The organism is Bacillus sp. SSR7, from assembly GCF_055902415.1.
Map to the genome: position 1 here is coordinate 1 of NZ_JBVVXV010000013.1, position 56952 is coordinate 56952.

Below are 56952 nucleotides of genomic sequence, written 5' to 3' on the forward strand. Positions count from 1 at the left end.
ATGGAAGAGGGTCCCAAGGAAATAATGGGCACCAGCAAGAGAACAACGGAAGAGGGTCCCAAGGAAATAATGGGAATCAGGAAGGAAACAATGGAAGAGGGTCCCAAGGAAATAATGGGCACCAGCAAGAGAACAACGGAAGAGGATCGCAAGGGAATAATGGGAATCAGGAAGGAAACAACGGAAGAGGGTCCCAAGGAAATAATGGGCACCAGCAAGAGAACAACGGAAGAGGATCGCAAGGGAATAATGGGAATCAGGAAGGAAACAACGGAAGAGGATCGCAAGGGAATAATGGGAATCAGGAAGGAAACAATGGAAGAGGGTCCCAAGGGAATACTGGGCACCAGCAAGAGAACAAAGGAAGAGGGTCCCAAGGAAATAATGGGAATCAGGAAGGAAACAACGGAAGAGGATCGCAAGGGAATAATGGGAATCAGCAAGAGAATAATGGAAGAGGTTCTCAAGGGAATAGTGGACATAAGCAAGAAAACAATGGAAGAGGGTCGCAGTAAGGAAAGTTCTTACCACATAATATCGAGTAAAAGAAAAATGTATAGAATATTGAACAGAGGAGGGATTCTTTCCATCTGAAAAGATTTTTTAAATTTTTTAAAATGACGGACACAAAATCGTATATCCTTTCGAATTATATATATGGATATCATTAATATTTATGTAAAAGGGGAGAAAAAATATGAAAGAAATGTATGAAGAAATCACTGAAGTATTGAAGGTATTAGCACATCCTGTCCGTTTATCATTAGTAAAAATAATGGTTGCAAAAGGTCCTATTAACGTAACGACAATGTATGAAATGTTACAAATGCCTCAAAGTACAATTAGTCAACATTTATCTAAACTAAAAGCTACTAAAGTCGTTACAGGTACTCGAAAAGGGTTAGAAATTTATTATGAAGTAACGGATAATCGTACAAAAGCGATATTATTAAGCTTGGCTTAATGGATAATTGTTTAAACTTCAAAATGAAGTAAGAAAGACATTCAGCGACTATAATTTTCTTATTAACATCAGCCGTGCTTTGTTGTTAATTTGTTTCATATACTTCTTTATTTGGGTCTTGCCGTATCACTATCAAGCTAATTCTTAAATGGACTATAAACATGAAAGTTTTTTATTAAGGTCTTTTTGTTAGCTTGATAGTGATGTGCCGTTCCCAACAGTATGCAAAGAAGTTGGTAGGTTTTTTAGTCATGTAATTTTTTTATTTGATGATCTTTTCCCCATTCGCATAATTCATCCATAATTTGTATTAAAGATTTCCCGTAGTCACTTATTGTGTACTCAACCTTTGGTGGTACTTCTTGATATACAGCACGATGGATAATCCCATCAGCCTCAAGTTGTCGAAGTTGTTGAGTCAGAACTTTTTGCGTAATGTTTGGGATTTCTCGCCGGATTTCATTTGTACGCATTTTTCCATCCATCAAAACACATAAAATATGAACTTTCCATTTTCCGCCGATTACATCGAGTGTCGTTGCAATTGGGCAGTTATCATTTTGATTCATATTACACCTCCAAAGGTACCTCAAGGTTCCTATAGCACCTGAAAGTACGTACTTTTCAATTATATGTAATGCATTCATACTAATATGTAAAGGATTGATTCATTTATAAAGGGGATGGAAAATGATGAGAACACTTGTAATTGTAGCACACCCTCATATTGAAAAATCAAAAATTAATAAAAGATGGATAGAAGAACTTGAGAAACATTCAGATGAAATTACGGTGCATGAATTATATAAAGTGGCACCAAACTGGGAGTTTAATATTGAAGAAGAGCAAAAGTTACTAGTAGAACATGACAGATATATATTTCAATTCCCGCTATACTGGTACAGCACACCGCCATTATTAAAAAAATGGTTTGACGATGTATTAACATATGGATTTGCGTACGGATCAAAAGGGGATAAAGTGAAGGGAAAAGAGTTTGGTGTAGCTATTTCTATAGGTGGATTAGAAAACGATTATGAAAATAGCGGAATTACGATGGATGAGTTGACGAAACCATTCCAAGCTACATGTCTATATACAGGTATGGAATTTATACCTTCATTTTATTTATATGGTGCAGAATACAAACTAAGTGATGAAGAGATTAATAAAAGTGCACCTGAGTATGTGCAATATGTAATGAACAAGAAGTATTCTAATATATAATAAAAAATAGCCATTTACTTGTGAAGTAAATGGCTATTTTTTATTCTTATTATATTCACTAAGTGTAATCTTTAGTAAATTAATAGTTAATCTGGTAAAATAAAAACCCTAACATATATAAAGGGGAGTTTTACTTGAGAACGATGCAAAAATTATTACAAAAAAGAGCAATGCAATCACCAAATTTGGAAGCGCTTGTAGGCGGAGGGAAAAGATATTCGTTTCAGCAGTATAATGAACGAGTAAATCAGCTTGCACATTATTTGTTACGTAATGGTGTGCAAAGAGGAGATCGTATAGGAATACTATGCAAAAATAATCATCCGTTTCCAAGCGTTATGATGGCAAGTTTAAAAATTGGGGCTGTATGTATTCCGCTAAACCATCAGCTTACTGTGTATGAATTAGAAACAATTGTAAAAGAAGCGAGATTAAAAGTGTTAGTGATTGATGAAGAATTTAGTGAAGTGTTATTAAAGGTAGGTGCTGTTAAAGAAATTCCTTATGTAATTCAAATGACAAAAGAAGGCTTTGGTTCATTTGAATTAGAGTTGCAAAAACAGCCAACGACAGAACCGAACGTAGAAGTTCAGGAAGAAGATGATGCCATTTACTTATTTACTTCCGGAACGACTGGACAGGCAAAAGCATGCGTAATCGGACATAAAAACTTACATCATTATTTTGCTGAGATTGCAGGACAAAGAGAAATTCCAGCAGGTGAGCGCTTTTTATCCGTGCATCCATTATTTCATATGAGTGGCGTGCTTTCTATTTTAAATTGTATTTATCATGGTGTTACGATGATTTTCTTAGCTGATTCGAATCCTACTCTTATTTGGGATAAGATTGAAGACGAGAAAATTACTACGATGCTTGCATTCCCGGCTGTTTATAGCTATATGCTTGATGAACTAAATAAAAAAGAACGTAACATTTCAACCTTTAAAGTAGCACAAAGCGGTGGAACAAAAGTGCCAGAAACGCTCATTCAAAAATATATGGAAAAAGGAATCTATATGGTGCAAGGCTATGGTAGTACAGAAGGTTGGGTTGTAACTTCATGGCATCCAATGATGGGAAAAGAAAAGATGTCTTCTGTAGGAAAAGCCTTGAAAAATGTAGAGGTGAAAATTGTTCATCCAGAAACAGGCGATGAACTAAAAACAAATGAAGTTGGAGAGATTCATGTAAGAAGTCCATACATGTTTAAAGGGTATTGGAATAATGAAAAGGCGACAAAGAAGGTAGTAAAAGATAATTGGTTTAACATGGGTGATGCTGGCATGATAGATGACGACGGATTCCTGCATATTATGGGAAGATATAAAGACGTTATTATACGTGGTGGTGACAATGTATATCCAGACCAAGTAGAAGATGTTATTCATGAAATACATGGTGTTTTAGAAGTTGCAGTAGTTGGGGTTCCAGATGACTTTTGGGGAGAGGTTCCGACAGCGTATATTGTAAAAGATATGCAAACGTCTTTAATGGAAGAAGAAATTATACAGCATTGTAAAGAAAAACTGGCAAGTTATAAAATACCAGAAGTTGTATTTATGGACAAATTACCGAAAAATGCTTTAGGAAAAGTGTTGAAGAGGGAATTAAGAGAAGATGTACTTGTAAAATAAAAAGCGATTAGATGATGAGGAATCCGGTTATGTATAAAGCATAACTGGATTTTTTGTTTATAGTTCTGTCGATGGATATTGTGAAAATTTAAAAATTTTTGTGTTTTTTTAGTGTAATATTGAAAATAAAGGGAGTTAACCAATTTCAGTACAAGGTGGAGAGAATATGTCTATAAAATTAGAAACTGAGCATTTATGTATAGAACCTTTTACCAATGATGACGTGTTTAGAATTAAAGAGTTAGCTAATGATAAGGAATTATCTAATATTCTTGGGCTTCCACACCCATATAAATTAGAGTTCGCGCAAGATTGGGTTGATATGCAACCAGAACTTATAAGGAAAGGAATCGAATATCCTTTAGGAATTGTCTCTAAAGAATCAAGAGAGATTGTAGGTACAATTACATTAAGAATTGACAAGGGTAACAATAGAGGTGAACTTGGTTATTGGATTGGTAAGAATTATTGGGGAAAGGGTTTTGCAACTGAGGCTGTAAACAGGATGATTCATTTTGGCTTTATCGAATTAGGTTTAAATAAAATTTGGGCATCTGCCATTTCTAGAAACCAATCATCGATTAAGGTGTTAGAGAAGTCGGGCTTACGTAAAGAAGGCACATTAAGACAAAATAGACTGTTATTAAATACATATGAAGATGTTGATGTGTATGGAATATTAAAGACAGAATACAACGTTTTAAATTACAGATAAGTTTGGTAGTGTGATAACAAAAGGAAACCCTTTGGAACAGGGTTTCCTTTTGTATTTTAATAGAACCATGTTTATCAAAAACATAATAATTTACTAGATTTTGTATTTTGTGTAAGATAATAAAGAATATTCGAACATTAATCAAGGGAAGAGATATAAATGAAGCTGCCGCTATTACAGATAGAGACAGAGAGACTCATGGTCCGTCCGTTCCAAAATGATGATTATGAAAGTTGGTTAGATGGATTTAGTAAGAGGTTACCATCGCAGTATAAATATGACGATGGTTATCAAGTTATGGCATCAGCAACAAAAGAATGGTTCACAGAATGGATAAGAGGCTTTGATGAAGCAGCACATCGAGATGAGATGTACGTATTAGGTATTTTTCGTAAAGAAGACGGAGCTAATATTGGTAAGTTAGAGCTTATAAAAATTTTACGTATGGACTATCAGTGGGCAATGATGGGCTACTCTATTCATAATCAATATTGGAAAAATGGATATGGGATAGAAAGTGTAAAAGCCGCGTTACCGTTATTTTTTAATCGTCTTCATTTTCATAGAATCGAGTTACATATACGTGTTGATAATGAGCCATCAGTACGTCTTGCGGAAAGAACAGGTTTTTCTTTTGAATGCAAGAGAGAGGCGTTTTCTTTGGAGAAGGATAAGTGGGTGGATTTTCTTATTTATTTTAAAAATAAGGAGATGAATATATGAGAGTTCTAATTACAGGTGGAAATCGCGGATTAGGGTTACAGTTAGTAAAAGTATTTCATGAAAATGGGCATATCGTTTATCCGTTAGTTAGAACTGAGGTTGCGGTAACGCAATTGAAGCAAATGTTTAGTGGTAGATGTTTTCCTATATTAGCAGACTTATCGGCTGATGAGAGTACGGAGCGAATTAAAAACCAGCTTGAGGAATATACAGAGTATATGGATCTAGTTATAAATAACGCTGGCATTACTGGGAAGGAGACTGAGATTTTACATACAAATTCAGAAGAGTTAATGGATTTATTTAATATTCATTGTTTAGGTGTAATTCGAGTTGTAAAAGGTACATATGTGGCGTTAGCTAAATCGGATTATCCGAGAATCATAAATGTGTCCTCTCGATTAGGTTCATTGCATAAAATGGCGAACAAAGAGTTTCCACAAGGACAGTTCTCATATTCATATCGAATTGCTAAAGCTGCACAAAATATGTTAACACTCTGCTTACAACAAGAATTTGAGGATAAAGGAATTTGTGTAACTGCCATTCACCCAGGAAAATTAAAAACTGATATTGGTACCTTTGATGCGAATATGACTTCGGCTGAAGGAGCAAAAAATATATATGATTGGGTAATAGATTCAAATGAGGATATTTCAGGGAAGTTTATGGAGCCGGGGATAGGAGAATTAAAGTGGTGAAGTACGATCTTACAGTTGTTCAAAGTTTATTTGGTCCTTCTAAAAAAGTATTAAATGGCTTACCAAATGCAGTAACGATTGAAGAGATAGAAGAGAATGTTCTTTATGATGTACAAACTTATAAAGAAAAGATAAGTAGATTTGAAGAAGTTTGTTTTAATTGGGAGTTAAAAAGAGCGAGTATTGTATTAAACAAAAGGTTTAGTAGTTATAACTCAAGTGTGAAAGTGTTACTTGATGCCGGTTTTTCTTTGTATGCCGCAAAGATAGAAGTATGTAGAGAATTGAACAATGTAGAAGGACCTGAAAGACAATATACATATCGATCAATAGCAGAAGGAACGTTATCGGAAAAAGAATTTAAATATATTTGGGAACAATGTATATCGGGTTCAGGGAATCAAACTTCAATTTTAACTATTGATGAGCATTTTTATTCAGTGCAAACAGAGTTAGGTACGGGATGGGAAAAGTCATGTATTGTTTTTTATGATAAAACTGAGCCAATTGGTATGTCCATACCCCATATAGAAACTGGAACAGAAAGTGAAGGACGATTATTTTATTTTGGGGTAATGCCTTATTATCGCGGGAAAGGAATCTCTTCCCAACTGCACCTTCAATCTTTACATATGTTAAAGGAAATGGGCGCTACTTATTATATCGGAAGCACACATACTTCAAATGAAAAGATGCAGAGGATATTTTGGAGAAATAATTGTCCGTTGAAAACGGAGATAGAGCTGTATTGTAAAATTTTTAAAGAAGGTTAGGAGAAAAGAAAATGAAGACTATAAACATAGTTCATTATGATGCATTTACGAATAAACCAAATAAGGGAAATCCAGCAGGTATTGTATTAGAAGCAGATGGATTAACGGAAGAGGAAATGCAAATTATTGCTGAAAAAGTTGGATATAACGAAACAACTTTTGTTCTTTCCTCAGAAGTAGGAGATATAAGAATGCGCTATTTTACACCTGGTTTTGAAATGGATTTATGTGGTCATGGGACAGTTGCAACAATATTTGCTTTGCGTGAAAGAGGGTTATTAGAAGAGAAAAATAACCTTACGATTGAAACGAAGGCTGGGATTTTACCGATACAAATAGGTGTAAAAGAAAATGGAGAAGCCTTTATTAAAATGAGGCAGGCAGCACCTCAGTTTAAAGAATTTACAGGTTCAACAGAAGAATTAGCTCATAGTATCGGTTTAGAAGTAAATGATTTAGATGTAACTTTACCGATTGTATATGGAAGTACTGGTAATTGGACTGTAATTGTACCGATTAAAAATCTAGATGCGTGTGAGAGAATGAAACCTAACAATGAGGTGTTTCCATCGGTATTAAAAGAAATACCTAACGCTTCTATTCATCCAGTTTGTTTAGAAACTTATAACGAAAAGGTACATATGCATGGGCGTCATTTTTCATCAGCTTATGCTGGAACGATTGAAGACCCAGTGACAGGAACAGCTTCAGGTGTAATGGGCGCGTATTATGCGACGTATTTGGAAAAAGATCTTGACCATGAAACGGAGTTAATTGTTGAACAAGGACAGGAAATACATAAAGATGGTCGTGTAACGGTTTATGTAACAAAAGATGTAGAAAATGAGAATTTACAAATAGATATTGCGGGAACAGCAGTATATGTGAAAGAGTTTGAAGTTTTAATATAAAGTGAAACTTTAATCAGTGGGGGGGCATCCCCACTGATTATTAGTTGAACCAATCGGGCTTTTACTGGCAGTTGATCCCCCACCTAACTTCTCTGCTTCCGCTGAATTTTGAGGTGAGGGTCTTACTGCCTGTTAATGCGGGATAAAAAAGAAAGCCCGGCATACATCCGGACTTTCATTATCTGTTCAACACTTCAATATACGAAGCATCTCCAGTTGTTCTTAAAGCAGAGCGAAAATTGTTATTTTCTAGCGTTTTAGCGACTTGTTGTAACTGCTGTGCATCATCATGATGGATAAGTAAGCTGTCAGCACCGCTTTCTTCTATATGAATATGTTCGACGTTTCCAATGGCATCATGTACAGCTTTTAAAAATTCAGGTTTCATAATGTCCTCCTATATGTATGTAACGTTGTTGTTAGTATTTCCCTATTTTTGAAATATAAAAGTAAATGAATTTTTGTTATATTAAGATTTTTAGAGGGATTTACCATTTGTTTGTCAAATAATAGTAAAGTTGTCTTTTGAATTGAAGGGTGAGGGAATGGACATTTCAGTAATCGCTACACAACTAGTTAAGGAGAAAGTGATTTCACATTATCCAAATAGCGTAAAAGTGTTAAACGGAGGAACGACAAGTACTGTATATTTGTTGGAAGAAAAATACGTTGTAAAGCTAAATGAAGCAGAAGTAATACGTGAAGAAGCTAATTTTCTCTCTTTTTATGAGGGGAATACGTTGTTTTCAAAGCTTTTGTATAAGGACCCTTTGCATACATATATTGTGTATTCTTTTCTTGAAGGTAGTACTTCTTACGAACAAGGAAATAAACGAATTACCCTTAGTACCCTAGTAAAAGAAGTTATTAATAAGTATGCAATAGTTTCACGTATAGATGGCTGGGGATGGAAAGAAAGCCCGGTTCAATCTTGGAATGAATTTTTAACGACAAATGTGATCGAAGCTCATAAAAATGTAAGATCGTACATAAGTGAGGAAGAGTATAGAAAAGTTCTTACGTTAGTAAATAGTCCAAGTAGGGGGACTGGAATAAATCAGCCATTTTTATTGCATGGTGATTTTGGATTTCATAATTTTATATTTCAAGGAAATATGCTACATGGTGTAATTGATCCCCTACCAGTGCTAGGAGATCCTATATACGATTTAATTTATGCGTTCTGTTCAACCCCGGAAGATTTAACGAAAGAAATGATTGATTATGCGATGAAACAATGTGTATTTCATAAAAAAGACCGTGATTTATATGAAGAAATAGTCATAGGATTATATTTGCGTATAGATACGTGTTTACGGCACCACCCGAAAGATTTAGAAGATTATTTAGCAGCTTGGCGTTATTGGATGGACGAGGTTGAGGCGACTTTATAGTACAAATATTTTTGGGGAGATAGTGAGATGAATGTTGCAGAAGCGAAAAAGGATTTAGCAATCAAAACGAAGAGAGGATTACCGATTATATTAGCTGGTGTTTTATTTTGGATAGTTATGAGTATAACGGGCTTTGTTCTTTCTGAAAAACAAGTGGTGTGGGTATATTTAATCGGTATGGGATGTGTGTTTCCTTTCGGCTTAATGATAGCTGCTATATTGAAAATTGATATGTTTGCGAAAGGAAATCCATTAGGGATTTTGGCAGGATTAATTGGTGGGATAAATGTACTGAATATTCCGCTTGTATTACTTGCCTATTTTCAATTTCCAGAATGGTTACCTTTTGTAGTAGCAATGTTAATAGGTGTTCATTTTATCCCGTACGTATGGATTTATGAAAGCAAAAGTTATGGTTTATTATCAGTAGGGACTGTATTCGTAACGTCAGTTTGCGGGATTCTTTTTGCGGAAAAAGGATTTACGGTGATTCCATTATCGGTTACAGCTGTTTATTTACTTACTTTTATCAGTTTATTAATTGAAAATAAAAAAGCAGAACATTATCAAAAAAAATCAGCTTAATAAAAATATAGGGATAGGGGGAATTATGATGAAAAATTACGTTTGTACAACATGTGGTGTACAGTATGCAGCGGGTGTAGAAGAACCGGTGAGTTGTCATATTTGTGATGAAGAAAGGCAATATGTGAATCCGAAAGGGCAGTCTTGGACGACTTTAGAAAACTTGCAAATAAGTGATACATATAAAAATGAAATAATTGAAGAAGAAAACGGGCTTTATAGTATTACGACAAAACCAGGGTTTGCGATCGGTCAAACAGCATTTGTAGTGAAAACAGAATCATATCGTTTACTATGGGACTGCATTACTTATTTAGATGAAATGACAATTGCGAAAATAAAAGAGATTGGCGGATTAGATGCAATTGCCTTGTCTCATCCTCATTATTATTCAACGCAAGTAGAATGGGCAGAGACATTTGATGTACCAATTTATATACACGAAGATGATAAAGAGTGGGTGATGCGCCCGAGTAGTCGTATTATTTATTGGTCTGGTGAGTCTTTACAATTAGCTGATGGATTGGTCATTCATCGTTTAGGAGGTCATTTTAAAGGTGGATCTGTCTTACATTGGGAAGAAGGTAATGATGGGAAAGGAATTTTGTTAACAGGTGATATTATTCAAGTTGTAGCAGATGAGCGGTGGGTAAGCTTCATGTACAGCTATCCAAACTTAATTCCATTACCAACGAGAAAAGTGGAAGAAATGGTGAATCGAGTGAAGCTGTTACAGTTTAATCGTTTATACAATGCTTTTCATCGAGTAGTAAAAGAAAATGCAAATGAGGCAGTGGAACGTTCTGCTGAAAGATATATAAAAGCAATAGAAGGAAAGTTGTTTCATACGTAAAAGGAGAGTAGCTTAATGAAAACGTTAGTATGCTTTGGAGATAGTATTACAGCTGATGAAACATTTTTTGATGGAACGCCGAGATTAACACCACGTTTGCAAGAGATGTTTCCGAACTGGAAAGTAGAGAATGCAGGTGTTCCAGGGGATAATACATTCGATGCGTTAAACAGGATTGAAGAAGATGTAATTTCATATAAACCAGATTTCGTAACAGTTTTTCTTGGGACGAATGATGCAGTTTCTTTTTCTCAAGTGTCATTACAAGCATATAAAGAAAACTTAGAGAAGATTGTGAACCAAGTTTCATCAGATAAAGTACTACTGATTAGTCCTGCCCCAGTTGATGAAGAAAGACAGCATAATAGAACAAATGAAGTACTCGGTCAGTATGCAGACGTGGTAGAGGAAGTGGCGAAAGAAACAGGAAGCTATTTTCTAAATTTGTATGCTGAAATGATTCAAGAACGGAATTATAAAAGGTTTGTAGAAAATGATGAAAAAGATGGATTACACTTTGGACCAGAAGGCTATAAGTATGTAGCGAAGTTAATTGGTGAAAAGTTAAAAGGGATTTTATAAAAAAGCAAAGCGATATCGCTTTGCTTTTCATTGTTTTTAATAGCTCAATCTAGAAATGCTTGTTGCAATGCTTTCAGTCCATCACTGTAAATGCCATGAAATAGGTTTATTGCCTCTTCATCACTAACTTCAACAGGAGTGAACGTACCAGACCACTCTACTACCGATGTGTTACTTTCAGTACCTTCTTTCACCTGGATTGTAGATAGATAATTAGTGACTGGGAACGGTGCATTCATGATTGAATACGTGTAGTATCGTTCTTTATCATTGAATACTTCTAATCGTTCTATAATCGTGTCACCATCTGGATTAGCTAGGTGACGTACACGACCGCCTTCCGTTAATTTACTGCTAGGTATATAAGGTAACCAGTCTGGAAGGGAGTTGAAACCTCCGATTAATTGCCATACTTGTTCAGGTGAACCGAAAATTTCCATAGATGTAGTAGTGTGTGCCATATTCATTATGCTCCTTTTCATTCCGGTATTTACGGGTAAATAATCAGTGGGGGATGCTCCCACTGATTAAAGTTTCATTATTATTTTACGTTGATTGGTAGTGGTGCATTAGATGCTACTAGTTTTTGTTCGCGCATTTCTTCCCAGAATGCTGCTGGAATTACTGTATTTAAGGCGTTTTGGTCTTCTACAATTCGTTCCGGTTTACTTGCACCAGGAACAACGGCAGCAACTGCTGGATTTGCTAATGAAAATTGTAATGCAGCAGCTTTGATGCTAATTACGTGACGATCTGCAAGAGCTTTGATTTTCTCAACTTTTGCAATAATTTCCGGTGATGCTTTTTGATATTCGAAGTGAGCACCTCCAGCAAGAATACCTGAGCTATATGGGCCACCAACAACAATATCCATATTATGCTTAACAGCTGCGGGCATTACTCGTTGCAAGGCACGCTCGTGATCTAATAATGAATAACGACCAGCTAATAGGGATATATTTGGCTTCGCTTCTTCTAAATCAAGCATAAGTTCAATTGATTCTACTTTGTTTACTCCAAGCCCCCAGCCTTTAATTACACCTTCTTCACGTAAACGTGTTAGTGCACGGAATGCTCCTGTTCGAGCTGTTTCAAATTGTGAAATCCACTCATCACCATAAAAGTCTTGTGCTAAATCATGAATGAAAACAAAGTCTAGACGATCTGTTTTTAAACGTTTCAAACTTTGCTCGATAGAACGAAGTGTTGCATCTGCGCTATAATCATTGATCATTTTATTTTTACGGCCAAATTCGAAAAGTCCGCCTTTTTCACCTAAATCACGTGCAGATGGATCTTCTAGTTCATCTGAAATCGTTCGACCTACTTTCGTACTTAAAAAGTAATCATCACGATTTCTTTTTGACAGTGCTTCACCAAGACGAATTTCCGCTAAGCCAGATCCATAAAGTGGAGCTGTATCAAAGTAACGAACGCCATTCTCCCAAGCCGCATCCACTGTAGCGATTGCTTCTTCTTCTGGAATATTACGATACATATTTCCTAGTGGTGCTGTACCAAAACCGATTTTTTCTTTTAGTAATTTACTCATTATACATATCCTCCTAAAATATATTTGAAAATTAATTAATGATTGTGAAAATCCATATATGTCATTTCGTCGTCTGACAAAAGGCATGATAAAAGTATATAAACAGTTAAAAAAGTACGTTACCACTAAAAGATAACATGGGTAATTTCTAACACTGCATGACTCACTCAACTCTTACAAATGCTATTATGAAATGTATTTTACATAATGAAAAGTACGTACTTTAAAGTAATATAGATACTAAAAAGTAATACAGGTACTTTTTAGTGCCGTACTACTCATCTGCTGTTTACGTATGCTATTATGAAACATGTTTAATACAATAAAAAGTACGTACTTTAAGGTGCTATAGATACTTAAAAGTAATATTTAAATCTTTAGCTTAATTGCCTTATAACATTATTAAAGGAGATTTTCATATGAAAACATACAATATTCCTGTAGAGGCGACTTTAGAGGTTATCGGTGGAAAGTGGAAAGTAGTAATCCTTTGTCATTTAAAGAAAGACAAAAAGAGAACGTGCGAATTAAAACAATTAATGTCTGGTATTACACAAAAGATGTTAACGCAGCAATTACGTGAATTAGAAGAAGACGGTGTAATCGAGAGAAAAGTGTATAACCAAGTGCCGCCAAAAGTAGAGTATTCGTTAACGGAATACGGTCATTCTTTAGATGCTATACTCGATTCTCTTTGTAACTGGGGAGAACATCATCTTGAAAAGAATGGCAACACGTCTATGCTCATTACAGCAGAATAAACAAGAAAAAAACGAACGGGAATACGTTCGTTTTTCTTTTTGTATATAGGAATATTTTTAAACGGCATAATTACTTTTTGGTAATATAGGTACTTTTTTGTGCTGTAGGAACTAAAATGTGCCGTATAGAAAATTATTTGTTTTTACGTAACAATAGAGAAGAAATTTAGAAAAAAGGAGGGAGATCGCGTGAAACAATACAATATACCGATAGAAGCAACTTTAGAAATTATCGGGGGAAAGTGGAAAGTCGTCATTTTATGTCACTTAACGAAAGGAACGAAGCGAACGAGCGAGTTGCAGCGTCTAATTCCTGAAATTTCTGTTAGAATGTTGACGCAACAATTACGTGAGCTAGAAGATGATGGTGTGATTACACGTGAAATCTATAAAGAAATTCCACCCCGAGTAGAATACTCCTTAACTGATTATGGGTGGTCTTTGCAAAATGTATTAAATCAATTGACCGTATGGGGAGAACGATGCATAGATAGAAAAAATAGTAAAGTTAAGTGAAATGAAATCTCTATATGTAATATTGAAAACACCACCTAATGACGAGGTGGTGATTTTTTTAGTATAAAAATTTAGAAAGTAAGGATCTATACGATATTAACAACTGTTTTAGCCGTGATGAATAATGGATTAAAGTTTTCATAGGTACTTAAAAGTGCCTTCATCACTTTAAAGTACGTACTATGCTTCATAATATAACCGTTTTATAATGACACTCGTAGCAAGAGGTCATAACGGTTTTAAGCTATGTTCAAAAAGACTTATTAACTAGTATAGTTTTTTGTTCAATTTCTTTAGTAGGAGATGTTTATATGGTTGAAGAACTTTTTTATAAAAAAATACTTAAAAATCTTTTTTCAGATCCAGTTCAAATTACACTTTGGAATGGAGAAACAATACAATATGGAGAAGGGGAACCTCAATTTCATGTAACGTTCCATAAGCCTCTTTCAAAAAAAGAGATTGCTAAGGATCCTTCTATCGCATTCGGTGAAGCATATATGAATGGAGATCTTGAAATAGAGGGTAATCTTGAAAAAACAATTCAATCTATTTATAAAAGGCAGGATAGCTTTTTAGGTGATAGTAAGTTGCAATATTTCAAAAGTAAATGGAATTTCTCAAAACAAAAAAATAAAGATGATATTGCTCATCATTACGATATTGGGAACGATTTCTATAAATTGTGGCTTGATGAAACAATGACATATTCTTGTGCGTATTTCCAAAATGAGCAAGATTCTTTAACGACAGCTCAGCATAATAAAGTGAATCATATTTTGAAAAAGTTGAACCTTCAAAAAGGTGATACATTATTAGATATTGGTTGCGGGTGGGGTGAACTCATTACAGCTGCCGCTAAACAGTACGGTGTGAAAGCGATGGGAGTAACGTTAAGTGAGGAACAATATGCTAAGACTTCCGAGCGAATTAAACAAGAGGGGCTTACGGATTTAGTTGAAGTATCTTTACTTGATTACCGCGATATTAAGAATCGTAAATTTGATAAAATTGTTAGTGTAGGTATGATTGAACATGTAGGAAAAGACAACATTACGCAATACTTTGAAACAGTGAACACACTACTAAATGATGGGGGAATTTCTCTACTTCATTGTATTACTTCTCCGGCCAATGGTGGTGCTACGAATGGTTGGATTGAAAAATATATATTCCCTGGCGGATATGTTCCTGCTGTTAACGAATTAATCACGAACATGACAAACGAACAATTTTTCATTGTTGATGTGGAAAGCTTACGTAGACATTACGGGAAAACATTACAACATTGGGCTCGGAATTTTGAAAACGTACTGGAGGAAGTTCGCAAAACGAAAGATGAGCGATTCATTCGTATGTGGCGCTTATATTTAAATGCATGTGCAGCTTCGTTCTTTACAGGTAATATTGATCTACATCAATTTGTATTTACAAAAGGTATTAACGATACAATTCCGATGACACGTTCTTATATGTATGAATAAGAGTATGTAACCAAGTAGCTATCTACTAGTCATCGAATGTAAATAAAACTGATGGTAGGACATAAGTCTATAACGTAAAGTCGAGATGTGAATTAGAAAATGATTTCCATCTCGACTTTTTTGATATATAATTTTAAAACTAAAACTATATACTTTTGATAATGAAAATATATAATAAGTATAGAAACAAAAATATATGAGCAAGGAAGTTGAAGAACATGACATTAACAATGGGCTTTATTGGATTTGGAAAATCAGCTAACCGCTATCACTTACCTTATGTAAACACACGTAATAATATAAAAATAAAAACGATTTTTGTACGTCAAATAAATGAAGAATTAGCAGCTCCATATGAGGAAAAAGGTGTTAGTTTCACTACTAATTTGGACGAATTGTTGAATGATAAAGACATTCAAGTGGTGACGGTCTGTACGCCAGCACATACGCATTACGAATTAGCGAAAAAAGTTATACTTGCTGGAAAATCAGTTATCGTTGAAAAACCATTTTGCGATACAGTAGAACATGCGAAAGAATTGTTAGCTTTAGGGCGAGAAAAAGGTGTAGTAGTTATGCCGTATCAAAACCGCCGTTTTGATGGTGATTTTTTAGCGGTGAAGCAAGTTGTGGAACAAGGATTCCTTGGTGATATTGTCGAGATTGAATCACATATTGATTATTTCCGTCCGGGTTCAATCACTCGCGAAGGTCCGAAAGAAGAAGGTTCATTTTATAGTTTAGGTATTCATACGATGGACCGTATGATTTCACTATTTGGCCGTCCAGATACGGTGACATACGATATTCGTAATAATGAAGTGGAAGGTGCGGTTGATAATTATTTTGATGTTGGACTACATTACGGAAATAGGCTGAAAATTAAACTGAAAACGAACCATGTTGTAGCAAAAGATTATCCACGCTTTATCGTTCATGGAACAAATGGATCGTTTATTAAATACGGTGAAGATCAGCAGGAAAATGATCTGAAAGCGAGTATCATGCCTGAGAGTGCAGGATTTGGTGAAGATTCACCGATGTACTATGGAATTGCGAAATATCGCAATGCAAACGGTGATTGGATTGAAAAACAAATTAAAACGCCGCTTGGTGATTACGGTCGTTTTTATGATGCAGCGTATGAAACAATCGTAAATGGTGCACCAAAGCTTGTGAAAGACGAAGAAGCGGTAACGAATATTGAAATCTTAGAAAACGGATTTGCTGCGCCATCACCTTCCGTTTACAAACTTGAGGCTTTACATTTGAATGAATAGAAGAGGGAATTCAGCATAAAGGAGGTATGGAAATGGCAAGCGGATCCACACAAGTAAAATACCTCGGCATTTATCAAAAAATGAAACAGCAAATTTTAGACGGCGAATATAAGATTAACGAAAAAATTCCAAGTAGCCCCGTCCTTGCTGAAGAATTTGATGTTTCTGTCCTTACTATAAAAAAAGCGCTGGATCTGTTAGTGAGAGACGGCTACATCATTCGCCGGCGCGGAAGTGGAACGGTCGTTCAAGATTGGCGTCAGCAAGAAAAGGCGCGAATGATTCAAACTTTAACAGGTACGAAAGCTGTTTATGGCAGTGAGGTAGAAAGTAAAATTATTGAGTTTACGATTGTCGGTGCCGATGAAGTCATTGCTGAAAAATTGGGTATTTCAGTAGGGGATTTTGTATATAAAATCATTCGCCTCCGTATCATTCACAGTATTCCAACGATTATGGAGCATACATGGATGCCGATTTCGGTCATTCCAGGTGTTGATGTTTCTGTTTTAGAGGAATCAATCTACTCCCACATTCAAAATAAACTAGGTCTTCAAGTGGGAACATCCGTTGTTAGGGTTAAAGGAATTCGCCCGGATGATAAAGAAAAGCAGTTTATGAACTTAACAAATCAAGATTTCCTAATGAGAGTGGAACAGGTGGCCTACTTAACGGATGGACGCACTTTTGAATACTCTTACGCCGATCACTTGCCGGAAACCTTTGAATTCGAAACAGTTATTACTGCAAAAAGTTATAAAGAGGTATAAAAAATAGGTTGGGGCACGTATTGCCTCAACTTATTTTTGTGTCTTCAATAACGCTATGGGGAAATGCACATAAAAAAATGATTAATTACTCCAAGACTTAACATTTGATTAATTGAACTGTAAGGTTTAAAATTACAGTAAGATTTTTAGAAGTGAGTTGTCATCGTCTGTAAAATGTAGTTTCAACAAATGTATAGAAGAAGCATTTTAAAAGAAATGAATAATAGAGATAAATGAAACATTGCCGAATAAATAACATTACGTGAATTTGATTCTGAACTGTAATTTTTTTTAATACATTTAAATGACCGATATTTAAAATTGAAGTTTCATAAAGAATATTAAAGGAGTGAGTGAAATATGGTGGTTTTATATACAACAGCAAGCTGCGGTTCATGCCGAAAAGCGAAAGCATGGCTGGAGGAGAATCAAATTGATTATACTGAAAAAAATATCGTATCCCATTCTATGACAGTGGATGAACTTAAATCCATTCTTCGTTTAACGGAAGAGGGTGCTACTGAAATTATTTCAACTAGATCCAAAACTTTTCAAGACTTAAATATAAATATAGATGAGCTTTCGCTGAATGAATTTTATAAATTAATAATTGAGCATCCGCTAATGTTGCGTCGCCCAATTATGCTGGATGAGAAAAGATTACAGATTGGTTTTAATGACGAAGAAATTCGTAAATTTTTACCACGTAGCGTTCGAACATTTTTAAATATTGAACTGCAAAAGTTGGCTAATTAACAAGTAATATTTTTTAAGAAAAGTTTTTTGAAAGGAGGAAGCAGAAGATGATTGAAGTATGTGTTACAGTCAATTATAACGATAGAAATTATCAAACAAATGTTATTGTAAGTAAAGGTACGATATGGACAAAAATTAAACAATTGGCAGAAGAACAAGTCAAAAAGCAGTGGGGCTTTTAAATTGGATTATTTAAAAAGTGAAGTTACAAGTTAGAGGCTTTAACTAAATCCAAGACTTTTCAGGACTTAAATATAGATAAGAAATTTGTTTGAAAGGAGGAAGCAGGAAATGATAGAAGTATGTGTTACAGTCAATTATAACGATAGAAATTATCAAACAAATGTTATTGTAAGCAAAGATACGATATGGACAAAAATTAAACAGTTGGCAGAAGAGCAAGTGAAGAAACAATGGAGTCTTTAAATGTATGTTTAACTTAAAAAGCTAAAGGGAGTTATGGAATCTATTTCTTTATGCTAAGAGTGGTTCTTATATTTTAACGTTTGACTAACCTATCTGTAATATTTATGGCTACAGTATGTTAATATAGGAGAAATAATATTTTTGATCGTAGGAGGAAAATAATGAGCAGCGACTTTACCTTGGCCATACACAGTTTAACTTATTTAGCTTTACAGCCAGACCGGATGTCAACAAGTAACGCTATTTCAGAAAGTGCAGGTGTTCACCCAGTACGCATTCGCAAAGTGCTAAGTTTGTTAAAAAAACATAAGTTTATACAATCGAAAGAGGGGACTGGTGGCGGTTTTATTTTTGCTCGAGATTTAAGTGAAGTTAACCTTTGGCATATATATCAGATAACCTCTGAAGGTGCGTTGCAGCCTAAGTGTCCTGAGTCAAATAATCAGTGTATTGTAGGTTCAAACATGCGAAAAGTTCTTTTCGCTATTTTCATAGGTGCGGAAGAACAACTAGGTGAATACTTAAAGAACTATACAATGAAAGAAGTTGTTGATCTTATCAATCAAGAACGTTAAGCGGCTTACTTGTTATATAGAGCCGTAAGTTCTTACTATTTAAATGTAATGGAAAAAATTACAGTTTGATTTCGTTTTTATTTCTTTTTTATCGCCACAAAAAATATTTATAAGAAGGTGAAAAAGTATGTTGTCAAATAATAACCATGTTTTAAAAGTAGGAGATTGGGTTCGTGGAATATCAAATGAGGGCGAATTCATAGTTGGTTACATTGTATCACTTGATGAAGTGGAAGATGTAGTTACAGTTAGCATTGTGAAACGGGACGATAAGTACACAAAAAACGAAGCGATTTTACTCTTTAGTAAACATGTTAACAAACTCCCTGAATCAAAGGTAATCAATAAGGAGCAAATCCTTTATCTTATAGACCTTGCATTATTAACAGGAGACGAAGAATGGTTTATCGAGCTTTCTTCAAAATTAAACTCGATAAAAGAGCTAGTTAACGAGAGGTTTTAGAGATTACATGATTTGCTTTTAATAGGTTGAATCGTACAATAATCAATAATATCATCTCTTTTGTTGCATTTTAATAAAAGAGGTGATTGGTTGTATGAAAATAAAAATAATTAGCATCATATGTTTTCTGAGTTTTTTATTACCCTGTATCTCCGCTCAAGCAATTGTAAAAATGGAAAATAATAGAAATGAAAGCTTTGACATAGATTTAACCGGTTATGAACTTTATTCGTTTGGTGATTTTAATCAATTAGGTTATAAGATAACACCACTTACTCAACTGTTTCTAGGGATAGTCCAAACAGAAGGTGAGTGGATTGATGAACCACGATTATATATTAAGGGAAATAAAGGTTATTTTCATCTTTGGAAAGCCGATGGTACGAATGTTCTTTATACCGTTGAAAAGAGCGGTGATTTTTGGAAAATTATAGATGTGAAAAGAAAGGAAATTAACAGAATACCTGTACCAAAACAGTTTTTAAAAGAAGTAGTCATGAATCTCTTATTAGAACCGATAAGTAAAGAAGTTGAAAACTATTATAAGGAACCAAAACTATGGGATCGAGGTTCTGAAAAAATACTTGAAATAAAAACAGATAAAACAAATAATATTTTCTATGTAACTGTTCAAATTCAAACCTTTGAGGGCGCACACAATCCTCCTTATGGAGAAGACACGATTACTTTTCGTATAAAAGGAAATGATGTAAAAACGATTCATTACAAACATAGAGATATTCCTGAAGAAGAGTTGAAAAAACTCGAATTAAGATGACTTTGAAATGATTTGTTTGCCCACTCCTGATAATGATAATTATGTCAATGAGCTGCCTAATATGGGCAGCTCATTTTATTTTTTCGTGTAGCGTAGGTTTTTGTAAAATGTTAGCGGTCCTCTTATTGCTATGAATTAAAAAAGTATTTTTCCTAAAAATGTATATGAATGCAATGTTGATAATATATATCCTGGAAATTTGTTTGCAAATTCAAAAAGATATTTCTTTTTAACCACGTTAATTATTTATTGGAATATCTTTTTTGATTAAAACAAATTTTATTGACAGAAAAGAATATAAGTATTTTTAAAATGAGTAACTTTGGTAAGTATTGTATGAAGGTATTTTATTCTAATTCATTCAGTTTTAAGCGATAGGAATAAGGGTTGTGTACGAACTGTAAAATATTATCCATATAAAATTTTGTTCGCTAAATATTTCTGAAAATATAAAAATATTAATTTTATAAATATACACGTTATAATGAGGGCGTCGAGAGAAATTTTATTGTCTCTGGAGAAAATATAAAAAATGCGATTATTAGTAAGAAAGGTGTGTGATTAGAGGCGAAATGTATGTAAAGTACTTCAGTGGCTTGTGTAAGTAATATCATCAATGCTGCCGAAGTTATGAAAGTAATGTATAGAATTGAGAAAGAAATGCCTCGCAAATGAAGAGAGGCTGGTTTAGCTAAAATTACTGTTAAAAGTAAAAAAGAGAAACCGTTAAAGTAATACACTGTTATTAGAAATGTTGCAACGTATTTATGAAGTCTATTCCATATTGTTCTTTTAAGGGGTCTTTATATAAAGAGCGGATATTACGAGTAAACTTTTTTGTGAACGCTAACAATTATATTAGGACGCTAACTAGCGAATGTTTCAATTGGGTTTCATTATGATGAAGGACATACAATGTGGGGCAACTTGTAAGGAATTCATTTTCCAAAAAAGGAAAATATTCGGTAGCTATTAAGAGAGAGGCAGGAATAGATACAAGGGGGAGTTATTATATGAACGGGAATACTGCAAAGAAAATAGAAGTTCAAGCTGAAAATACCGCACTAAAAAATGAGCAATATGCAGATCCGAAAAAGTGGCATAAGCAGGATACTACATGGGCACTGAGTCTATTTGGAACTGCAATTGGAGCAGGGGTGCTCTTTTTACCGATTAATGCAGGTTCAGGTGGTTTATTATCATTACTACTAATTACATTGCTTGCATATCCAGTTATGTATTACTCACATAGGGCACTTGCTAAAATGATATACGCTTCTAATTCTGCTGATGAGGGGATCACAGGTACAATTAGAGAGTATTTCGGAAATAAAGCGAGTATCATTTTTAACATCGTATATTTCGGTTCAATTTATACAATCGTACTAATGTATTCGGTTGCGCTTACAAACACTGCAAGTAGTTTTATCGTGCATCAATTGCACATGCCAGAACCTCCAAGAGCTATTTTATCACTTGTATTAGTTCTTGGTCTTATCGCTATACTGAATTTTGGTCAAGATATTACTGTAAAGGTAATGAGTATGCTAGTGTATCCTTTCATAGTTTCTCTACTTTTTATCGCAATATCTTTAATTCCACAGTGGAATACGTCAATGCTTAGTTTTTCAGCTGTTTCAACTGCTTCAACAGGAACAGGCTATTTTGGGACGATATTGATGATTCTACCAATCATCGTATTCTCATTTAATCATTCACCTATGATTTCATCATTTGTTGTGAAACAGAGAGCTACGTATGGAATCGAAGCCACTGATGCGAAATGTGCGCAAATACAAAAGGTTTGTTATATCATGACATTCGCTGTTGTTATGTTCTTCGTTTGGAGTAGCGCATTGAGCTTGACTCCAGAGGATATAAAAATGGCAAAAGAACAAAACTTATCAATTCTTTCATATCTTGCGAATGAGCTTAATTCGCCTGTAATCACGATTGCAGCTCCAATCATTGCTTTTGTGGCTATTACAAAGTCATTCCTGGGCCATTATATCGGAGCATTTGAAGTAATGCGTGATATGATTATTAAGTTTGGTAAATCACGTGGAAAATATATTGAAGAAAAAACAATTAAGACAATAATCCTTACTTTTGTTGTATTATCATGCTGGTTTGTTGCTTATACAAATCCAAGTATTCTTGGACTTATTGATTCTCTAAGCGGTCCATTAGTTGCTGCTATCTTATGTCTATTACCGATGTATGCGATTCAAAAAGTACCGGTATTAGCTAAGTACAAAGGGAAAATGAGTAACGTATTTGTTATTATTGTAGGTGTCCTTACTGTTTTAGCAAGTATTAAGTCATTATTCTAATTTACGATTGTTAGTTCGAATGAAAAATAGAACGATTTTGGGACAGGCTTCTCGGTTTGGAGGGTCTGTCCCTTTTTAATGCGTTACAGTTTATCTTGTTGATTTTATGAGATATTTCTGCATAATTATAGCTAAGGGAGATGATTTCAGATTGAGTAAACTGAATATTAGAACAACGGTTTCGGGAGATATAATTGTTACTCGTCTTATCGGCAAGATTAAAACAGATGATGTTTATGAATGGTTTAATGGTTTCGAGCAAGTTTGTCAGCAATTCATTTCCGAGGGAAGGAAATACAAATTGTTGGTAGATAGAAAAGGCTACATACCAGATCATTTTTCGGTTCAAAAAGTATGGAAAGAGAAGTTTTTTAATGAAACGATTTTGAATCACAGTAAGGCAATTGCTTTTCTCCTTGAAGAAGGCGAGATCATGAATTATTTACAACAATCCAATACGAAAGAATCCATAAAGTTTTTTGATGATTATAGACAAGCATTCCTTTGGTTGAATGAATATCCCATATGAAAATTTTAGCGAACCAGTTGCTTAAGCAATTGGTTTTTTTAGCTTGTAATGTTGTTGATGTCTCTATACGAAATGTTTAGTGTGTATAGCAGCATTTTAAGGGACATACATTTTGAATGCGTTAAATATAATTCTTATTAGCACCAAGAGGAAGAGAGTACTAGTAATATTGAAAGGTCGCAGGATAGAGTCACATAAATTTAAAAATATCCATGTGGCATAAAGTGAGTAAGGGGGATAAAGATATGAGTACTTCAAATTTGAATGAAATAAGTAAACAAATTTTAAAAGAGGAGGAAACACTTCAATTTTCCTCTTTTACAAATGAAGATGCCTTGCAACTAGGTTTATTTATCGTTGAAACAGCAAAGCGAGAGGGAAAATTGATTGCTGTTGATATAACGAAAAATGGTGTGCAATTATTTCATTTCAAGATGACAGGGACAAATGCGGAAAATACGAAATGGATTGAGCGTAAAAAACGAGTTGTTTCCCTGCATGATCGTAGCTCGTATTATATGCAGATACAAAGTGAAATAACTGGAATTTCATATAATGAAAAATATCTTTTAGATACTTCGGAATATGCTGCGTTTGGTGGATGCTTTCCTATTAGAATAAAAAACGTAGGGGTTATTGGAATGATAACAGTTTCAGGGTTGCCGCCAGAAGTAGATCACGAATTGGTAGTAAGAGCAGTTAAAAATCATTTGAACCAATAGTTGTAGTTAGTGAATAAATAGTTAACTTTAGGGGGCAATACTATGCCATTAATTGAACTAAATACTTGGCCAACCATGTCAACAGAAGAAAAGAAGGAATTCATTTATAATGTAACGGAACTTACAATAAAACGATTAAAAATTGTCCCTGACAAAATTTAAGTGTTGATAATGGAACTTGAGAAAGAAAATTGGGGGAAAGCTGGGGCTGTAGCAAGTGATGCTACCTTTGCTGAGAAAAGTAGGGTGTCCAATTGGAAGACAAAACAGTCTTACGATACACCGTCTGGTAACGTTGATTTCTAAGATTAAAGAATGAGTAAAAAGAGTGCAAAATTGCACTCTTTTTTTATTGTCTATTTAATAAAATGTTTCTGTTTATATTATGACTTTTAAATTACTTTAGGAGATCTAAAGAACGGATTTTAAGACAGTATTAAAGTTTGACATGTAATCATGCATTCGATAATATATATGCTATAGCATGTATATTGCAAGTTATTTGGAGGTGGCATATGGACTTATATGAGTTAACAGGACATCTTGTTTATCGTACTGATGTGAAATTAACAAATTATATAATGTAAGTTTTTAATCACATATTGCTTATAAATTTTATCTTTTATATGCTATAGCATATAAAATTCGCCTCTTAAATTGTAATGGCGAAAATTTAAATAATACAGTAGATATATTATGAAACGAGGAGATTTTAGTTATGGGAAAATTCATATTAGCGTTTGATAGAGAACTTGTAATTGCAGAAAAAAAAGACTCAACATGGAGTGTCCAATCACAGTTTGCAGGTGCGAATCCAGTTGCGTTAGCTTCAGATCCATACGATCCAGAAAGAATGTATTGTGGTACTTTTGATAGAGGATTATGGAGAAGTAAAGATGGAGGAAGTTCTTGGGAAGCGATTGGAAATTTACCTTCTTTTGGTGAAGTGTTCCGAGCTAATGCTATTCATATGAGAGCTATTACAGCAGTTTCTGTATCTTCAGTGAAGGGTGATGACGGTAACGGTATCGTATATGTAGGAACTGAACCGAGCGCAATGTTTGTATCCAAAAATGGAGGAGACAGTTTTGAATTGCTAACGGATTATCGACAAATGCCATCGTATTCATCATGGTTCTTTCCTCAAAGAACATATACGCACCACGTAAAACATATTGAAATTGATGCTAATAATCCAGAAACTATATATACAACGATTGAGGTTGGGGGATTAATTAAAAGTGTAGATGGAGGTAAGACCTGGACTGAGAAAAAAGAGGGGAACTATCCTCAAGATATTCACATTCTTACATCACATCGCAATGCTCCAAATCGTTTATACGGGGTGTTAGGTGATTCATTCTTGAAAGAACCAGGTCAAGAGTATGCGGAGAGTAATGATGGAGGTAAGACTTGGAACTATATGTGTAGTGGACTCAAGCATCATTATGCATATCAAATGGCAGTTAACCCAAATGATCCAGAAAATATTATTATCGCGACATCTTCAAATCCACACGTAGCGCATGATTACAATAATGGAAATTGTGAATCATTTATTTATAAGAAAGAAAAAGATCAGCCTTGGGCAGAAATGAATACAGGTTTACCAACTCCTAAAGGCACAATCATACCAGTATTAAAGGCAACAAGTGATGGAACGTTCTATCTGTTTAGCAATAAAGGAGTGTATCAGTCAGTAGATGGTGGTTCAAATTGGATATCATTAGAGATTCCTTGGGAGAATAGATTTATGGAACAACATCCTTATGAGATGTTAATCATTAAATAAGTGATGGATATAGTTATTACTACTATTCATTGGTAATGTTTAGTTGAATTTAAATTAAAAATGTAAAAAACCAGGTAATGCATTATTCATGCTACCTGGCTTTTTTGCTGGTTAAAGTTATATTTGTGTAAATATGAAACACGCAGGATATATGAATAGAGAATGGGTAAAATAGTATCGAATGATCACTAGATTGTATCAATGATGTTATAAGACGTTTTTTAGGTAAACTGAAGTGGTTTAAATGCAGCTGTTTAGTTAGATTTAGAATGAATGGCAAATTGGTGTTATGGGGTTCAATGATTCAAAAATGAACTCATTTAAACGCATATTATCTTTGAGATGTATCATTTTGAAGAATATTAGAACTCAGGAGGAATTGAATTATGACAAAAGATTTCTATACTGCACTGAAAGAAAGACGTACTTACTATGGGATTAATAAAGAGGTACAAGTATCAGATGAAAAAATTAAAGAAATCGTGGAGTTTGCTGTGAAATATACTCCATCCGCTTTCAATTCTCAAACTGCGCGATTAGTTGTATTGTTTGGTGAAGCTCATGATAAATTATGGGATATTACAACTGAAACATTAAGAAAAGTAGTTGGAGATGGAGATTTCTCAGGAACGCAACAAAAAATGGATTCTTTTAAAGCTGGTTATGGAACAGTACTATTCTTTGAAGATGAAGCTATCGTTAAATCGCTTCAAGAAAAATTTGCTGCATATGCTGAAAACTTCCCAATTTGGTCACACCAAGCATCAGGTATGCACCAATTAGTCGTGTGGACAGGTTTAGAAGCAGAGGGATTAGGAGCATCTTTACAACATTATAATCCATTAATTGATGATGAGGTAAAACAAGAATGGAATGTTCCTGCTAACTGGAAACTCATTGCACAAATGCCATTTGGTAATCCAACAGCTGCACCAGGAGAAAAAGAATTCCAACCACTTGAAGAACGTGTGAAATTTCATAAGTAATAAACGTTATTCATAAGGAATGAGTAAAAAGATCCTAGTTATGAATTTGATCACAAATGTAGCAATATGTATATTAAAAAACACGAAGACTTTAAAGTCTTCGTATTTTTTTGTTCATGTTTGAAAGTGATAAAGGAGTATAATGGTTTTTAGTTAATTAGGATAAAAATAATCCTATAACTGTATGTAAGAATGTGTGATTTTACAACCTTTTCTATGATAGAAAAAGATACTATTTTAGTAAATATAAAGGGTTAGAAATTATGGTTTATAGGGCACTTTTTTGTTCCTATGGAACTTTAAAGTGCGTAATTTTCTTTATCGTTAATATATATCATAATGGTATTTATTAGTTGGTTTTAGCTTTACTCTGCTGTTGATGTGATTTTTTAACATGACAATGATTAGAATCAGAATTATCGAGTAGATCTAAATGATGATAATTTCGATTTTTAATTCAGTACAGAGTCCAATAGCTACATAATTTTCGTTTATACTCTTTCGAAAAAAGGGTGGATCAGCTTATTTTCTGTTAAAGATAAGAGAAGTGAACCACAATATAAATGTAATTATTTATTCCAACGTAAGTCAATCATGTAGCACATGAATTTGGAGGGATCCATATGCATATGCAATTAAAAGGAAAAACAGCACTGGTTACTGGATCTATGGCAGGCATTGGAAAAGCAATTGCCACTTCATTAGTAGCGGAAGGAGCTACTGTACTTATTAATGGACGCCGTGAAGAAAATGTTAATCAAACGATAAACGAAATTCGAGCGCAGTATCCGGAGGCTATCCTTCAACCTGTAGTAGCTGATTTAGGAACAGAACAAGGGTGCCAAAATGTGATTGAAAAGTACCCTGAAGTAGACATTCTTATTAACAACTTAGGAATTTTTGAACCTGTAGAATATTTTGATATCCCTGATGAAGATTGGTTTAAATTGTTTGAAGTCAATATTATGAGTGGTGTTCGACTTACTCGCTCGTACTTGAAAAAAATGATTGAAAGAAAAGAAGGAAGAGTTATCTTTATTGCTAGCGAAGCAGCTATTATGCCGTCTCAAGAAATGGCTCACTATAGTGCGACTAAAACGATGCAACTCTCACTTTCTCGCAGTTTGGCTGAGCTAACGACAGGAACGAATGTGACTGTTAATACTATAATGCCTGGTTCGACTTTAACGGAAGGAGTGGAGACTATGTTAAATAGTCTTTATCCTAATGAGCAATTGACAATAGAAGAAGCTGAGAAGCGATTTATGAAAGAGAATCGACCAACCTCTATTATTCAAAGACTTATTCGACCAGAAGAAATTGCCAATCTTGTCACTTTCTTAAGCAGCCCACTTTCTTCAGCGATTAATGGTTCCGCGTTGCGAATAGACGGGGGATTAGTACGTAGTGTATTTTAATAAATTAAAAACAACATAGTATACTGTTGAAGATAAGATGGTAAGACAAATAAGTTGTATTTTACTCATTAATAGAAATATACAAAAAGCAAATTGTGATAAGAAAACAGCCGGATTTTCTACTATAAGAAAAATTCGGCTGTTCTTTTTTTACTTGTTGTAAAGGATGGAAAGCTTTTAGCGTTGTGGCATTTCTTAAGAAAAAGATAAGACGAAGCGACCCTGCTGTTATTTGTATTATTTTGTGAAAATTACCAAACGTTTTTCAACACTATTTTCCCTATTGCTTTATTTGATTCCAAATATTCATGTGCTTGTGCAATTTCATCAAACGTAAAAGGTTTCGAATCTAGCAATGGACGAAGTTTTCCTTCTTCTACTATTTGCGTTAGTTTAGTTAAAATTTCCCCGCAAGCGTCACGTTTATCTGTATGTAATATTTTTAACGCCATAAAAGTAACGTGCAGAGTAAGTCCTTTTGCGTGTAAAGGAGAGAGGTCATGGGTTGAACGAGCTGCAATTGTTACGACAGTTCCATTAACTGCGGCAGCTTCGAAAGAGTTATCGAGATTTTTGCCACCTACCGTATCAAATATAACTTCAAATCCGTTGCCATTCGTATGTTTTTGCACATATTCTTGAACAGATTCCTTTTTATAATTAATAGCTATGTCGGCTCCTAGACGATAAGCTATTTCCATTTTGTTTTGCTGAGAAGCTGTTGTGGAAACTTTAGCACCTGCCCATTTAGCTAATTGAATGGCTACGTGTCCTACGCCACCAGTAGCTCCATGAATGAGAACATTTTGACCAGGTTTAATATTTGCACGATCAAATAAAGATTCCCAAGCTGTAATTGCAACCAATGGTAGAGCAGCAGCTTCTTCCATTGTTAGGTTTTTAGGTTTGTGAGCAATCAGTCGTGCATCAGCAAGCATAAATTCTGCAAGTGCACCTCCAGTTTCTTTAAAACCTCCGGCACAACCGTATACTTCATCCCCAGATTTGAATTTCGAAACACCTTCTCCTACTTCAATAACAATACCAGCTACATCTCCATGTAATATAGCTGGAAACTCAGGAGCGACTGCTGAAACGGCACCACTACGCATTTTTGTATCGATTGGATTTACACTTGTTGCTTTTACATGGATTAGAACATGACCTGGTAAAAGTTTCGGTTTTGAAACTTCTTCTAATTGAAATACAGATGAATCCCCAAAAGAATGGATAATTTGTGCTTTCATTGTTTATACCTCCTGTTTGTGGTTATAGCATAGCAAAGTACGAAAAATAAGTATAATATTTTGAATTTGGTTAGTAACAATTTTATATAAAGAAAGGGAAAGTACGTGAAATAATGTAACGTATTTGCAAAAGCAACAGTACAGCTTTTTGAAGAAAGGATAGATGTGATTTTTGCAGCATGATTTATTCATTATGTTTATTATTACTCACTTAGTATAGGTACTTAAAAGTGCCTACATCACTTTAAAGTACGTACTGTTATTCATGTTATGACCGATTTATAATAACACTCGTAGCACAAAGAAAGTTATAACGATGACAATCGGCAACAATGTGGTGTTACAGTATCGCTTATGAATTTTGAGAAGAAATACAAAAAGTATAGATTTATATGAATAAAGGAAAGTGAGTGAAACACATGGAAAAGTTTGCGAATCATTTTGGATATAATCGTATGTTTGCGAAAGATCAGCTTACATTAGGAGTCCACATTCCGATTGAAAATTATCAGTTTCATGCTCCAACGATGGAAAAACAAGTAGAGTTAGTGCAAAAAGCAGAACAATATGGTTTTACAGGTGTATGGCTTCGCGATGTTTTGCTGCAAGACCCTGACTTTGGCGATCCTGCAACAGGTCAAATTTACGATATGATGATTTATTTAACGTATTTAGCAAGCAAGACAGAGAAAATTGCATTTGGAACGTCGGCAACAGTGTTGTCACTTCGTCATCCATTGCGTGTAGCAAAAGAAATTGCTACATTAGATCAACTATTTCCAGAAAGAATTATGCTTGGCGTTTCATCCGGTGACAGACGTGCCGATTTCAAAGCGTTAGGTGTTAGTCATGAAACACGAGGTGAAAAGTTTAGAGAAGCGTTTGCTTACTTGGAAGAGATTTTGTATAAAAACTTCCCGTCTATCCAGTCGACGCTAGGAGAAGTGCATGGTGCGAATTTAGTTCCAAAACCGTCTAAACGTGTTCCAACCTTTATTACAGGTTTTAGTCAGCAAAATATGGACTGGTTCGCTGAACATGGAGATGGATGGATGTATTATCCACGTAGTCCAGTGCATCAGGCAGCAGCAATTGGACAATGGAGAGAACGAGTAGAGGATTATTATCCAGATGTATTCAAACCATTTATCCAACCGATGCATTTAGATTTATCTGAAGATCCAAATGAACGTCCTACACCGATACGTTTAGGTTACCGTACAGGGCGTAAGGCACTAATTGAATTACTTGATGTATATAAAAGTATTGGTGTGAATCATTTATTCTTTGCTCTATTTGATGGTCAACGTCCAGCTGACGAAGTATTGGATGAGCTAGGAGAAGAAGTACTACCGCATTTCCCAGCATTGTAAAGGAGTGAAAAGAATGAAAGCAATAGGACTTATGCAATATGGAGATAAAAGCGTACTACAAGAGATTGAAATGCAGACACCGCTATTGGGAGACAACGATGTACTGATTGAAGTATATGCAGCTGGTGTAAATCCTGTGGATTGGAAAATACGTGAGGGTTTACTTCAAGACGTAATTTCTTATGACTTCCCGCTCGTTTTAGGATGGGATGTTGCAGGTGTAGTTGCTGCTATAGGAAAAAACGTAACAGTATGTAAAGTGGGGGATGAAGTATATAGTCGGCCAGATATTGAACGAAACGGCACGTACGCAGAGTACGTGGCTGTAGATGAAAAATATGTGGCGAAAAAACCGAGAAATCTATCTTTTGAAGAAGCGGCATCAATCCCTCTAGTAGGTTTGACAAGTTGGCAAAGCTTAGTGAAGTTCGCAAATGTTCAAAAAGGTAATAAGGTTTTAATTCATGCTGGATCTGGCGGGATTGGTACGTTTGCTATTCAACTAGCGAAAAGTTTCGGTGCACATGTTGCAACTACGACTAGTACGAAAAACATGCAATTTGTAAAGGATCTAGGCGCTGATACTGTCGTCGATTACAAAACGGAAGACTTTTCTTTGCTTTTGCATAATTACAATATTGTATTTGATGTGTTAGGTGGGGATGTACTAAAGAATAGTTATAAAGTACTTGCACCAAATGGAAAGTTAGCGTCTATTTATGGTCCGAAAGGTATGGAAATTCCGCAAACCGAGATATCAAGAGAGAAAAATATTGAGAGTGACCATATATTTACTGAACCTAACGGATATGAACTTTCTCTTATTACAGAATTAATTGAGAGCGGGAAGATTAAACCTGTTGTCACGCATGTGTTGCCTTTACATGTAGAAGGTGTAAAAAAAGCACACCACATAAGTGAGTCAGAACGTGCTCTTGGGAAAATTGTATTGAAGAAACATTGGTAAAGTATGAGGTTTTAGAGATAGTATTGTGCTAAGTAGCGAATGAACTTATATATTCTATTCTAGCAATTGTTTTAAAAGGGAGAGAACAAATGGATTCAATGACATTTCTTTTATTCGGAGCGACAGGGGATTTAGCGAAACGCAAAATTTATCCTGCTTTATATAAGCTATTTAGCAATCAAAATATACCACAATCTATTTCGATTATCGGTATCGGCAGAAGGGTAATGTCAGATGTGGAATTTCAAACAAAGGTAGAACAATCCCTTGCTACATTTTCTAGAATATCTACTGATGACGAATCAGGAGTAGAAGAATTTATTAGTACATTTCGTTATTGTCAATTAAATACAGCGAATATAGAGGACTATCAAGATTTGTTGCGTCTTGTAAAGATGCGTGAAACAGAATTAAACATTCCTGAAAACCGCATGTTTTACTTATCTGTTATACCAGAAGTATTTGATGTCATTGCTTTAAATATTAAGGAAATTGGATTGTGGGCTACAAAAGGATTGAACCGTCTTATTATAGAGAAGCCTTTTGGTTATCATGTAACGTCTGCTCGTGAGTTTAACGAAAAAATAATTGAATATTTTGATGAAACTGACATTTGTTATATCAATCATTATCTTTGAAAATGAATGGTAATTAGGAATACACTTAGAAAAGCATTACGAAATAAATAGTATGTAATGCAAGACATTTTTATTGACGATAATAATTTATATGGTTAATATACTAGACATAAGATTATTTAATTACTAAAAGTAATCAAATATACATTTGTTTGTTAAGTTCGATAAATAAGCAATCTGTGGTAGAAATGCTTTGAATTGCCACTATTAATATTGGGGACAATTAGAAAGCGAAAGGTATAAAAGGAATTGGAATTTGATAACTCTTTGTTTTCTTATAAAAACACGGGTTTCTGTACAATTCATTTTTAAAATATTGACAAGGATTATACAACAAGAGGGGGACTGAAATTGGAATCAATGACCTTTGTTTTATTTGGAGCGACAGGGGACTTAGCGAAACGCAAAATTTACCCCGCACTATATAACTTATATAGAGATCAAAAGCTTCCAAAGCAAATATCCGTTATCGGGCTTGGGAGACGTCAAGTATCTCATGAAGATTTTCAAGAAAGAATAAAAGAATCAATAGAGACGTTTTCCCGTCATAGAGAAGAAGGTACTCCAGAACTCGAAGGTTTTTTAGATAATTTTCGCTATTGTCCATTAGATGTGAGTAAGCCGGAAGACTATGAGAGATTATTACAAGTCGTTCGTGAAAGGGAAGAAGAATTACATATAAAAGGTAATAGAATGTTTTATCTTTCCGTTGCTCCTGAATTTTTCGAGACAATTGCTTTAAATATTAAGGAAAGCGGACTTGATAAAACGGATGGATGGAAACGCCTAATGATTGAGAAACCGTTTGGGCACGATCTCAAATCTGCTCGTGAGCTGAATGATAAGCTTAGTCGCACGTTTGAAGAAGATGAGATATACCGTATTGATCATTATTTAGGTAAGCCGATGATTCAAAACCTTGAAGCACTAGAATTTGCAAATCCTGTTCTCCAGTCGATTTGGAACAAAGAACATATAGCGAATGTACAAATTACAGCTAGTGAAACAGTTGGGGTTGAAGAAAGAGCAGGCTATTATGATCAGGCAGGAGCCATTCGAGATATGGTTCAAAATCATATGTTACAAATATTAATGATGACTGCTATGAATCTGCCGGAAAAGGTTAATGCATGTGAAATTCGAGAGGAAAAGCGAAAGGTAATGGAGACGCTTCGTAAAGTGAAAAAAGAAGACGTTCAAAACCATATCATTCGCGGACAATATGGTGCAGGTGAGATAAATGGAGGGCAAGTTGTAGCATATAAAGAGGAACCAGGAGTAAATCCTTCTTCTAACATAGACACATTTGTTGCTGCTCGATTGTGGATCGATAATCCGTTTTGGACTGGCGTTCCATTTTATATACGAACAGGTAAACGAATGAAAGAAAAGTCTACTCGTATTGTAATTGAATTTAAAAATACGTTAAAACAGCAATATCAAGATAATAATCCAAATGCAGAACCTAACTTGTTAATAATTGAAATTAGCCCAGGTGAGAATGTTTCATTACAGTTAAATAGTAAAAATCCATTGAAAAATGGAGAGATTGAACCGATGCGTATTAACTTTACTTGTGAGCAAGCGGATGTGGGAGTACCTGAAGCGTATGAAAGACTCATTCATGATGCTGTGAGTGGAGACGCTACATTCTTTGCACATTGGAGAGAAGTTGAATTGTCATGGGAATGGGTACAACCAATTCTTGAAGCATTCGAGGAGAACTTATTACCACTTCATGAATATGAGTCTGGTTCATATGGTCCAGATGCGTCGAATGAATTATTGCAAGAAAGTGGATTTAAATGGTGGTTAGATCAAGAAACGGAAAAATAAGTACTTTCTTTCATGAAAGCATTTAGGGGGACGATTACTATGACACAAAACATAAATCAATTAGCAGTGAATACACTTCGTACGTTATCAATTGATGCTATTAATGCGGCAAATTCAGGTCATCCAGGTCTTCCAATGGGAGCAGCACCGATGGCTTATGCATTATGGGCGAATCATTTAAATCACAATCCTAATCATCCGAAATGGTTTAACCGTGATCGATTCGTTTTATCAGCGGGACACGGATCGAGCCTACTGTATAGCTTACTTCATTTAGCTGGATATGACGTTTCAATTGATGACTTGAAAAGCTTTAGAAAGTTAAATAGTAAAACACCAGGACATCCGGAGTTTGGTCACACTTCTGGAGTTGAAGCGACTACAGGACCGTTAGGACAAGGGATTGCGAATGCTGTCGGAATGGCAATGGCAGAAGCGCATTTATCAGCGAAGTTCAATAAGGATGGTCACTCTATTATAAATCATAATACGTACGCTTTAGTTGGAGACGGTGACTTAATGGAGGGTGTCGCTTATGAAGCGATGTCAATGGCAGGGCACATGAAACTTGGCAAGTTAATTGTACTGTATGATTCAAATGAAATTTCACTCGATGGTGAATTAAACATTGCTTTTTCTGAAGATATTCAGAAAAGAGTAGAATCTGCACATTGGCAATATGTAAGAGTTGAGGATGGAAACGATGTTGATGCGATTACAAAAGCGATTCAATTAGCGAAAGACAATACGAATCAACCTACTCTTATAGAAATTAGAACCATTATAGGTTATGGAAGTCCAAAAGTTGCTGGAACGAACAAAGCCCATGGTAATCCACTTGGAGTAGAAGAAGCGACAGCGACAAAACAAGTGTATGGTTGGCATTATGAGGAAGACTTCTTTGTGCCTGAAGAAGTAACAGCTCATTTTAATGAACTGAAACAAAAAGGTATTGAAAAAGAGAATGAATGGAATGAGCAGTTCAACGTATACAGAGAGTCAAACCCTGCACTAGCAGATGAATTAGAAAAAGCGATTACAGGTGAGGTTTTAATCGAAGCGAAAGACATTCTATCCTTTGATACTGAAAAAACGATTTCTACTCGTGTTGCAAGTGGGGAAGCTATTAACCATTATGTGAAATCGATTCCTTCTATTTTCGGTGGAAGTGCGGATCTTTCTCATTCTACGATGACAGATATAAAAGGTGAAGCAGTGTATGCAGTAGAATCGTATGCTGGCCGCAATATATACTTCGGTGTACGTGAACATGCAATGGGCGCGGCAGCAAATGGACTGGCTCTTCATGGAGGAGTAAAACCGTTCGTGAGTACATTCTTTGTATTTAATGACTATCTTCGTCCATCGATTCGACTGGCTGCTTTGCAAAAGTTACCTGTTACGTACGTATTTACACATGATTCGATTGCTGTAGGAGAAGATGGTCCAACGCATGAACCAATTGAACATTTAGCAGCTCTTCGGGCAATTCCTGGTTTAACAGTTATCCGCCCGTCAGATGCAAATGAAACAGCGAGTGCGTGGGCGTATGCATTACAGCAAACGGATGGTCCAGTCGTTTTAGTACTGAGCCGTCAAAATTTACCGGTGTTTCATGAAACGAAAGCGAACATAGAGAATCTCTCTAAAGGAGCTTACGTATTAACACAAACAAATGAAAATCCGGATGTAATTTTCATTGCGACAGGTTCTGAAGTTTCTTTAGCTGCTAGTGCGAAAGCGAAATTAGAAGAAGATCAAGTTTCTGTTCGTATCGTTGCAATGCCAAGCTGGGAGTTATTCGATCGTCAATCGAACGAATATAAAGAATCCGTTCTTCCGTCTTCTGTAACGAAACGAGTATCTCTTGAGATGGGTGTATCTCTCGGGTGGGAGCGTTATGTAGGACAAGAAGGAAAAGTACTATCAATTGAAACATTTGGAGCTTCAGGCACTGGGGCTGAAGTCATGAATCTATTTGGATTTACGACAGAAAATGTTGTTCAAATTACAAAAAATGTGTTGAATTCTTAAGCTATGACTGTGAATACCTTTCTGTACATACTAACATTTCAGTGCTGAAAGGTATTCCAGATTGTAGTGATATGAATTTTTAATAAAAGATAATTTGAGGAGGAATTATATTATGCAAGTAGGATTAATTGGGTTAGGTAAAATGGGATTAAATTTAGGGAAAAATTTAATGGATCATAAACATGAAGTAGCAGCATTTGATTTAAATGCAAGTGCAGTGGAAGAAATGAAAGAGTACGGGGCTACAGGTACATCTAGTTTAAGTGAACTTGTTCAGTCATTACAATCACCAAGAATTCTTTGGGTTATGGTACCACACGCTGTTGTTGATTCTGTTATTGATGAGGTTACACCACTTTTATCAAAAGGAGATATTTTAATTGAAGCGGGTAATTCACATTATAAAGAGTCAATTCGCCGATATGAGCAATTAAAGAAAGATGGTATTCACTTTATGGATGCAGGAACTTCTGGCGGAATGGAAGGCGCTCGTAATGGTGCTTGTTACATGATCGGAGGAGATCAAGAAGCTTGGGATATCGTTGAACCTATCTTCCGAGATACTGCTGTAGAAAATGGATACTTATATGCTGGAAAAGCTGGTAGTGGTCACTTCTTAAAAATGGTTCACAACGGAATTGAATACGGCATGATGGCTGCTATTGGTGAAGGATTTGAGATTCTAGAGAAAAGTGAATTTGACTACGATTATGAAAAAGTATCAAGAGTATGGAACAATGGTTCAGTCATTCGCTCTTGGTTAATGGAATTAACAGAAAATGCATTTTCTAAAGATGCAAAATTAGATGAAATTAAGGGTGTTATGCATTCTTCTGGTGAAGGAAAATGGACAGTAGAAACAGCATTAGACCTTCAAACAGCAACTCCTGTTATCGCAATGTCTTTATTAATGCGCTACCGCTCATTAGACAATGATACATTTACAGGAAAAGTAGTAGCAGCTCTGCGCAATGAATTTGGCGGACATGCAGTAGAAAAGAAATAAACATCTTACAATTATAACTCGTTAACGTTTAAAAAATGGAGGGAATAGATCATGAAGTTTTTTATTGATACTGCAAATCTTGAGGACATAAAAAAAGCATATAAACTTGGAGTTTTAGCTGGTGTTACAACGAACCCGTCTTTAGTAGCAAAAGAGGGCATTAAGTTTGAAGACCGTATTGCAGAAATTTGTCAGGCAGTGCCTAAAGTTGAATCAGTTTCGGCAGAAGTAACGCCAGATGCTGTTACAGCTGAAGAAATGATTGCTCAAGCAGAAGAGTTGATTAAGATTAACGGCGGCGATGAGAAAGTTACAATAAAACTTCCGATGACGCTAGCAGGATTAGAAGCTTGTCGCTATCTTACTGAAAAAGGTGTAAAAACGAACGTTACACTTATTTTCACTGTGAACCAAGCTCTTTTAGCTGCCAGAGCAGGTGCAACGTATGTTTCTCCATTTTTAGGACGTTTAGATGATATTTCTGAAGATGGCGTATTATTAGTTGCTAAAATTGCTGAATTATTCGATGTTCATCAATTAGATACACAAATTATTGCGGCTTCTGTTAGACACCCAGATCATGTAACTCGTGTAGCGATGGCAGGTGCTCACATTGCAACAATCCCTTATAAAGTAATTGAACAACTTGCTATGCACCCATTAACAGATCAAGGTATTGAGAAGTTTGCTGCGGATTGGGCGAAAGCTCCTAAATTATAATATATGAAAGTGAGGGGGCTTTCCGAAAATTGCTTTTCATGAGAGGACAAATCCTAAGTAACTTCATCGTTTAAAATGGATCCCGAGTTTGTAGTCTTACGACGTGAAAACGGCAAGAGAAGAAAGCGTCATTCACTTTTAAAGAAGGAAAATTTGCTTACGCGAAGCGTTTACCATAATAACATTATAATGATGAAAGAGAAATCCCCTTATTAGAGAGATGAGTTAAAGTGTATCTCTGATAAGGGAGATTCTTTTTGTATAAATCATTATAATGTGAGGATGCATTTAAGTGCATATCAATATGTAAAGCTATCTTTTAATCAAGTAAGAACTATATAGGTTCTTTTCATTATACAGTATTTTTGAAAGGGTTTACATAAAGGGGGATTAAGTATGAATATGTACCTTTTAATGATTACATTATTATCAATTGTAATTGTTATTTTAGGGGTGTCGTGGTGGAGATGGCATGCGTTTATTAGTTTAACGGTTGCAAGTTTGTTTTTAGCAGTTATGTCTGGAATGCCAATGGATAAAATAGTGAGTGCTTATGAAACGGGAGTTGGCAGTGTTCTTGGGCATTTAGTAGGTATTTTAGTATTAGGTACAATTTTAGGGAAAATGATGGCAGAGTCAGGTGCTGGAATGCAAGTGGCAGAGTTCTTTATTAAATCCTTTGGGATAAAAAACTTACCGTGGGCAATGTTAATTGCAGGTTTTATTATTGGAATTCCGGTGTTTTTTGAAGTGGGTATTTTAATATTGTTGCCGTTAGTAATTTCAATTCATAAAACTACGAAACAAAATATTTTATTGATAGCGTTACCAGCAATTGCAGGGCTATCTGTCGTACACGGCCTTGTTCCTCCGCATCCAGGGGCAATCGTTGCAATTGGTATTTATAAAGCGAACCTTGGGAAGGTACTATTGTATTCACTCATTATTACATTTTTTGCAGCGATTATTGCAGGTCCTATATTCGCTAAATGGATTCACAAACGTGTAATTCCTGAAAATGAGCCAGAATTGATTCGTGTAAATACAAAATCAATGAAATTACCAGGAATAGGAGTTTCATTTTTAGTTATTTTGTTACCTGTTATGTTAATGGTTTTAGCTGCAGCAGCTCCTTATTTGCCTCTTTCTACTACTTTGATGAAGACTGTTACATTAATCGGTAGTCCTATCATTGCGCTATTGATTGCATGTTTTGCAGCGTTTTATTTTCTTGGATTTCGTCAAGGTATCGATAAAAAGGCTATTAAGAAGGTAACAGAAGATAGCTTATTACCAATCGGTTCAATTGTTGCGATTATTGGTGCTGGCGGGGGATTTAAGCAAATTCTTATCGATAGTGGCGTAGGCAATGCTATTGCTCAAATGTCTGAGCATTTAGCATTATCTCCAATTGTATTAGCATTTATAGTAGCAGGATTGATTCGAATTGCGACAGGGTCAGCGACAGTCGCTTTAACAACAGCAGCGGGCATCGTTTCACCAATCGTTGAAAATACGACAGGTGTGAATTTAGAGTTGCTCGTCATTGCAACAGGTGCAGGAGCATTAATGTTTTCACACGTAAACGACGCTGGGTTCTGGATGGTAAAAGAATACTTAGGTTTAACAGTGAAAGAAACATTTAAAACATGGACAGTATTAGAAACATTACTTTCATTTATCGCTTTTGGAGGAGTTTTACTACTCGATATGTTTGTTTAAAATAAGGATATTTTTATATGAATTGAGAGAGATAACTTTAGCGCATAACGTTATGAATAGATAAAATAAATATATTTTTATGGTTCTTATATGATTAGGATACTGTAGCAATTTTTTGTTAGGAGGAAGAAATGGTGAGCTCAAAATATATGATTGGTGTAGATATTGGGACAACTAGTACAAAATCGGTTCTATTTTCTACTGATGGATCTGTTATTGCAAGTCATGGAATTGAATATCCTTTATATTCTCCTACGCCTGAAATAGCAGAACAAGACCCAGAAGAAATTTTTCATGCAGTAATACATACGATTAAAGAAACTGTACGAGTAAGTAATGTACAGCCGAATGATATTCTTTGTGTCTCTTTTAGTTCGGCAATGCATAGTATCATTGCTGTAGATGAAAAAGGAAAGCCGTTAACGAGATGTATCACTTGGGCAGATAATAGAAGTGCAAGCTGGGCTGAGAAAATAAAGAGTAATATGAATGGTCATGAAATTTATTTGCGTACGGGAACACCAATTCATCCGATGTCACCACTTTCGAAATTAGTTTGGTTACAGAATGAACAGGCAGAATTATTCGCAAAAAGTTATAAGTTCATTTCTATTAAGGAATATGTTTTTTACAAGTTATATAAAGAGTATGTAATTGATTATTCTATAGCATCAGCAACAGGGATGTTTAATTTGAAATCTTTAAAATGGGATGAAGAGGCTTTACATGTTGCGGGAATTACAGATGACAAGCTTTCTAAACTCGTTCCAACAACGCACAGTTTAACAGGATTAGATGAAGAGCTTGCCGAAGAGATGAATGTACTTGTTTCTACTCCTTTTATAGTAGGAGCGAGTGACGGAGTACTATCCAATTTAGGTGTAAATGCAATTGATCCTGGTGTTGTGGCTGTTACAATTGGTACAAGTGGTGCGATACGTGCTGTAACAAATCGCCCTGTAACAGATCCGAAAGGTAGAATTTTTTGTTATGCCTTAACTGAAGACCATTGGGTAATTGGTGGACCAGTTAATAACGGTGGTATGATTTTCAGGTGGGCTCGTGATCAATTAGGCACTTCAGAGATTGAGCTTGCGAAGCGTTTAGGAAAAGATCCATATGAAGTGCTTACTGAAATAGCAGCAAAAGTGAGTCCGGGGTCCGACGGTTTATTATTTCACCCGTATTTAGCAGGAGAAAGAGCTCCTTTATGGAATGCAAATGCGCGAGGATCTTTCTTTGGACTTGGATTGCATCATAAGAAAGAACATCTTATCCGTGCTGTTTTAGAAGGAGTAATTTATAATTTATACACCGTTCTTCTTGCTTTAAAAGAGCTAATTGGTGAACCGAAAAAAATTCAAGCGACAGGTGGTTTTGCAAGATCGGAACTTTGGAGGCAGATGATGGCAGATATTTTCCATCAAGACGTATATGTTCCGGAAAGTTTTGAAAGCTCTTGCTTAGGAGCTGCCATCCTCGGTTTATATAGTTTAGGTGAAGTAGATACGTTGCATGTAGTTTCTGAAATGGTAGGTGCGAATTTCCACCATGAACCAAACATGGAAAGTGTGGAAAAGTATAAAGATTTAACACCAATCTATATTCGTCTGTCTCGTCAATTGGAAGAAGAATATGAAAGTATAGCAGCGTACCAAAAAAAGTGGGTTTAAAGGCTATTTAACAAGAAAATGTGTTAACGTATAAAGAGGTACTCCGATTTTTTAGGATACTCTTTCAACATAAAACATTATAAGAAGTAAGATGAATGAAAAATATAGGGAGAGAGGGTTATGAAAATGAAGGATAACAAAGAGTTTATTGGATATGTTGGAACATACACGAAAGAAAATAGTGAAGGAATATATAAGTTTACTTTAGATACGGAAGCCAAAAAAATTAGTAATGTAGCACTTGCGGCAAAGCTGGATAACCCTACATATGTAACGATTAACCGAAATAATAAATGTCTCTATTCCGTTGTTAAGGAAGGCGAATCTGGCGGTGTAGCTGCTTATTCAATTGATAGTCAAACAGGGGAGCTAAAGGAAGAAAATAGACAAGTAGTAGAAGGGGCTTCGCCTTGTCATATTAGTGTTGATAGTGGAAATCAAGCAGTAGTTACAGCAAATTACCATAAAGGAACGATTGAGTCTTTTGAAGTAAATGAAGAAGATGGAACTGTAAATCCTGCCGCATCTATTATGACACATGAAGGTTCAGGTCCGAATAAAGAAAGACAAGAAAAACCACATGCACATTATGCGGGATATACGCCTGATGAAAAGTATGTAGTGGGCGTTGATTTAGGAATAGATAAATTAATTACGTATGAAATAAAAGATAGTGTATTAAAAGAAGTGAATAGCTTGTCTGTAAATCCAGGAAGTGGTCCGAGACATCTTACTTTTCATCCGAATGGAAAGTATGCGTATGTGATGACGGAGCTTAGTTCGGAAGTCATTACGTTAACATATAATCCGGAAGAAGGGGCTTTTACAGAGTTACAGTATATTTCTACCATTCCTGCCGCGTTTGGTGAAAATAATCAAGGAAGTGCGATTCATATTTCTTCTGACGGCCGTTTTGTATATGCAGGTAATCGTGGTCATAATAGTATTGCTGTTTTCAGTGTGGATCAAAATTCAGGTGAGCTTACATTTGTTGAACATACATCTACAGAAGGAAATTGGCCAAGAGACTTTGTATTAGATCCTACTGAAAAGTTCCTTGTTGCTACAAATGAAAAGTCGCATAATCTTGTGTTGTTTTCAAGAGATGAATTTACAGGTAAGTTAACACTTTTACAATCTGATGTTGCTGTGCCAGAGCCTGTTTGTGTGAAGTTTTTAAATATATAATTTCAGATGCCAAAACAAAAGCAAAGCGATATCGCTTTGCTTTTATTGTTTCTTTTTCGGTCTACGTACTAACTCGCCGCCGCAGTTTGGGCAAACGTTTTGTCTTTCTTCTGTACATGGTGCGCAAAATGTACATTCATATACACAAATGTATGCTTCAGAATCTTGTTCGAGCGATTGATTGCAAATTTGACAGTTTGTTTTCATTTCTAGTGCCATAATAAGTCTCCTTTTAGTTAGAAAATTTATAATTTAATTATAATTCATTAAATAGAAATAGTCCTTTTCAATTGAAAGGAAATCGAATGATAAAGTTATGAATTGAAATGAAAGATGCTAATTTATTTTAAAATTGATTATTTATTACAGTTGGAATATTATGAAATAGTCAAAAGACAACAGGGGGTATACATTTTGACTAATCATAACGATTATTTAAAAGCAAACTGCGAAACATGCTTCGGTCTATGTTGCGTTGCATTACCGTTCGCAGCATCGGTAGATTTTGCGGTGAATAAAGATGGTGGGAAGCCATGTTCTAACTTACAATCAGATTATAAATGTAGTATACATAAAAATCTTAGAGGAAATGGCTATAAAGGTTGTACAGTATTTGAATGTTTCGGTGCTGGGCAGAAAATCTCTCAAGTTACGTTTAAAGGAATTGATTGGCGGAAAGATGCAAAGCATGCAAGAAAAATGTACGATGCTTTTCCGGTTATGCATCAACTTCATGAAATGCTTTGGTATTTGAATGAAGCGATTCTTTTAAAGGCAACACAGCCAATTCATAAAGAGCTGGAGACCGCAATTGAGGAGACAGAGCGACTTTCGAATTTAAATCCAGATGAGTTAATGAAAATAAATGTTCCATTACACAGAGCGGAAGTGAACATTCTCCTTTTAGAAACGAGCGAATTAGTATGGAAGGAAATGAATACTGCGTGTAAGAAAAGAATCATTCACCGCGGGGCAGACCTTATGGGAGCTAATTTGAAAAAGAAAGATTTGCAAGGAGCGAATTTAAGAGGAGCGTATTTAATTGCGGCTAACTTAAATGGTGCTAACTTACGCGGTGCAGATCTCATCGGAGCAGATTTGCGAGATGCAGATATTCGTGGGGCTGATTTTACAAATAGTATTTTTCTGACGCAAGTTCAAGTGAATGCGGCGAGAGGGGACAAACATACGAAATTGCCGAAATTATTGTCCCCTCCATCTCATTGGGGTGCGTAAAGAGTGAAGAGTATTTAGCGTGGATATATTTCAGTATTTAGAAGAGATGCAAGAGAATGTCTTTTCGTTAGCAGTAGAGCAAATAGAAGCGAAGTATTATGATATTTGTTGCATGTTAGCGTCTACAGAATATGCAGAGCGAATTAAAGCAATTCATTTAGGGGCATATGAGGAAAGTATTCGACTAGCATTGAATGAAGCTATACAAATTGCTACTAGTGAAGAGGCAAAAGCGATTTATTTTGAGTATGATCTTAATAATGAATGGGATAGTCAGTTTTATATTTGTGAGGAGTATTTTCCAATGGAAGAAGAGGATGACGATTGGGCATCTGAATGGACATATAATATTGAGGGGCCGGGATCTGTAGAATTAGCAGATATGTATACTGAAAATGGCTTTGATAAAAGTGAAAAAGCAATCGGTATCACTTTATATTTAATTGCTAAAACGCTGTGTAGTTTTATAAGTGTACGTAGTGAAGTGCAAAATAATATACCGATTTGTATTGGTTTTCACGACCAGGATCCAATAATGCGAACAGGCAGAGACTAAGAATCTCTGCCTGTTTTTCATTTCTTTTCAAAAGTAGTAATGAAAACACTACATATAATAAGAATACCACCAATAAAAAAGTTACTATTTAATGTCTCATTTAATAAGAGCCAACCAAGTAATGACCCAACGATAGGTTGGAAGAAGAAAAATAATGAGCCGATGCTAGCGTCCATTAATTCTAATCCTTTATTCCAAAGGAAAAAGGCACCTGCCGTTGAGACGATTCCTAAATAAAGTATGCCTAATAGTACATATAGGCTTATATGTTCAATCGGGCTTGATTGTAATTCCCATATCATAAAAGGTGTAATAAAAAAGAGTGAAAAGAATATGGCGTACGTTGTAATCACTAAAGATGAAAATTGAGCTGAAGCAATCTTTACATAAATAGATAGTAAAGCCCACGTAATAGCTGCCCCAACTAAGATGATTGTACCGATAAAATAGGAGCCAATTTCAATATCCCATCCGATTACGATTATGACACCGATTGTCGCTATGATAGTAGATAACAGTCTACGAGCGGTTAGTTTTTCTTTTAAAATGATCGCTGCGAATATAACCATAAATGCAGGTGTAGCTGATGTGACTAACGAGCCTGTATGAGCGTCAGATAATTTTGTTCCGATAAATTGACAAGTGATCGAAATGAAATATCCGATAAATCCAATCCAAGCGAATAATAGCCAATCTTTTTTACGAATGGTTACTTTTTTCTTTTGTTTTTTTCCAGCTATTTTTAAAATCATATACAAAACAACAAAAGCAATGATAAAGCGTAGCCAAACGAGTGTTAGTGGTGGGATAAAGTCGAGTACATATTTGCTAACAACGTACATACCGCCCCATATACTAGCTGCTAGTGATAAACATATAGCTCCTAAAATTGTTTGTTTCATGTAAAGTACCTCCGTCTATTTTTAGGGTATGATGAGTTCCCTAAGACGAGGCATAGTGCACGTGTTATATGAATGCCCGTCTTAGTTTATAGACGGCTTACTGGTTGATCGTTTTCGAATGAAGTGTTGTAGTACATGTGTATTCCTCCTTCTTAAGTTATAATGATATTATAACTTAATTTTCTGATTATTGGAGGCTGTTATGAAATATATCGTGATAAAATCACATGTGAGCAATTATCCTGATCCAATTCGCTTAGAAGAGGGGGATGTAGTGAAAATGATAGAGAGTTACGATGGTCCTGAAAATTGGGAAAACTGGATGTTTTGTCACGAAGAGAAATATGACCGGAAAGGATGGGTTCCGGAGCAAATTATAAGAAAAGATATGAATGGAACAGGAATTATTATAAAACCATATACTGCCAAAGAATTAAATGTAAGTATTGGAGAAAGAGTGATTGGAATAGAAGAATTGAATGGATGGGTTTGGTGTGAAAAAACAGGTGGTGAGGATGGCTGGGTACCAAAGGAAAACTTACAAAAATATTAGTAATACTATTTGGTTATTAATATAGGAAACATATTTTTCGTTTATGAGTATATTGGTTGTAGGGTGAAAAATAGATTAATAGAGAAAGAGGAGATTATTATAACTACAACCGTTATTTCTCATTTTTATAACGAAGAGTATTTATTACCGTGGTGGCTTGCTCATCATACGAAATTGTTTGATCATGGCATTTTAATTAATAAAGGCTCAACAGATCGTTCGGTTGAAATTTGTAAAAAATTCGCGCCACACTGGGAAGTGCGAGATTCTGTAAATCCGGAGTTTGATGCATATGCGACAGATCATGAAGTGATGAGGATAGAACAAGAAGTAAAAGGATGGAAAATGATTTTAAATACGACCGAGTTTCTTTGTGTGCAAGATAAAAATCAGTTTTGGAAATCACTAAATGAATTGGGAGGGAGGATGTATTGGCTGGAAGGGCTTGTTATGGTCGATGATCCTAACTACAATTATCCGGAACTTAACTTTGGACTACCCTTAATGAAACAGCGATTTCATGGTTATTTACCAGAGGAGTGGAGACTATGGAGAAGAGGCAGATTTATTCATAATCATGAACATGGAAGTTATACGGTTGGAAGACATTTATCTGCGCATGAGTCTATGATTTATCCACCTCTTGCTTGTATATTATGGTTTGGGTTTAGTCCGTGGAACGATGCAATGAGAAAGAGAAAGTTACAAATTGGTCCGACTCTTTCTGAAGCTAGTAAGCATGGGGGAATGGGTACGCATCATATTGTTACGCCGGAAAGATTAGAAGAATGGTATAAGGAATTAGCGAGAGGAACGAAGGATTTACGTTTTAGTGATGCATATCGTTATGTTTTTGTATAAATGATTTCCACCATAAAATTGTTTCTTCAATTCCTGTATTTAGATCGTATGTTGGTTTCCAGTTTACTTCAGTTTTTAAACGCTCTACATGAACCCCGACAAATAAAGGTTCATCTGTAGAGAAAGGGATCGCGCCCAGTTTAATTAAATGCTCTTTTCCTATCTTTTTAGCAATGATAGATGCTAATTCTTTAATTTGTACAGATTGACCAGAAGCGATATTGATTGTGCCTGTAACACCGTGTTCTAATACTGTTATGAGAGCATCAGCGACGTCGCTCACATGGAGGAAATCTCTTGATTGTTTTCCATGTGTACATAGTGCTTCCTCATTTTTTAATAAAGAAGTGATAATGTTAGAAACGAGCCGATTCCCTTGTTCGTGAGGGCCATACATATGAAAAATGCGGCCCCAACACATGCTGAGACCGGTTTGCTTGGCGTACGTTTGGAGCCAGGAGTGTAGTGCATTTTTACATAATGAATACGGGGTTTTATAAGAAAGAAGCGGTGAATCTTCAAATAATACACCGTTAAACCATTCATACTCTGCGCCAGTACCGGCAACGACGACTCGCTTTCCGCCGCATGTTGTGAAGTGTTGGATCAATGAGATACTGGATGTAAGCCAATAGTAATTATTAATGGATACGTAGCATGCTGGAGGCACTGCTTCCCAAGCTAAATGAATGAGATGACTAGGTTTCATGTCGTAAATGAGTTTTTCTATTTCTTTATCGCAAAGTAAGTTTACTTTATGCCAACAGCAAGAAAGGTGAGAAGGCTTATTTGTATTGTAAGTGGCGTGCACTTCATAGCCCTTTTGGATAAGAGAATGTACAACATATTTACCAATCCATCCACTACCGCCTGTTACAAGAATTTTTTTCATGGCTCAATTACCTCAACTTCTGGTATTGTTACTAAAAATTTGCCGCCCCATTCACGAATGAAAGAGCATTCTTTCATAATTTCATCTTTTAAATTCCAAGGAAGTATGAGAATGTAATCAGGTTTTGTACGTTTTATTTCTTCTGGAGATTGTATGGGAATGCGGGTACCTGGTAGAAGAAGATTTTGCTTGTGGGGGTTTTTATCTACTGTATAAGCTAGAAATTCTTTTCCTATCCCGCAATAATTTAAAAGAGTGTTCCCTTTAGCAGGTGCACCGTAACCGATAATTTGTTTGTTTAAAACTTTCGCTTCGATAAAAAACTGTAAAATATTTATTTTCAATTGTTCGATGCGTTTAGAAAAAAGTAGATAGCAATCTAATGTATCTAGACCATGATCTATTTCTTTCTGAATTATTTTTGCAACATTGGAATGGATAGAGGATGGGTCACTTAGATGGTTTACAAAAATCCGTAAGGAACCACCGTGTGTTGAAAGTTCTTCTACATCGACAATTTGTAAATGATGATGAGCTAAAATTTTTTGAAGGCTTATAAGTGAGAAATAGGAGAAGTGTTCATGGTAGATCGTATCAAACTGTTTAAAGGATATGAGGTTTAGTAAGTGCGGGAATTCAATTGTTATCGTGCCATCTTGTTTTAATAATGTTTTTAAACCGGCGACAAAATCATGCAAGTTCGGAACGTGTGCTAATACGTTATTAGCGATGATTAAATCGGCTTGCGGTAATTTTTTTGCTAAGTCATTGCTGAAAAAATTCACTTCGGTAGGAATTCCTTTTTGAATCGCAATTTCTGCTACATTTTGTGCTGGTTCAATTCCTAACGTTTCGATATGTTCTTTTTGAAAGTATTGTAATAAATATCCGTCGTTACTCGCAATTTCAACCACTTTTGAATGTTTCTTTAAGTGGAAGCGCTTAATCGCCATTTCTACATATTGTTTAGCATGCAGTAGCCAGCTTGATGAGTAAGAGCTAAAGTATAAATAGTCATGAAAAATATTGTGCGGAGATTCAAATTCATCTAATTGTACGAGTAAACAAGAGTGACAAACAAATGTGTGCAATGGATAAAATGGTTCCATTTTATATGAGTTTTCTGGAGAAACAAATGAGTTAGCGAGAGGAGAAACACCTAAGTCTAAAAAAGTGTTTGTGAGTAATGAGTGGCAAAAACGGCATTTTTTCTGTTCCATTTTATAGCCCCCTTATAAATTTTTGAATGCATCGATTTGTTGTCGCGTGAAAGATTCGATATTTTCACCAGATGCATATTTTTTGTACCAATCAACAGTCCAAGCGATAGCCTTATCTGTTGATAACTTAGGAGTCCAGCCGAGTTTGTTTACTGCTTTTGTACTGTCGAGTGTTAAAATAGGTGATTCATAAGGAGTGTTTGTAGGAGGTGAAAGGATTGTTAATGGTTTATTCCATAATTTTATTATAGATTGAATGACGTCATGAACTGTTCGGTTAGGTTCGTTTATCGGACCGAAATTCCACGCTTCTGCATATGCAGCGTCTGTCCAAAGTTTTTCAGCTAAAAGGATATAGCCATGTAAAGGATCTAATACGTGTTGCCACGGGCGAATAGCGTTTTTGTTTCTAATAGTTAATGTACCATCTTGTAAATATGCACGAATGACATCTGGGAATAATCGGTCTTCTGCCCAATCACCACCGCCGATGACGTTACCTGCTCTTACTGAGGCGAGTTTCTGAGTATTCGTGCGGAAGAATGATTTTTGATAGGATGTTGCCACTAGTTCAGCGCAAGCCTTACTAGCACTATAAGGGTCGAAACCTCCTAGCCGGTCACTTTCTACAAATGCTTGGTTACCGCTCCCGTCATTTTCATAACATTTATCACTTGTAACATTAATGATGCCACGTATACTTTCTATATGTTTTGCCGCTTCTAATACATGAACAGTACCTAAAACATTCGTTTTAAATGTTTCGATAGGATTTTTATATGAAGTGGTGACGATTGGCTGGGCTGCTAAATGAAATAGTATGTCAGGATTATGTTGCTTTAGGGCGTGGAATAAAGAATCGTAATCTGTAATGTTGCCATGAATTGTTATGCATTCTTTTGCTACGTTACCTTGTTCAAAAAGGTTAGGAATAGATGGGGGATGAGAAGAAAAGCCAACTACTTCTGCACCTAAAGAAGTTAAGAAAAGGGTGAGCCAGGAACCTTTAAATCCAGTATGTCCCGTAATAAATACTTTTTTCTTATTCCAAAAAGATGATGAAGCCATATTACCAAACCTTCCACGGAGCGTTATTACTTTCCCATAGCTCGACTAATTTATTTTTATCGCGCAATGTATCCATCGGATGCCAAAAACCAGTATGTTGATATGCTGATAGTTCGTTTTTGTTTACTAACTGAACTAAAGTGTCTGTTTCAAAAACAGACTTATCTCCACTAATGTAATTGAAAACTTCAGGATTTAAAACGAAAAATCCACCGTTAACCCATCCGCCATCCCCAAGTGGCTTCTCTTGAAAGGATGTTACAGACTGTTTATCTAATATGAGAGAACCGAATCTACCAGGAGGTTGTACGGCGGTAACAGTTGCCATTTTTCCATGCTTTTTATGAAATGCAATAAGTTCTTTTATATTTACGTTACTTAATCCATCGCCATAAGTGAGGCAGAAAGGTTCGTCTCCAACAAAATTTTGAATCTTTTTCACTCGTCCTCCCGTTTCTGTATTTACACCGGTATCGATTAGTGTAACTTTCCACGGTTCTACACGATGAGAATGGCTAGTAATTGTATTATCCTTTAAATGTATCGTGAAATCTGACATGTGTAAGTTGTAATTTAGAAAGAACTCTTTAATTGCATATCCTTTATACCCTAAGCAAATAATAAATTCTGTAATGCCGTAATGGCTATACAAACTCATAATGTGCCATAAAATAGGCTTTGTTCCAATTTCAATCATAGGTTTCGGTTTTAAATGTGTTTCTTCCCCAATCCTTGTCCCATATCCACCAGCAAGAATAACAGCTTTCATTTTTTCCTCCTAAAATAAAAAATATAATATATACAGTATTCATATTGTATGCAAATGGTTTTGTTTTTGACTAAGTGCGTAAAAATGTGTGAAGCATGATCGGATGAGAAATATTAAGATTTGAATTTAGGGAATAATTGTTGATACTCAGGGTGATTACGTAGATCCTGTGTTGCATTAGTTAACATTAAAAATCGAGCTTCGAGTTCTTCAGAGGACCGACCATATTGTTTTTGAAGTCCCATTCGAACGCCCTTTTTTGAAAGGGTGGGTGTAATTTGTAATTTTCTTGCCTTTGTATGTTCGTTCCAAGGGCTAAAATAAAATTTGAAAATGAATGAAGGGGAGTTATAAACGATAGGTTGGTGCCGCGTAAAATGTCTGCCTGGTAAATATGCGCCATCAAGATGATTGTGTATAAATCTCCAGGCGCAGCCGATTTCTGGTTTATAAGGAAAAAGACCATGGTATCGTTGCTCTACTAATGGAATAGAATATCTTAGTTTTGAATAATTATAATCATGCTTATCAATCATGACAATCATTCTAATCGCATACATATTTTGGCCTAACGTATGAAGTGATGAGAAAAATTCTTCTACATTGTTACAGCAAAGAAATTCTGTAGTATTTAATACCATCTTCCAACCTGAAACTTCTCTCTCAATTTCCATTACTTCAATGTCAGTATTAGTGGGATCGAATTCAAGGAATCTTGAATCTCGTACTTCCCAGTGGGGAGCAAATAATTTGCAAATTTCAACTGAACGATCTGTAGAACCTCTATTAATTAAAATACCGTGATCGAATATTTTCGTGTGATGCATAAGCCACCATGGAAGTAGGTATTCTTCATTATAAAAATGAGAAATAAGTGTCTTTCTCATGTTAATCATCTCCTATAGAAGCAATCATTATTAATAGGATATGTTTTTTAATAAGAAAGGTTAAAAGTTGCAGACAATGTAGTGATGAAGTAATAGTTTAGTAATTTTCTTGTATAAGTGTAGATTACTTGTATGGAATAATAATAGGGCGGGTCTTGGAATTTTGTATAAATTATGAATAATAAACCGTCACGTTTGACTGTACAGTTTATGTGTTGTATGATGTTAGTAATATAAACAAGGGGGGAAGATCGTTGGGAAGGTGTATCGAATCGGACAGTTGGCTCTCATGGCTCACGTGTCGAAACGAACGATTGATTATTATACGAATCTAGGTATCTTAAAAGCGGAGCGATCTCAATCTAATTATCGCTATTACGACGAAACAGCATTTGAAACATTACAATTTATTGAGAAGTGCAAAGAAATGCATATGCCGCTTTGTGAGATTAAAGAGAAAATCGAGGAGAAGAAGAAGCTGCTCGGTATCAATGAACACGTTTCGAAACAAGTGAATGAAGTGACAGACCATATTCATCGATTAGAAGCAGAGTTAACAGAGTTAAAGCCGCTTTTAGATGGATTGACTGATTCACAACGTGAAAAAATATCGAAATCTTTATCTGGTCAAACGACAGCTTTAATACAGACACTTGCTCTATTATTATAGAAAAAGTGAAATCCGACCTCTTTAATTTTTGTATCGGGCTATGTTTTCTAAGAAACAAATAAGAAAACATTATAGTATACAGGAGGTGGACACCTTAGTTTTTTAACTAAGGGGATTCATTGGAAATATTTAATTTAGTCATGGTTGCGATTTTAATCGCATTTACTGGATTTTTCGTAGCAGCTGAGTTTGCGATTGTAAAAGTACGTTCAAGTCGTATTGATCAGCTTGTTGCAGAAGGAAAACGCGGTGCTTTAGCAGCGAAAAAGGTAACAACAAATTTAGATGAATATTTATCTGCTTGTCAATTAGGTATTACAGTTACAGCTATGGGATTAGGTTGGTTAGGTGAACCGACAATTGAAAAGTTATTACACCCGTTATTTGAGAAATGGAACTTAAACCCTTCTATTTCATCAGTATTAACATTTGGTCTTGCTTTTATGATTATGACGTATTTACACGTTGTAGTAGGAGAATTAGCTCCGAAAACGATGGCAATTCAAAAGGCTGAAAGGGTAACGTTATTATTGGCAGGTCCATTAATGATGTTCTACAAAGTAATGTATCCATTTATTTGGGTATTGAACGGTTCAGCGCGTGTTGTAACTGGCTTATTCGGTTTAAAACCAGCTTCAGAACATGAAGTAGCTCATACAGAGGAAGAATTACGCCTTATCCTTTCAGATAGCTATGAAAGTGGCGAAATTAATCAGGCTGAATACAAGTATGTAAATAACATTTTTGAATTTGATAATCGTATTGCAAAAGAGATTATGGTACCGCGAACAGAAATCGTTGGTTTCTACCTGGAAGATTCAGTAGAAGAACACATGAAAGTAATCCAAAATGAGCGATACACACGTTATCCGATTTTTGGAGAAGATAAAGATGATATTATCGGTATGGTCAACGTAAAAGATTTCTTTATTCGATATATGACCGAGGATCAAAAAGATTTATCATCTATTCGCTCGTATATGCGTCCGATTATTGAAGTGATGGAAACGACTCCAATTCACGATTTATTACTTCAAATGCAGAAGAAGCGAATTCCGATGGCTGTTTTATATGATGAGTACGGAGGAACAGCTGGAATTGTAACGCTTGAGGACATCTTGGAGGAAATCGTCGGCGAAATTCGTGACGAATATGATGAAGATGAAGCACCACCAATTCAACATGTGAACGAGCAACATATCATTGTTGATGGAAAAGTGCTTATCTCAGAAGTGAAAGATTTATTTGGATTACACATTGAAGAAGATGATGTGGATACAATCGGTGGATGGATTATGATGCAAAATCATGAAATCGAAGAAGGACAACACGTTGAGGCAGAAGGTTATGAATTTAAAGTGTTAGAAAAAGACGCTTACCAAATTAAACGTGTTGAAATTCGTAAGATGGAACAAGAACAAGAAGAAGAGAAAGCAGCAACTGTGTAAGTTGCTGCTTTTCTTCTAAAGTACAAAAAATGAGAACTTAGGAGCGGATATTTTGATTCAAGAAGCCTTACGTGTATATCGATTACAATTGTATGTAATCTTTAGTGGTTTACTACTTATGTGGACGATTACTCCGTTTGGAAAACAAGTAACAGGGTTTGGTATCGGATTAGCTGTAAGTGCATATTGCCTTTGGTTATTAGCTCGCAGAGTGGAGAAACTTGGGAAAAGTATCGTAATGAAAGAAAAGGCTCCCGGATTAGGAGTTTTAAACCGATTTGCAGCTGCCATTTTAGGAGCTATCATCATGTATGAAATTGAGCATGAAATGGAAATGTGGGCATTCGGTACAGGCATTTTAGGTGGTCACTTTTTAATGATTGCGAATTTAGCTTATGCAAATATGCAGGTAGTGAAAGAAGAAGAGAAGAAAAGGGAACATACTTCGAAAAACATAGAGCTATGATGAAAGGGACCTAATTGGGGTTCCTTTTTATTTTATTGATATGATACAAGTAACCAAATTAACGACAAATATAATACGCTTCTTTTTTGCATTTTTCAATAGTATGAAAAATAATAAAAAAAAATTTAAAAACCCATCGATTTCTAAAGGTTATGTATGTTATCATGACAAAAGACTTTTTGAAAGAGGTGGATACCAATGTTACAAGCGCTACTTATTTTTGTGCTTCAAATTATTTACGTTCCCATTTTAACAATTCGTACGATTTTGCTTGTAAAGAATCAAACAAGATCCGCTGCTGGCGTAGGATTGTTAGAAGGAGCTATTTACATTGTCAGTTTAGGTATTGTGTTTCAAGATTTATCAAATTGGATGAACATCGTTGCCTATGTCATTGGCTTTAGTGCGGGACTGTTATTAGGCGGTTATATAGAGAATAAATTAGCAATTGGTTATATTACGTATCAAGTTAGTTTACTAGACCGTTGTAATGAATTAGTAGATGAATTACGTCACTCTGGATTTGGCGTTACTGTATTTGAAGGTGAAGGTATTAATTCGATACGTTATCGCTTAGATATCGTTGCAAAGCGTTCTAGAGAAAAAGAACTGTTAGAAATTATTAATGAAATTGCACCGAAAGCGTTTATGTCTTCTTATGAAATTCGTTCATTTAAAGGCGGATATTTAACGAAGGCGATGAAGAAAAGAGCGTTAATGAAGAAGAAAGATGAACACGCATCGTAAAAAAGAGGAGTAGTGCTGCATGAAAAGCGCAGTATAAGTCCAAATGAAAAAGAGAGGAATCTATTTTGATGTAGATTCCTCTCTTTTTTATAAATAGTGTTTATTAGTTAATTAAAAGACTAAGTCGTAAAGTTATTTTTTCTACTCATCCTCAAATTAATAATTAGCCATATAACTTGAAAAAATACTGGTATGATAAACGCGATTAATAAAACGATAAGTGATATGGATTTAATTTCAGGTGTTTGAATAACACCAGCACCATCAACCTCTCGTAGCCAAATAATAGCGGCCCATATTCCAAAAACGATAATCCAAAATAGGTTACCAATCCACCAAGAAATCCATCGTTTTTTCATGTTAACACCCCTTACATGTATCCACTGTTAAAAGTATATTTTCGTTCGTTACATTTATAATGAAACAACTTTAAAATTAGTTTTTAACCGTATATCTAACTTGTTTAAAGGTAACTATTTCTCCATCATTATGATCATCTTTCGTTTGCAAAAGTTGAACTTTTGGTTTGTAGTCTGTCCGATGAGCGTGTTCGATATCTTTAATGTTAAGGTTGTAGGATTCACCATTCTTTAGCTTTTGTTCCAACACTTTTTTATTAGCAACATAAATAAAAGTCACTTTATTTTCATCAATGCCCTCGGTCTTAATTTCTAATTCATTATCTTTTGTTGTAATCGTTGGTGTTAATAATTCCATACTGCCGCTTCCGGTTTCTAAAGAATTTTCTACTATAGTTGAACATCCTGATAATATGATTCCAGTGAATAGAAGAACAAGTAATTTCTTTTTCATAACATCCCCCGATTCTATGTGATTTTTGATTTTGGTATTGTTAGACTGCTAGTGTTTTATGTAAATGTTTAGTGAGCATTCCTTTCGATTGTACCATAATATGTAAAATAATACAGGCTGTATATCCAATTTAAGGGGGATTGAAAGTTTACTTATTGCCGTAAATTAGTATTTTTACAGTAGGCATATATCTTCTTTAGGAAATCCTTTTTCATATTTAAAATATGTAATGAAATAAAACCAATAAGTCCTATTCCACTGAAAATAAGCCATGGTGTATACATTCCGCTTAAGTTGGCTGTAAAAGATGTACCGGTATAATTACCGATGATAAAGCCAAATGCGAGTGATAGTTGATAAAATCCGAAGTAAGTAGCTGTATAGGTTTCGTTACTGTAATTTGCAATAGCAATATCAGCGTTAGGTAATACGAGTGTTTCACCAATTGTAAATAAAATTACACAAATAAATAACCAATATGGGTGCTGGAATAAAGGGATGAGTAAAAAGGAAATCCCCATGAATAAAATACCGTATTTAATAATTGATAGCGTGTTGTACGTGTGAAATAGTTTTCGAAATAACACCATAAATATGACGCCTGTTATTGCATTTATCGTAATAACGAGTGTAGCAAGCTGATTGCTATTACTAATGTTTTTCATATGAAGTGGAAGTGCGACAGTAAGCTGAGTAAACATAATATAGAAGAAAATCATGATAAATGAAAACAGAAGAAAAGGTTTGTTTTGTAAGATAGCCTGTATTCCTAGTGTGATAGACGTGTTTTCAGTAGTGACTTGGAAGTGGTTTTTAAGTAAGTAAAAGATTAAAGCAAATACCAGCATAAGAGATCCTGTTAGAGAGAAAGCATAGATTGGATCGAGTAAGAGTAAGAACCCTCCGGCAATTGGTCCGATTATTGCACCGCAATTAAGGCTAAGGTTTAAATATGTAAATAAATTTTTTCGCAAATGAGCTGGCTGTGAGCCAAATATAGCGCGCGCAGCAGGTTCGTAAAATGCAGTTCCGAAGCCAATAAGTGCAGAAGAAATAGAAACTGTATAGAAATCAGAGGATATTCCTAAAGCGATAAATCCGATTCCTCTTAAAAATAATCCGGCTATCATCATAATGATATAGCCTATTTTGTCAGCAATTAAACCTGAGAATAAAGGGATAACCCGTGATGTAATTATTATAACTGTCAACACTGTTCCGACTTGAAAAGTTGAAAAATGAAGAAAGCTTAAT

At 35.2% G+C, this 56952-nt stretch carries 62 protein-coding genes and 2 pseudogenes (1 of these 64 only partly in view); 49 read left to right on the forward strand and 15 right to left on the reverse strand.

Annotated features, from left to right (window positions below; genetic code table 11):
* A pseudogene (locus AC0NJG_RS20205) lies at window positions 1–515 on the forward strand (hypothetical protein); the annotation flags it as partial.
* A 182-nt stretch (window positions 516–697) separates the two neighbouring features.
* Window positions 698–964: an ArsR/SmtB family transcription factor gene (locus tag AC0NJG_RS20210; RefSeq protein WP_000661864.1), complete on the forward strand. Its 267-nt coding sequence runs from the start codon at window positions 698–700 to the stop codon at window positions 962–964.
* A gap of 245 nt (window positions 965–1209) precedes the next feature.
* Here AC0NJG_RS20210 and AC0NJG_RS20215 read toward each other — a convergent pair whose 3' ends face one another.
* Window positions 1210–1533: a winged helix-turn-helix transcriptional regulator gene (locus tag AC0NJG_RS20215; protein ID WP_087996320.1), complete on the reverse strand. Its 324-nt coding sequence runs from the start codon at window positions 1531–1533 to the stop codon at window positions 1210–1212.
* A gap of 124 nt (window positions 1534–1657) precedes the next feature.
* Here AC0NJG_RS20215 and AC0NJG_RS20220 point away from each other — a divergent pair, with 124 nt between their 5' ends.
* The 7 genes from AC0NJG_RS20220 to AC0NJG_RS20250 all read left to right on the forward strand — a co-directional run bounded on the left by AC0NJG_RS20220 (window position 1658) and on the right by AC0NJG_RS20250 (window position 7651).
* Window positions 1658–2191, forward strand: coding sequence for an NAD(P)H-dependent oxidoreductase (locus tag AC0NJG_RS20220; protein WP_140168670.1), 534 nt, complete (start codon window positions 1658–1660; stop codon window positions 2189–2191).
* A 134-nt stretch (window positions 2192–2325) separates the two neighbouring features.
* Window positions 2326–3828 (forward strand): class I adenylate-forming enzyme family protein, encoded by a 1503-nt coding sequence (locus tag AC0NJG_RS20225; RefSeq protein ID WP_474063335.1) that lies wholly within the window; start codon window positions 2326–2328, stop codon window positions 3826–3828.
* 166 nt (window positions 3829–3994) lie between these two features.
* The gene (locus AC0NJG_RS20230; protein ID WP_087996316.1) at window positions 3995–4543 is read left to right on the forward strand and encodes a GNAT family N-acetyltransferase; all 549 of its coding nucleotides are present in this window, start codon (window positions 3995–3997) and stop codon (window positions 4541–4543) included.
* Window positions 4544–4702: 159 nt separating this feature from the next.
* On the forward strand, window positions 4703–5266 hold the full coding sequence (locus tag AC0NJG_RS20235; protein ID WP_087954785.1) for a GNAT family N-acetyltransferase: 564 nt from the start codon (window positions 4703–4705) through the stop codon (window positions 5264–5266).
* Entirely contained in the window at window positions 5263–5967 is a 705-nt protein-coding gene (locus AC0NJG_RS20240; RefSeq protein WP_474063336.1) for an SDR family NAD(P)-dependent oxidoreductase, read from the forward strand. Before AC0NJG_RS20235 ends, AC0NJG_RS20240 begins: the two co-directional genes overlap by 4 nt.
* On the forward strand, window positions 5964–6740 hold the full coding sequence (locus AC0NJG_RS20245; protein ID WP_140168669.1) for a GNAT family N-acetyltransferase: 777 nt from the start codon (window positions 5964–5966) through the stop codon (window positions 6738–6740). Before AC0NJG_RS20240 ends, AC0NJG_RS20245 begins: the two co-directional genes overlap by 4 nt.
* Before the next feature lie 11 nt (window positions 6741–6751).
* Window positions 6752–7651 carry a PhzF family phenazine biosynthesis protein gene (locus tag AC0NJG_RS20250; RefSeq protein WP_087954790.1) on the forward strand — a complete coding sequence of 300 codons (900 nt, stop codon included), beginning with the start codon at window positions 6752–6754 and terminating at the stop codon, window positions 7649–7651.
* A gap of 178 nt (window positions 7652–7829) precedes the next feature.
* Here AC0NJG_RS20250 and AC0NJG_RS20255 read toward each other — a convergent pair whose 3' ends face one another.
* Window positions 7830–8039, reverse strand: a complete 210-nt coding sequence (locus tag AC0NJG_RS20255) for a hypothetical protein (protein ID WP_000801653.1) — start codon at window positions 8037–8039, stop codon at window positions 7830–7832.
* Between the two features lie 157 nt (window positions 8040–8196).
* Here AC0NJG_RS20255 and AC0NJG_RS20260 point away from each other — a divergent pair, with 157 nt between their 5' ends.
* From AC0NJG_RS20260 to AC0NJG_RS20275, 4 genes are read left to right on the forward strand one after another with little or no spacing between them, the layout of a single operon-like run.
* Window positions 8197–9045 carry an aminoglycoside phosphotransferase family protein gene (locus tag AC0NJG_RS20260; protein WP_474063337.1) on the forward strand — a complete coding sequence of 283 codons (849 nt, stop codon included), beginning with the start codon at window positions 8197–8199 and terminating at the stop codon, window positions 9043–9045.
* A gap of 27 nt (window positions 9046–9072) precedes the next feature.
* Window positions 9073–9630, forward strand: a complete 558-nt coding sequence (locus tag AC0NJG_RS20265; protein WP_087996307.1) for a DUF7010 family protein — start codon at window positions 9073–9075, stop codon at window positions 9628–9630.
* Window positions 9631–9655: 25 nt separating this feature from the next.
* Window positions 9656–10483 (forward strand): MBL fold metallo-hydrolase, encoded by an 828-nt coding sequence (locus tag AC0NJG_RS20270; RefSeq protein WP_087996303.1) that lies wholly within the window; start codon window positions 9656–9658, stop codon window positions 10481–10483.
* A 15-nt stretch (window positions 10484–10498) separates the two neighbouring features.
* Window positions 10499–11065 carry an SGNH/GDSL hydrolase family protein gene (locus tag AC0NJG_RS20275; protein ID WP_474063338.1) on the forward strand — a complete coding sequence of 189 codons (567 nt, stop codon included), beginning with the start codon at window positions 10499–10501 and terminating at the stop codon, window positions 11063–11065.
* 44 nt (window positions 11066–11109) lie between these two features.
* On the opposite strand, the gene AC0NJG_RS20280 is transcribed toward AC0NJG_RS20275, so the two are convergent.
* Complete coding sequence (locus AC0NJG_RS20280; RefSeq protein WP_087954795.1) at window positions 11110–11526, reverse strand: SRPBCC family protein; 417 nt, start codon at window positions 11524–11526, stop codon at window positions 11110–11112.
* Between the two features lie 80 nt (window positions 11527–11606).
* Window positions 11607–12617: an aldo/keto reductase gene (locus tag AC0NJG_RS20285; protein ID WP_087954797.1), complete on the reverse strand. Its 1011-nt coding sequence runs from the start codon at window positions 12615–12617 to the stop codon at window positions 11607–11609.
* Between the two features lie 419 nt (window positions 12618–13036).
* On the opposite strand from AC0NJG_RS20285, the gene AC0NJG_RS20290 reads away from it, so the two are divergent.
* From AC0NJG_RS20290 to AC0NJG_RS20375, 18 genes and pseudogenes are all read left to right on the forward strand, one after another.
* On the forward strand, window positions 13037–13378 hold the full coding sequence (locus AC0NJG_RS20290; protein WP_000860823.1) for a winged helix-turn-helix transcriptional regulator: 342 nt from the start codon (window positions 13037–13039) through the stop codon (window positions 13376–13378).
* A 189-nt stretch (window positions 13379–13567) separates the two neighbouring features.
* Window positions 13568–13894: a winged helix-turn-helix transcriptional regulator gene (locus AC0NJG_RS20295; RefSeq protein ID WP_000816333.1), complete on the forward strand. Its 327-nt coding sequence runs from the start codon at window positions 13568–13570 to the stop codon at window positions 13892–13894.
* 311 nt (window positions 13895–14205) lie between these two features.
* The gene (locus AC0NJG_RS20300; protein WP_474063339.1) at window positions 14206–15378 is read left to right on the forward strand and encodes a cyclopropane-fatty-acyl-phospholipid synthase; all 1173 of its coding nucleotides are present in this window, start codon (window positions 14206–14208) and stop codon (window positions 15376–15378) included.
* Between the two features lie 218 nt (window positions 15379–15596).
* A complete protein-coding gene (locus tag AC0NJG_RS20305; protein ID WP_088328115.1) occupies window positions 15597–16658 on the forward strand; it encodes an oxidoreductase in 1062 nt (353 codons plus the stop codon).
* A 32-nt stretch (window positions 16659–16690) separates the two neighbouring features.
* Window positions 16691–17428, forward strand: a complete 738-nt coding sequence (locus tag AC0NJG_RS20310; protein ID WP_000146304.1) for a GntR family transcriptional regulator — start codon at window positions 16691–16693, stop codon at window positions 17426–17428.
* Window positions 17429–17788: 360 nt separating this feature from the next.
* A complete protein-coding gene (spxA, locus tag AC0NJG_RS20315) occupies window positions 17789–18184 on the forward strand; it encodes a transcriptional regulator SpxA (RefSeq protein WP_087996296.1) in 396 nt (131 codons plus the stop codon).
* Window positions 18185–18231: 47 nt separating this feature from the next.
* On the forward strand, window positions 18232–18366 hold the full coding sequence (locus AC0NJG_RS20320) for a BA3454 family stress response protein (RefSeq protein ID WP_000573537.1): 135 nt from the start codon (window positions 18232–18234) through the stop codon (window positions 18364–18366).
* 109 nt (window positions 18367–18475) lie between these two features.
* Entirely contained in the window at window positions 18476–18610 is a 135-nt protein-coding gene (locus tag AC0NJG_RS20325; protein ID WP_000573531.1) for a BA3454 family stress response protein, read from the forward strand.
* A 161-nt stretch (window positions 18611–18771) separates the two neighbouring features.
* Complete coding sequence (gene saiR / locus AC0NJG_RS20330) at window positions 18772–19185, forward strand: Rrf2-family transcriptional regulator SaiR (RefSeq protein WP_087954807.1); 414 nt, start codon at window positions 18772–18774, stop codon at window positions 19183–19185.
* 127 nt (window positions 19186–19312) lie between these two features.
* Window positions 19313–19648, forward strand: coding sequence for an IDEAL domain-containing protein (locus AC0NJG_RS20335; protein WP_000950600.1), 336 nt, complete (start codon window positions 19313–19315; stop codon window positions 19646–19648).
* Between the two features lie 94 nt (window positions 19649–19742).
* Window positions 19743–20426, forward strand: a complete 684-nt coding sequence (locus tag AC0NJG_RS20340; protein ID WP_140421312.1) for a DUF3888 domain-containing protein — start codon at window positions 19743–19745, stop codon at window positions 20424–20426.
* Between the two features lie 1013 nt (window positions 20427–21439).
* Window positions 21440–22759, forward strand: a complete 1320-nt coding sequence (locus tag AC0NJG_RS20345) for an aromatic amino acid transport family protein (RefSeq protein ID WP_474063340.1) — start codon at window positions 21440–21442, stop codon at window positions 22757–22759.
* Between the two features lie 106 nt (window positions 22760–22865).
* A complete protein-coding gene (locus tag AC0NJG_RS20350) occupies window positions 22866–23288 on the forward strand; it encodes an STAS/SEC14 domain-containing protein (protein ID WP_087996293.1) in 423 nt (140 codons plus the stop codon).
* A 212-nt stretch (window positions 23289–23500) separates the two neighbouring features.
* A complete protein-coding gene (locus AC0NJG_RS20355) occupies window positions 23501–24010 on the forward strand; it encodes a heme-degrading domain-containing protein (RefSeq protein ID WP_140421311.1) in 510 nt (169 codons plus the stop codon).
* 42 nt (window positions 24011–24052) lie between these two features.
* Window positions 24053–24310, forward strand: a pseudogene (locus AC0NJG_RS20360) (tautomerase family protein); the annotation flags it as partial.
* A gap of 418 nt (window positions 24311–24728) precedes the next feature.
* Complete coding sequence (locus AC0NJG_RS20365) at window positions 24729–25802, forward strand: WD40/YVTN/BNR-like repeat-containing protein (RefSeq protein ID WP_087954814.1); 1074 nt, start codon at window positions 24729–24731, stop codon at window positions 25800–25802.
* A gap of 386 nt (window positions 25803–26188) precedes the next feature.
* Window positions 26189–26788 (forward strand): nitroreductase family protein, encoded by a 600-nt coding sequence (locus AC0NJG_RS20370; protein ID WP_000158938.1) that lies wholly within the window; start codon window positions 26189–26191, stop codon window positions 26786–26788.
* A 623-nt stretch (window positions 26789–27411) separates the two neighbouring features.
* Entirely contained in the window at window positions 27412–28206 is a 795-nt protein-coding gene (locus AC0NJG_RS20375) for an SDR family NAD(P)-dependent oxidoreductase (protein ID WP_474063341.1), read from the forward strand.
* Window positions 28207–28457: 251 nt separating this feature from the next.
* Here AC0NJG_RS20375 and AC0NJG_RS20380 read toward each other — a convergent pair whose 3' ends face one another.
* Window positions 28458–29453, reverse strand: a complete 996-nt coding sequence (locus tag AC0NJG_RS20380; RefSeq protein ID WP_088328113.1) for a zinc-dependent alcohol dehydrogenase family protein — start codon at window positions 29451–29453, stop codon at window positions 28458–28460.
* Between the two features lie 419 nt (window positions 29454–29872).
* Between AC0NJG_RS20380 and AC0NJG_RS20385 the strand changes: the two genes are divergently transcribed.
* The 10 genes from AC0NJG_RS20385 (at window position 29873) to AC0NJG_RS20430 (ending at window position 42610) form a co-directional block, all read left to right on the forward strand.
* Entirely contained in the window at window positions 29873–30826 is a 954-nt protein-coding gene (locus tag AC0NJG_RS20385; protein WP_474063342.1) for an LLM class oxidoreductase, read from the forward strand.
* Window positions 30827–30839: 13 nt separating this feature from the next.
* Window positions 30840–31793 carry an NADP-dependent oxidoreductase gene (locus AC0NJG_RS20390; RefSeq protein WP_000643800.1) on the forward strand — a complete coding sequence of 318 codons (954 nt, stop codon included), beginning with the start codon at window positions 30840–30842 and terminating at the stop codon, window positions 31791–31793.
* A gap of 89 nt (window positions 31794–31882) precedes the next feature.
* Window positions 31883–32431 carry a glucose-6-phosphate dehydrogenase gene (locus AC0NJG_RS20395; RefSeq protein ID WP_087996286.1) on the forward strand — a complete coding sequence of 183 codons (549 nt, stop codon included), beginning with the start codon at window positions 31883–31885 and terminating at the stop codon, window positions 32429–32431.
* A gap of 351 nt (window positions 32432–32782) precedes the next feature.
* On the forward strand, window positions 32783–34267 hold the full coding sequence (zwf, locus tag AC0NJG_RS20400) for a glucose-6-phosphate dehydrogenase (protein ID WP_087954824.1): 1485 nt from the start codon (window positions 32783–32785) through the stop codon (window positions 34265–34267).
* Between the two features lie 39 nt (window positions 34268–34306).
* Window positions 34307–36301: a transketolase gene (tkt, locus tag AC0NJG_RS20405; protein ID WP_143881353.1), complete on the forward strand. Its 1995-nt coding sequence runs from the start codon at window positions 34307–34309 to the stop codon at window positions 36299–36301.
* Between the two features lie 112 nt (window positions 36302–36413).
* The gene (gene gnd, locus AC0NJG_RS20410) at window positions 36414–37307 is read left to right on the forward strand and encodes a phosphogluconate dehydrogenase (NAD(+)-dependent, decarboxylating) (protein ID WP_001195912.1); all 894 of its coding nucleotides are present in this window, start codon (window positions 36414–36416) and stop codon (window positions 37305–37307) included.
* A 51-nt stretch (window positions 37308–37358) separates the two neighbouring features.
* A complete protein-coding gene (fsa, locus tag AC0NJG_RS20415; protein WP_000667676.1) occupies window positions 37359–38027 on the forward strand; it encodes a fructose-6-phosphate aldolase in 669 nt (222 codons plus the stop codon).
* 396 nt (window positions 38028–38423) lie between these two features.
* On the forward strand, window positions 38424–39749 hold the full coding sequence (gntP, locus tag AC0NJG_RS20420) for a gluconate permease GntP (protein ID WP_474063343.1): 1326 nt from the start codon (window positions 38424–38426) through the stop codon (window positions 39747–39749).
* Window positions 39750–39880: 131 nt separating this feature from the next.
* Window positions 39881–41422, forward strand: coding sequence for a gluconokinase (gene gntK / locus AC0NJG_RS20425; RefSeq protein ID WP_474063344.1), 1542 nt, complete (start codon window positions 39881–39883; stop codon window positions 41420–41422).
* Between the two features lie 120 nt (window positions 41423–41542).
* Window positions 41543–42610, forward strand: a complete 1068-nt coding sequence (locus AC0NJG_RS20430; protein WP_443651052.1) for a lactonase family protein — start codon at window positions 41543–41545, stop codon at window positions 42608–42610.
* Between the two features lie 42 nt (window positions 42611–42652).
* On the opposite strand, the gene AC0NJG_RS20435 is transcribed toward AC0NJG_RS20430, so the two are convergent.
* The gene (locus AC0NJG_RS20435) at window positions 42653–42829 is read right to left on the reverse strand and encodes a DUF1272 domain-containing protein (protein WP_001162798.1); all 177 of its coding nucleotides are present in this window, start codon (window positions 42827–42829) and stop codon (window positions 42653–42655) included.
* A 195-nt stretch (window positions 42830–43024) separates the two neighbouring features.
* Between AC0NJG_RS20435 and AC0NJG_RS20440 the strand changes: the two genes are divergently transcribed.
* Both AC0NJG_RS20440 and AC0NJG_RS20445 read left to right on the forward strand, forming a co-directional pair.
* A complete protein-coding gene (locus AC0NJG_RS20440) occupies window positions 43025–43846 on the forward strand; it encodes a pentapeptide repeat-containing protein (RefSeq protein ID WP_474063345.1) in 822 nt (273 codons plus the stop codon).
* A gap of 19 nt (window positions 43847–43865) precedes the next feature.
* A complete protein-coding gene (locus tag AC0NJG_RS20445) occupies window positions 43866–44402 on the forward strand; it encodes a hypothetical protein (RefSeq protein ID WP_087954835.1) in 537 nt (178 codons plus the stop codon).
* A 17-nt stretch (window positions 44403–44419) separates the two neighbouring features.
* Here AC0NJG_RS20445 and AC0NJG_RS20450 read toward each other — a convergent pair whose 3' ends face one another.
* Window positions 44420–45304, reverse strand: a complete 885-nt coding sequence (locus AC0NJG_RS20450; RefSeq protein ID WP_087954836.1) for a DMT family transporter — start codon at window positions 45302–45304, stop codon at window positions 44420–44422.
* Between the two features lie 202 nt (window positions 45305–45506).
* Between AC0NJG_RS20450 and AC0NJG_RS20455 the strand changes: the two genes are divergently transcribed.
* Together AC0NJG_RS20455 and AC0NJG_RS20460 are read left to right on the forward strand one after the other, a co-directional pair.
* Window positions 45507–45857 (forward strand): SH3 domain-containing protein, encoded by a 351-nt coding sequence (locus AC0NJG_RS20455; protein WP_143881349.1) that lies wholly within the window; start codon window positions 45507–45509, stop codon window positions 45855–45857.
* 63 nt (window positions 45858–45920) lie between these two features.
* Window positions 45921–46718: a glycosyltransferase family 2 protein gene (locus AC0NJG_RS20460; protein WP_087954838.1), complete on the forward strand. Its 798-nt coding sequence runs from the start codon at window positions 45921–45923 to the stop codon at window positions 46716–46718.
* Here the strand turns inward: AC0NJG_RS20460 and AC0NJG_RS20465 are convergent.
* The 5 genes from AC0NJG_RS20465 to AC0NJG_RS20485 form a co-directional block, all read right to left on the reverse strand.
* A complete protein-coding gene (locus AC0NJG_RS20465) occupies window positions 46687–47610 on the reverse strand; it encodes an NAD-dependent epimerase/dehydratase family protein (RefSeq protein WP_140421310.1) in 924 nt (307 codons plus the stop codon). The genes AC0NJG_RS20460 and AC0NJG_RS20465 overlap by 32 nt on opposite strands.
* Window positions 47607–48830 carry a class I SAM-dependent methyltransferase gene (locus AC0NJG_RS20470; RefSeq protein WP_143881348.1) on the reverse strand — a complete coding sequence of 408 codons (1224 nt, stop codon included), beginning with the start codon at window positions 48828–48830 and terminating at the stop codon, window positions 47607–47609. The genes AC0NJG_RS20465 and AC0NJG_RS20470 overlap by 4 nt, the downstream gene beginning before the upstream one ends.
* Window positions 48831–48842: 12 nt before the next feature.
* The gene (gene rfbG, locus AC0NJG_RS20475; RefSeq protein WP_143881347.1) at window positions 48843–49898 is read right to left on the reverse strand and encodes a CDP-glucose 4,6-dehydratase; all 1056 of its coding nucleotides are present in this window, start codon (window positions 49896–49898) and stop codon (window positions 48843–48845) included.
* A gap of 1 nt (window position 49899) precedes the next feature.
* Window positions 49900–50667 (reverse strand): glucose-1-phosphate cytidylyltransferase, encoded by a 768-nt coding sequence (gene rfbF, locus AC0NJG_RS20480; protein ID WP_001969081.1) that lies wholly within the window; start codon window positions 50665–50667, stop codon window positions 49900–49902.
* A gap of 113 nt (window positions 50668–50780) precedes the next feature.
* The gene (locus AC0NJG_RS20485; RefSeq protein ID WP_048550434.1) at window positions 50781–51554 is read right to left on the reverse strand and encodes a glycosyltransferase family 2 protein; all 774 of its coding nucleotides are present in this window, start codon (window positions 51552–51554) and stop codon (window positions 50781–50783) included.
* A gap of 262 nt (window positions 51555–51816) precedes the next feature.
* Here AC0NJG_RS20485 and AC0NJG_RS20490 point away from each other — a divergent pair, with 262 nt between their 5' ends.
* From AC0NJG_RS20490 to AC0NJG_RS20505, 4 genes are all read left to right on the forward strand, one after another.
* A complete protein-coding gene (locus AC0NJG_RS20490; protein WP_000285637.1) occupies window positions 51817–52224 on the forward strand; it encodes a MerR family transcriptional regulator in 408 nt (135 codons plus the stop codon).
* A gap of 119 nt (window positions 52225–52343) precedes the next feature.
* A complete protein-coding gene (locus AC0NJG_RS20495) occupies window positions 52344–53672 on the forward strand; it encodes a hemolysin family protein (RefSeq protein ID WP_000402271.1) in 1329 nt (442 codons plus the stop codon).
* Window positions 53673–53724: 52 nt separating this feature from the next.
* Window positions 53725–54138: an ATP synthase subunit I gene (locus AC0NJG_RS20500; protein WP_087954842.1), complete on the forward strand. Its 414-nt coding sequence runs from the start codon at window positions 53725–53727 to the stop codon at window positions 54136–54138.
* Between the two features lie 198 nt (window positions 54139–54336).
* Complete coding sequence (locus AC0NJG_RS20505; protein WP_000938438.1) at window positions 54337–54885, forward strand: DUF2179 domain-containing protein; 549 nt, start codon at window positions 54337–54339, stop codon at window positions 54883–54885.
* Window positions 54886–55004: 119 nt separating this feature from the next.
* Here the strand turns inward: AC0NJG_RS20505 and AC0NJG_RS20510 are convergent, their stop codons facing one another.
* The 3 genes from AC0NJG_RS20510 to AC0NJG_RS20520 form a co-directional block, all read right to left on the reverse strand.
* Complete coding sequence (locus AC0NJG_RS20510) at window positions 55005–55244, reverse strand: DUF3923 family protein (RefSeq protein ID WP_071725109.1); 240 nt, start codon at window positions 55242–55244, stop codon at window positions 55005–55007.
* Window positions 55245–55320: 76 nt separating this feature from the next.
* The gene (locus tag AC0NJG_RS20515; protein ID WP_087954843.1) at window positions 55321–55698 is read right to left on the reverse strand and encodes a hypothetical protein; all 378 of its coding nucleotides are present in this window, start codon (window positions 55696–55698) and stop codon (window positions 55321–55323) included.
* A gap of 152 nt (window positions 55699–55850) precedes the next feature.
* On the reverse strand, window positions 55851–56952 hold the 3' portion of the coding sequence (locus AC0NJG_RS20520; protein ID WP_308901297.1) for an MDR family MFS transporter. Its footprint extends 98 nt past the window's final position; the window shows 1102 of its 1200 coding nt (coding positions 99–1200); its start codon lies beyond the right edge, outside the window — the gene reads right to left on this strand; the stop codon is at window positions 55851–55853.

What these genes read in the sequence shown, in the direction of transcription:
- AC0NJG_RS20210 (WP_000661864.1), top strand. Translation starts at nt 698, where the DNA reads ATGAAAGAAATGTATGAAGAAATCACTGAAGTATTGAAGGTATTAGCA.
- AC0NJG_RS20215 (WP_087996320.1), bottom strand. Translation starts at nt 1,533, where the DNA reads ATGAATCAAAATGATAACTGCCCAATTGCAACGACACTCGATGTAATC.
- AC0NJG_RS20220 (WP_140168670.1), top strand. Translation starts at nt 1,658, where the DNA reads ATGAGAACACTTGTAATTGTAGCACACCCTCATATTGAAAAATCAAAA.
- AC0NJG_RS20230 (WP_087996316.1), top strand. Translation starts at nt 3,995, where the DNA reads ATGTCTATAAAATTAGAAACTGAGCATTTATGTATAGAACCTTTTACC.
- AC0NJG_RS20235 (WP_087954785.1), top strand. Translation starts at nt 4,703, where the DNA reads ATGAAGCTGCCGCTATTACAGATAGAGACAGAGAGACTCATGGTCCGT.
- AC0NJG_RS20240 (WP_474063336.1), top strand. Translation starts at nt 5,263, where the DNA reads ATGAGAGTTCTAATTACAGGTGGAAATCGCGGATTAGGGTTACAGTTA.
- AC0NJG_RS20250 (WP_087954790.1), top strand. Translation starts at nt 6,752, where the DNA reads ATGAAGACTATAAACATAGTTCATTATGATGCATTTACGAATAAACCA.
- AC0NJG_RS20255 (WP_000801653.1), bottom strand. Translation starts at nt 8,039, where the DNA reads ATGAAACCTGAATTTTTAAAAGCTGTACATGATGCCATTGGAAACGTC.
- AC0NJG_RS20260 (WP_474063337.1), top strand. Translation starts at nt 8,197, where the DNA reads ATGGACATTTCAGTAATCGCTACACAACTAGTTAAGGAGAAAGTGATT.
- AC0NJG_RS20265 (WP_087996307.1), top strand. Translation starts at nt 9,073, where the DNA reads ATGAATGTTGCAGAAGCGAAAAAGGATTTAGCAATCAAAACGAAGAGA.
- AC0NJG_RS20270 (WP_087996303.1), top strand. Translation starts at nt 9,656, where the DNA reads ATGATGAAAAATTACGTTTGTACAACATGTGGTGTACAGTATGCAGCG.
- AC0NJG_RS20275 (WP_474063338.1), top strand. Translation starts at nt 10,499, where the DNA reads ATGAAAACGTTAGTATGCTTTGGAGATAGTATTACAGCTGATGAAACA.
- AC0NJG_RS20280 (WP_087954795.1), bottom strand. Translation starts at nt 11,526, where the DNA reads ATGGCACACACTACTACATCTATGGAAATTTTCGGTTCACCTGAACAA.
- AC0NJG_RS20285 (WP_087954797.1), bottom strand. Translation starts at nt 12,617, where the DNA reads ATGAGTAAATTACTAAAAGAAAAAATCGGTTTTGGTACAGCACCACTA.
- AC0NJG_RS20290 (WP_000860823.1), top strand. Translation starts at nt 13,037, where the DNA reads ATGAAAACATACAATATTCCTGTAGAGGCGACTTTAGAGGTTATCGGT.
- AC0NJG_RS20300 (WP_474063339.1), top strand. Translation starts at nt 14,206, where the DNA reads ATGGTTGAAGAACTTTTTTATAAAAAAATACTTAAAAATCTTTTTTCA.
- AC0NJG_RS20305 (WP_088328115.1), top strand. Translation starts at nt 15,597, where the DNA reads ATGACATTAACAATGGGCTTTATTGGATTTGGAAAATCAGCTAACCGC.
- AC0NJG_RS20310 (WP_000146304.1), top strand. Translation starts at nt 16,691, where the DNA reads ATGGCAAGCGGATCCACACAAGTAAAATACCTCGGCATTTATCAAAAA.
- spxA (WP_087996296.1), top strand. Translation starts at nt 17,789, where the DNA reads ATGGTGGTTTTATATACAACAGCAAGCTGCGGTTCATGCCGAAAAGCG.
- AC0NJG_RS20320 (WP_000573537.1), top strand. Translation starts at nt 18,232, where the DNA reads ATGATTGAAGTATGTGTTACAGTCAATTATAACGATAGAAATTATCAA.
- AC0NJG_RS20325 (WP_000573531.1), top strand. Translation starts at nt 18,476, where the DNA reads ATGATAGAAGTATGTGTTACAGTCAATTATAACGATAGAAATTATCAA.
- saiR (WP_087954807.1), top strand. Translation starts at nt 18,772, where the DNA reads ATGAGCAGCGACTTTACCTTGGCCATACACAGTTTAACTTATTTAGCT.
- AC0NJG_RS20335 (WP_000950600.1), top strand. Translation starts at nt 19,313, where the DNA reads ATGTTGTCAAATAATAACCATGTTTTAAAAGTAGGAGATTGGGTTCGT.
- AC0NJG_RS20340 (WP_140421312.1), top strand. Translation starts at nt 19,743, where the DNA reads ATGAAAATAAAAATAATTAGCATCATATGTTTTCTGAGTTTTTTATTA.
- AC0NJG_RS20345 (WP_474063340.1), top strand. Translation starts at nt 21,440, where the DNA reads ATGAACGGGAATACTGCAAAGAAAATAGAAGTTCAAGCTGAAAATACC.
- AC0NJG_RS20350 (WP_087996293.1), top strand. Translation starts at nt 22,866, where the DNA reads ATGAGATATTTCTGCATAATTATAGCTAAGGGAGATGATTTCAGATTG.
- AC0NJG_RS20355 (WP_140421311.1), top strand. Translation starts at nt 23,501, where the DNA reads ATGTGGCATAAAGTGAGTAAGGGGGATAAAGATATGAGTACTTCAAAT.
- AC0NJG_RS20365 (WP_087954814.1), top strand. Translation starts at nt 24,729, where the DNA reads ATGGGAAAATTCATATTAGCGTTTGATAGAGAACTTGTAATTGCAGAA.
- AC0NJG_RS20370 (WP_000158938.1), top strand. Translation starts at nt 26,189, where the DNA reads ATGACAAAAGATTTCTATACTGCACTGAAAGAAAGACGTACTTACTAT.
- AC0NJG_RS20375 (WP_474063341.1), top strand. Translation starts at nt 27,412, where the DNA reads ATGCATATGCAATTAAAAGGAAAAACAGCACTGGTTACTGGATCTATG.
- AC0NJG_RS20380 (WP_088328113.1), bottom strand. Translation starts at nt 29,453, where the DNA reads ATGAAAGCACAAATTATCCATTCTTTTGGGGATTCATCTGTATTTCAA.
- AC0NJG_RS20385 (WP_474063342.1), top strand. Translation starts at nt 29,873, where the DNA reads ATGGAAAAGTTTGCGAATCATTTTGGATATAATCGTATGTTTGCGAAA.
- AC0NJG_RS20390 (WP_000643800.1), top strand. Translation starts at nt 30,840, where the DNA reads ATGAAAGCAATAGGACTTATGCAATATGGAGATAAAAGCGTACTACAA.
- AC0NJG_RS20395 (WP_087996286.1), top strand. Translation starts at nt 31,883, where the DNA reads ATGGATTCAATGACATTTCTTTTATTCGGAGCGACAGGGGATTTAGCG.
- tkt (WP_143881353.1), top strand. Translation starts at nt 34,307, where the DNA reads ATGACACAAAACATAAATCAATTAGCAGTGAATACACTTCGTACGTTA.
- gnd (WP_001195912.1), top strand. Translation starts at nt 36,414, where the DNA reads ATGCAAGTAGGATTAATTGGGTTAGGTAAAATGGGATTAAATTTAGGG.
- fsa (WP_000667676.1), top strand. Translation starts at nt 37,359, where the DNA reads ATGAAGTTTTTTATTGATACTGCAAATCTTGAGGACATAAAAAAAGCA.
- gntP (WP_474063343.1), top strand. Translation starts at nt 38,424, where the DNA reads ATGAATATGTACCTTTTAATGATTACATTATTATCAATTGTAATTGTT.
- gntK (WP_474063344.1), top strand. Translation starts at nt 39,881, where the DNA reads ATGGTGAGCTCAAAATATATGATTGGTGTAGATATTGGGACAACTAGT.
- AC0NJG_RS20430 (WP_443651052.1), top strand. Translation starts at nt 41,543, where the DNA reads ATGAAAATGAAGGATAACAAAGAGTTTATTGGATATGTTGGAACATAC.
- AC0NJG_RS20435 (WP_001162798.1), bottom strand. Translation starts at nt 42,829, where the DNA reads ATGGCACTAGAAATGAAAACAAACTGTCAAATTTGCAATCAATCGCTC.
- AC0NJG_RS20450 (WP_087954836.1), bottom strand. Translation starts at nt 45,304, where the DNA reads ATGAAACAAACAATTTTAGGAGCTATATGTTTATCACTAGCAGCTAGT.
- AC0NJG_RS20455 (WP_143881349.1), top strand. Translation starts at nt 45,507, where the DNA reads ATGAAATATATCGTGATAAAATCACATGTGAGCAATTATCCTGATCCA.
- AC0NJG_RS20465 (WP_140421310.1), bottom strand. Translation starts at nt 47,610, where the DNA reads ATGAAAAAAATTCTTGTAACAGGCGGTAGTGGATGGATTGGTAAATAT.
- AC0NJG_RS20470 (WP_143881348.1), bottom strand. Translation starts at nt 48,830, where the DNA reads ATGGAACAGAAAAAATGCCGTTTTTGCCACTCATTACTCACAAACACT.
- rfbG (WP_143881347.1), bottom strand. Translation starts at nt 49,898, where the DNA reads ATGGCTTCATCATCTTTTTGGAATAAGAAAAAAGTATTTATTACGGGA.
- rfbF (WP_001969081.1), bottom strand. Translation starts at nt 50,667, where the DNA reads ATGAAAGCTGTTATTCTTGCTGGTGGATATGGGACAAGGATTGGGGAA.
- AC0NJG_RS20485 (WP_048550434.1), bottom strand. Translation starts at nt 51,554, where the DNA reads ATGAGAAAGACACTTATTTCTCATTTTTATAATGAAGAATACCTACTT.
- AC0NJG_RS20505 (WP_000938438.1), top strand. Translation starts at nt 54,337, where the DNA reads ATGTTACAAGCGCTACTTATTTTTGTGCTTCAAATTATTTACGTTCCC.
- AC0NJG_RS20510 (WP_071725109.1), bottom strand. Translation starts at nt 55,244, where the DNA reads ATGAAAAAACGATGGATTTCTTGGTGGATTGGTAACCTATTTTGGATT.
- AC0NJG_RS20515 (WP_087954843.1), bottom strand. Translation starts at nt 55,698, where the DNA reads ATGAAAAAGAAATTACTTGTTCTTCTATTCACTGGAATCATATTATCA.